The sequence below is a fragment of the Frankia sp. CcI49 genome (assembly GCF_001983215.1).
Taxonomy (GTDB): Bacteria; Actinomycetota; Actinomycetes; order Frankiales; family Frankiaceae; genus Parafrankia; species Parafrankia irregularis.
On the sequence record NZ_MOWP01000011.1, the window covers coordinates 115,344 to 171,375 of the forward strand.

The window sequence follows — 56,032 nt, forward strand, 5'->3', positions numbered from 1 at the left end:
AGGGGCGGCGGCGGTCGTCGCTGGGCAGTGCGGCGATCAGGCCGCGTTCCACCAGCTTGGTCAGCGAGCCGTACAGGGTGCCGGGCCCGAGCCGGACCCCGGTCTGTTCCAGCACATCGGTGGTGATCGCGTAGCCGTGCTTGGGGCCCTCGCTCAGTGACAGCAGGACGAGTACGCCCGGCTCGCCGAAGCGGGCCAGGCCCTCGTCCCGCCCGAATCTCGCCATGCGATGCATCGTATGGCGTAGTAGTTGGGTGTGGCAACACCCGGTGATCTCCGTTCAGGCGTGGGCGCGCAGCGCCTGGGAGTACCACTCCCAGGCGTCGATGATGTCGTCGGGCGCCTGGCTGGGCGCCCAGCCGTTGATGATGCCGACGAGCGTCCAGTAACGGCCGACGCGGCGGTCGGTGAAGGCCTCGATCCGGTCGGCCACCCGCGTGCGGTCCTCCGGCGGGGTCGGGCCAAGCGCTTCGAGACGCTCGACGATCGTCCGAGCCTCAGGCGCGGCAGGGTCGACACCGGCCCTCGCGGCGGGGCCGGCGAGCTCGCCGACGGCCTTGCCGACATCGAACTGCGCCACGTCCGGCTCCGGCCCCTCGGCCCGGGCCCGCTGCGCCATCCGCCGGCTGGTGGCGATGAAGTCGGGATCCCGCAGCAGCTCGGCGATCTCCACCCAGGCCACGACCTGCTCCGGGGTCGGATCCTCGGGCAGCTCGGGTGCACCCATCRCCATCCTGTCGGCGACGGCGCTCGGGCTGTCACCGAAGACGGCGTCGAGATACTCCTCGACGATCCGGCGACGCTCTTCGTCGGTCATGTTGGTGAGGTCGGTCATCCGTCGCAGCTCCTCTGGGTCGGTGGAACCGATGAAGGCGCGCAGCACCGCACGCTGCAGCCGCAGCACGCGGATCTGGGCGTCAAGGGCGCGGACGTGCCGGGCGGCCACCTCGTCCAGTGAGGTCTCGGCGCCGAGCACCTCCCTGATGTCGTCCAGACCGACGCCGAGCTCGCGCAGGGTACGGATCAGGCGCGCACGGGCGACGGCCTCAGGCCCGAACAGCCGGTACCCTGCCGTCGTACGTCCCTGCGCGGGCAGCACCTCGGCGTCGGCGTAGAACCGCAGTGTCCGTACCGACAGCCCGGTACGCGCCGCAAGCTCGCCGATCATCATGAACCCGATCATCGGGCCTCCACCAACTGGAGAGTCAACCGCCGGAGCCGTCCTGCCACCCGCGCGCGCGGAACATGCGGAACATATGGCCCGGGGGACTGCCCGAAAGGACATTGACGGCCGGATCGGCGCCCGTGATTCTGATTCTGAATCGGAATCGCAGACGAAGCGGCCACTGCGCACGCGGACCGGAATCCGGAGAAACTCGGGCGTCGCGGGTCGCAGGGCCGCACTAACCGGGGGAATTTCCTGCGGCGGTACGCACGCCACGGGCTGACAGCTTGCTGCGGGGCCAAGGTGAACACGAGAGTGGGGATGCGACGGTCGGCCGATCGTGGCATGCGGCTGGCGGTGACCTGCGCCATCCTCGCGATCGCCGCGGTGGCGGTGGTGGTCGTGTCGAGTCACGACGACCGGGCGCTGCGGGTGTCGCTGGACAGCGGGTCGGCGTGGCTGGTGTCCTCCGCGGTCGGCCAGGCCGCGCTGGTGGACGGCTCCTCCGGGCAGCTGATCACCCAGGTCAGGGTCGCCGACCCGGGCTCGGATCTGTCCGCCGCCTCGACCAGTGCCCAGACGCTGGTCGCTGACACGTCCACCGGCACGGTGGTGCGGGTGGACAGCGCCTCCTACGAGGTCTCCAAGCCGGTGCGTTTCGCCCGGCCGGGCCAGCGGCTGCGGGTCTTCGCCGGCCCGCGTCGCGCGTACGTCTTCGCCGAGCAGACCGGGCTGGTGACCAGCGCCGACTCCCGGACGCTGAGCGCGGGCCAGCCGCAGTCCGTCGTGTCACGGATCGGGCCCGGCGGCGGCGTGGTGGACGCGACCGGCCGGCTGTGGCTGGTCGACGCCGGCTCGGGCCGGATCGTCTCCCTGGACAGCGCCGGCACGGGCCCGGCGGTACCCCGCACGGGGGCCGTCGCGTCACCGGCGGCCCGGCTGCTCGAGGTCGGCGGGCGAGCCGTCGTTGTCGACGGGGATGCCGTGCGTCCGTTGCACGACGACGGCACCTTCGGGGGGCCGACCTGCCTGGCCGGCGGCGCGCGGGACGACACCGCCGTACTGACCGGATCCGCGGCCGCGTCCCGGGTGTACGCCGCCTCCGGGCAGCGAGGTGTTCTCCTCGTCAGCGACCTGGACAGCAACCGGTGCGACACCGCGATCGACCTCGACGCCGCGGGGCACACCCTCGGCGCACCCACGGAGGCCGCGGGCCGGGTCTTCATCCCCGACTTCACCACCGGCCAGGTCCATATCGCGGACCTGGCCCACCCCGACACCGTGACGCACGCCGACGTCCTCGACCCGGACACGCCGTTCGACCTTGTTCCCAGCGGGCCGTTCGTGTTCTACAACGACCCCGCCAGCGCCCGCGCCGGAGTCCTGTCCCTGACCGGCCAGACCATCCCCATCCAGAAGTACAACCCCGACCGGCCCGGGGACAACCTGTTCTCCGGAGGCAGCGGCGGCGCGGAAGACACGCAGGGCTCCGGCGGCTCCGGCGGCTCCGGGGACTCCTCGAAGCCCACCACCCCACCGACCGGCACAGCGTCGCCACGGCCACCGACGCCGACCGTCTCCGGCACGCCGGATCGTGATCGATCCGCCGTGCAGATCCAGACCTCGACGAATCCGGCGACAGCCGGCCGCCCGGTGGTGCTGCGTGCGATCGCCTCCAACGGGGCGAGGCTGGCCTCGGTGCGGTGGTCGTTCGGCGATGACGCGGGTACCGCGGCGGGAGCGGAGGTGTCGCACACCTGGGCACGGCCGGGCAGCTACCCGGTGACCATTCGGGCCGGGCTCGCCAGCGGCGAGCAGGTCCAGGTCAGCAGCACGATCAACGTGGTGGACCAGGCGCCTCCCACGAAGCCCGACCCGTCGCGCACCCCACCCCCCGGCACTTCCACGGGCACCCCGCCTCAACCGGACCCCGACCCGACTCGGACCCAGCCGCAGCCCGATCAGCCCGCCAACCCGGCGACACCCACCCTCGACGTCGCGCAGACGTCCACCACCTCCCTGGACGTCAGGGTTCGCCCTGGTACCGGAGCGGGCGCCGCCGTGACCCGTTACGCCCTGGACGCGTCACCAGCGACGGGCACGACGGTCAGCGCCCTCGGCGGCGGCGCGTTCCGGGTCGACGTCACAGGATGCGACGCCTTCACCCTGGTGGGCACGGTGTCCGCGGCGAACGGCGCGACCGCGCGATCCCAGGCGCACCAGGTCGCGGCGCGCACGGACGGTGACTGCGGCCCGCCGCAGGCGTCGCTGGCCGTGACACCGACCTCCGGAGAGGCGCCGCTCACCGTGACAGCCGAGGACACCATCCGTTACCTCGTTGACCCGCACCTGAGCTACCGCATCACTTTCGGCGATGGGAGCCCGGCGGCAGCTGGTTCCTCGGCCACCCACACCTACACGGCGCCGGGCACCTACACCGTCACCCTGACCGCGATCAGGGACGGTTCCGGGGTGACCGCGACGGATACGGCCACCGTCACCGTCGGGGCCCAGTTCAAGGCCACCGCCGGACGCGCCTCCGTCAGCCCGGGATCGGGTACCTACACCTGCCCGCTGACGCTCACCTTCACCGGCACGGTGACCGCGAACGGCGCGGGCACCGCCACGTGGGCCTGGCGCAACCACGGGCCCGGGGCGCAGTCGCTGACCTTCAGCGGCGCCGGGACGCAGACCGTCAGCTTCACGATGACCGTGGACGGCGCTCCCGGGGAGACCACCACGAACACGGATGAGATCGAGATCTACGAGAACGGGCAGATCACCTTCGTATCCCCGGCATACCGCGCCAGTGCCACGATCACCTGCGCATCCGCGGCGCCGTCGACGACCCCGACGCCCCCTGTGCCCTCGAGCACGATCGGCGGAGGCTGACCCGGCGGGTCCGGCTGAGGCTGGCCCGGGTGGGCAGGTGTGGTGATGCGCGGCGGGTAAATGGTTGGCGAAGCGTGCCGGCCCCGCGTGATGATTCCTCCGTGCAGGTAAGCGATCGAGCACACGGCGCCCGCACCGGAGGAACCATGGCGACCGCTGACACCGGGACGGCGTCAGCCGGGCCCCGGCCCGAGGTCCGCGTGGCGGGTGGGGCGCTGCGCGGCAGCCTGGAGTCGGGCGTCGCGGTCTTCCGCGGCATCCCCTACGCCGCGCCGCCGGTCGGCCGGCTTCGCTTCGCCGCACCGCGGCCGGCCGCGAGCTGGGACGGGGTGCGGCCCGCCCTTTCGTACGGCCCCCCGCCGCCGCAGACCGACATGCTCGGCCAGGGCACGGGTGCCCAGGACTCGGGTGCCCAGGACTCGGGGGCCCAGGGTGTGGCGGGCGACGACTGGCTGACGGTCAACGTCTGGTCGCCCGAGGCCGACCCGGCCGCGACGCTGCCGGTGATGGTGTGGATCCACGGCGGCGCGTACACGATCGGCGTGTCCAGCCAGCCCGAGTTCGACGGCGGCCGACTGGCGCGCGACGGTGGCGTGGTCGTGGTGACCTCCAACTACCGCGTCGGGATGGAGGGCTTCGCCCAGTTCGCGGGAGCACCCCCCAACCGGGGCCTGCTCGACCAGGTCGCAGCCCTGGAATGGGTGCGCGACAACATCGCCTCCTTCGGCGGCGACCCGGACGACGTCACGGTCTTCGGCGAGTCCGCCGGTGGCGGATCGGTCGCCGCCCTGCTGGCCATGCCCCGGGCAGCCGGGCTGTTCCGCCGAGCCATCGCCCAGAGCGTGCCGGGCACCTTCTTCTCGCCCCAGCTCGCCGCCGACATCGCCGCCGCCTGCGCCGCCGAGCTCGGACTGCGTCCCACTTCGGCGGACCTCGCCACGGCGGACCCGGCGCTGCTGGCCCTCGCCGGTGACGTCGTCGCCGCGACGCTGACCACCCGGGCGCAGCGCTGGGGCCAGCCCGCACAGCGATCGATCCTGTTCGCGCCGGTCGTCGACGGCGACGTCCTGCCGGCCACCCCGTGGCAGGCCGTGGCATCCGGCAGCAGCCGGGACGTCGACCTGCTGGCCGGCCACACCCGCGACGAGCAGCGGCTGTTCACCGCCTTCACCGGCCTGCTCGGCCAGGTGACCCCCGAACAGGCGGAGACCGCGCTTCAGGTCTTCGCCCCCGGCCCGGACGGCGCCCACCGCTACCGCGGCGCCTACCCGGACGCGAGCCCCGACCAGCTCTACGAACTGGTGCACTCCGACTGGCTGTTCCGGATGCCCACCCTGCACCTCGCCGAGGCGCAGGCCGCGGCCGGTGGCCGGGTGCATCTCTACGAGCTGACCTGGCCGGCCCCGGGGATGGGCGGCGCGTTCGGAGCCTGCCACGGCCTCGATGTGCCGCTCGTTTTCGGCAACCTCACCAGCGGCCAGCCAGCCCTGCTGATCGGTGACAGYCCCTCCGCCGAGGCGACGGCCCTGTCGGCCCGGATGCGGACCGCCTGGACCGCCTTCGCCACCGGGGGTGACCCCGGCTGGCCGGCCTACGACCGCGACCGGCGCCTCACCCAGCTCTTCGACGTCTCCTGCGCCGTCACCGCCTACCCGGAGGAGCGATCCCGGCTGATCTGGCAGGACCACTCCTTCCCGGCCCTGCTCCTCGGCGCGGAGTGACGACCGAAGCCTGTGTACGACCGAAGCCTGTGTACGGCTGCGGCCTGTGTACGGCTGCGGCGCGAGTGAGCACGCGCCGCGGTCGTCAGAGTGTCGAGCGGTCGAGTTGCGCGGCGAGCGGCTGGCTCGCGGCGCGAGCCCCGGGGGACCAGGCCGGGAAGCCTCCGTCCTGGTAGCGGGCGCGGGCGGCGGCTCGCATGATCTTCCCGCTGCTGGTCGTCGCGAGCTCGGACGCCCCGGTGAGCACCAGATCGCCGATCGACACCTCGTGCTCGCGAACCACCGCGGCCCGGATCGACGCCGCGACGTCGTCGGGGAGGACATCCGGCGTCTCCCGGACCTCCGCGACGACGACCAGACGCTCGCCGGCAGCCGGGTCGGGAACCGCGAAGGCGGCCACCCGGCCGGCACGCGCCGCGGGATGTGCCTGTTCCGTGGTCCGCTCGATGTCCTGCGGGTAGAGGTTGCGCCCCCTGATGATGATCAGGTCTTTGAGGCGGCCCGCCACGTAGAGCTCGTCGTCGACCAGCACCCCGAGATCCCCCGTGCGCAGGAAGCGGCGGCCCGGCTCGTCGTCCGGGCAGGTGGCCTCGAAGGTGGCGGTGCTGGCCTCGGGGTTGCGCCAGTAGCCGCGGGCGATGTGCGGCCCTGACACCCAGATCTCGCCGATCGCGCCGGGCGGGCACACCTGCCCGGTGGCCGGGTCGACGATGCGGACGGTCTCCTCCGGCAGGACCCGGCCCGACCCGACGAGCACCTGGCCGTGCCCGAGCCCGCCCGCGGCCGGGACGTAGCTCCGCCGAGCGAGGCCGTCGCGGGCCGCGGTGATCGTGCGTGGGCCGCGGCCCGGCCGGCTGCCGGTCACCAGCAGGGTCGCCTCGGCCAGGCCGTAGCACGGGTACGACGCCTCGGGACGGAACCCGTGCGGGGCGAAAGTCTCGGCGAACCGGGCGAGCGTCTCGGCACGGATCGGTTCCGCGCCGTTGAACGCGACCTTCCAGCTGCTCAGGTCAAGCCGCCCGGCGCCGCCGCCGGCGCCGATGTCGCGGCCCCGTGCCGCCTCCCGGGCGGCGCGCGACACACAGAGGTCGAAGGCGAAGTTCGGCCCGCCGCTGGTGTGGGCGCGGTAGCGGGAGATCGCGGACAGCCACAGCAGCGGCCGGCGGACGAACGCCGCGGGTGACATCAGGACGCTGGTCGCCCCGATGTGCAGCGGCTGCAGGACGTTCCCGATCAGGCCCTGATCGTGGAAGAAGGGCGCCCAGCCGACGAAGGTCGACCGTTCGTCGTGCCCGAACGCACGCCTGATCATCTCCTGGTTCGCCACGAGGTTGCCGTGGGTGACCATGACGCCCTTGGGGGCCGCGGTGGACCCGGATGTGTACTGCAGGAACGCGATGGCGTCCAGGTCCGGTGGCCGGAGGTCGCCGCCCTCCGTGAGCGCGTCCGCCGTGACGACGTCCGCGCAGCGGTCCCGGTCGAGCGCGAGCCGGCGCACCCCCGGGCGGATCTCGTCGAGGGCCGCGCCGACGGAGGCGAGCAGGCCCGGGACGGTGAGCACCGCAGCAGGATCACAGTCACGGACGATGGCTCGGGTCGAGTTCTGCACGTGGCCGGCCCGCGGCGGGTTGACCGGCACCGCGATGATCCCGCGGTGGAGGCAGGCGAAGTAGGCGACGATGAACTCGGGGCCTGATCCGAAGGCGAGCAGCACCCGATCACCCGGCCTGGCGACGTCCGCCAGCCGCCGGCTCAGGGTGAGCGCCTCGGCGTGCAGCTCGCCGTAGGTCAGCGCGCAGTTCTCCTCGCCGCGGTCGTCGAGGAACACGTAGGCGCGGTCGGTCGGCTGCGTGGCGGCGCGGACGTGCAGGGTCTCGGGCAGGGAACGAGCCGCGGCCGGCTCCGGGCCGCTCACGCTCACGCTCACGCCGGAGCCCCGGTCACCGCTCCGGTCGTCTCCACAGCTCCGGTCGTGTCCACAGCTCCGGTCGTGTCCGCGGGGCCCAGTGCCTGGGACATGAGGGTGACGATGGCCGTCCGGTGCCGCTGGTGGAAGAAATGGCCGCCGGTGAAGGTGTGGAACGCGAACGGCGCGTCCGTCTCGTGCCGCCAGGCCTCGACCTGGTCGATGTCGACCACCGGGTCCTCCGTCCCGTAGAAGGCGGTGATGGGGCAGCCCAGCCGCGGTGTCGGGCGGTAGCCGTACTCCTCGGACAGCTCCAGGTCGGCGCGGGTGACCCGGACCATGTAGCGCAGGAACGCCCTGGTACGGGGAACGACGCCGTCGGTCGCGCCCATCGCCTCCATCGCCGCCACGAACTCGTCGTCGGGGAACCGGTGGACCGGCGGCCGGCGGCTCGGCTGGTGCGGGGCCCGCCGGCCGGAGACGAACAGGTGCGACGGCGGCCTGCCCGCGGCGGTGAGCGCCCGCGCCAGTTCGAACGCCACCAGCGCGCCCATGCTGTGCCCGTAGAGCGCCAGCGGCCGCGCACCGCTCGCTGTGTCGCTCGCTGTGTCGCTCGCCGTGCTGCCCGCGGTGTCGCTCGTCGCGCCGCCTTCCGTGCGGCCCGCCGTGCCGTCGATGAGTGCGGCCACCTGCGGCAGCAGGGCTCCGACGGCGTCACCCACCTGCCGCAGCGGCGGCTGCGCCGTGACGTCCTCCCGCCCGGGCAGCTGCGCCCGCACCAGGATCACCGCCGGCGGGAACAGGCCGATCCAGCGGGCGAAGGAGGTGGCGCCGGCCCCAGCGTGCGGGAAACAGACGAGCCGCACGGACGGCTCCCGGCTCCCCGCCGGCTCCGTTGCTTCGGCCGGGCCGAGGCGCAGCCACGGCATGCCCTCGACCGCGGTCAACGGACGTCCCCGAGGGCGACGGGCAGATGGGTCAGCCCGCGGATGATGAAGCTGTGCGCCTGCCAGCTCGGCTCCGGGCCCTGATCCGCCGCCGGCTCGATCCGTCCCGCCCGCCGGTACAGGGATTCGAGCGCGATCTCCGCCTGGGCCTGGGCCAGCGGTCCGCCCAGACAACCGTGCATCCCGTGCCCGAACGCGAGATGCCCGCCGCCGGTGCGCCCACGGCCGGCGCGACCGATGTCGAAGCTGTCGGGCCGGTCGAACACCGCCGGGTCACGGTTGGCCGCGCCGAGGCAGAGCAGCAGCTCGTCACCGGCTTTCACCCGTTGCCCGCCGAGCTCGGCGTCGCCCGAGGCCAGCCGCTTCGTCAGCTGCAGCGGGCTGTCGTAGCGCAGTGCCTCGGCGACGGCGTCCGGGGCCAGCTCGGGGCGGCGGTGCAGCAGCGCGTCCTGCGCCGGGTCGGACAGCAGCGCGAGCAGCGCGTTCCCGATGAGCGAGGTGGTCGTCGCAAGCCCCGCGACGAAGCACATGATGCAGACGAAGGCGATCTCCTCGTCACCCAGCCGGTCGCCGCTCCCGGTCCGCGCGGCCAGCAGGCGGCTGATCAGATCCTCGCGCGGGCTCGCCCGACGCTCGCCGACGACGTCGCCGAGGGCGCTGACGAACGTGTCGACGACGTCCCGCACCCGGGTGAGGTCGTCGGCCTTGAGCAGGCCCGGCTCGAGCAGGAACCGGATGTCGTGGGTCCACCCGCCGACCTGGTCACGCAGGTCGTCCGGCAGGCCCATCCAGTCGCCGAGGACCGCGATCGGCAGCGGTGCCGCGAAGTCGCCGACGGCGTCCATGCCGCCGAGCTCCAGGGCGGGGCTCAGCAGCCGGTCGACCACGGCGTTGATCCGCGGGCGCAGGGTGTTCACCGCCGAGGCGGTGAACACCCGATTGACCAGAGCGCGCAGGCGCCCGTGCTCGGGATCATCGGTGAACACCAGGGACGACGCCGCCAGCCGCCCGATGCGTCCCAGGTCGTGGGGTCCGGCTTCGTGAGGCCCGGCGGCGTGGCGGTTGGCGTCGTTCGGGTTGGCGTGGTGGGGGTTGGCGTCGTGCGGGTCGGTGCCGTGGGGCCTGGCGGCGTGGCGGCCGAGCCGGGCCGCCGCCCGCTCGATCTGGCCGGGGATGACGCCGACGCCGAACCGGCGGTCACGCAGCACACCGTGCACGTCGGCGTGCCGGGTGAGCACCCACATGCCCAGCGTGCGGTGAACCGGGCGGTGTTCGCGCAGCCGCCGGTAGATCGGGTACGGGTCCTCGCGGAACTCGGCGCTGAACGGGTTGAAGCGGATCGTCGTGCTCTCGGCCGCCGCCGTCATCGTGCGGCCGCTCGCCTGGCGTAGCCGCGGGGGTAGGGCGCGAACACCAGTCGGTACAGACAGATCTTGCCCATCCGGAAGCCGAGGGCGGACATGCGCAGGTAGCGCTCGTAGCGGGCGACGACGTCCGGCCCGACGAGGCCAGCCGCCTCCGCGCGGTGCGCGCGCAGGCGGCTGGCCCACCGCTCGCAGGTCCAGGCGTAGTCCAGGCGGTCGTTACGCACCGACCGCGTCTCGAGCAGGCCCTCCGCGGCGATGGCGATCTCCGCCAGGGTCGGCAGCTCGGCGTCCGGGAAGATCTCCTGCTGGATGAACGTGCTGGCCGCCTCGCGGGGCATGTTCGCGTAGGCGATCGTCTGCAGCGACAGCGCGCCGTCATCGGTCAGCCAGGACCGGGTGCGCTCGAAAAACTCCCGGTACGTCCGGATCCTCTCGGCCGGTGAGTCGTCCGGGCGGGCGAAGTGCTCGAAGGCGCCGATCGAGATGATGCCGTCGAAGGGGCCGTCGGGCTCGTAGTCCCGCCAGTCCTCGGTACGCACCTCGACCCCGGGATCACCGATCCCGGCGATGTGGGCCGCCTGCTCGACGCTGAGAGTGAGCCCGACGGCCCGCGGCACCCGGTAGGTGCCGGCGAGACGTCCCAGGACGGCACCCCAGCCGCAGCCGATGTCGAGGACGGCTCCGGCGCCGCGGGCGTTGACGGCGTCGAGGTGGAAGCGCAGCTTCCGCTCCTGGGCGGCCTCGAGATCGTCGTCGGGGCCGTCGGGCATCGCGCACGAGTAGGTCAGCGACGGGTCCAGCCACAGCCGGTAGAACTCGTTGCCGACGTCGTAGTGGTGGCGGATGGCAGCTGCGGCCGCGGCCCGGGAGCCGGCTGCGGCCGTGGCCCGGGAGCCGGCCGCCTGGGTGGTCAAGCCGCCCCTTGCCCGGTCAGCGTGTGCAGGTAGGCGGCGACCGCGTCGATGTTCGGGTTCTCGAACAGCGCCTCGGGCGGCAGGTCGACGCCGTACCGCTCCTCCACCTCGATCAGCAGCGAGACGGCGACGGCCGAGTCGATTCCCAGGCGGTCGAACGACGCCGTGGGTGACACCGCGTCCGGCGCCACTCCCAGCAGGTCCGCGATGTACGCCTGGCACCAGCGCGCGATGGATTCCTGGCTTGTCGTCACGGTGGCTCGTTCCTCAGTCAGGAGGTGACGGTGGGAGTGACCGCGGCGTTCGCGGTCGTCCTGCGCGCGGAGATCCGCCGCGGGGAGGGTGTCTTCAGATCGCTGGCGAGGCGCAGGGCGGCGCAGGTCCGGATGAACCAGTAACCCGGGTCGAGACGATACCAGCGCAACCCGAACGACGGCGATTCGGGAAAGGCGTGATGATTGTTGTGCCAGGATTCACCGAAGGTGAGCATGGCGAATACCCCGCCGTTCCGGCTGTTTTCCCGGGAGGCGAAAGGGCGGGTACCGAACATATGCAGAAACGAATTGATCGCCCAGATGGTGTGTTCCAGGACGAACATGCGGACCAGCCCACCCCACAGCAGCCCGTAGAGCGCGCCGGTCAGGCTCTGGTCGACAAGCCCTCCGACGGCCGCGGGCAGTGCCAGCCCCAGCACGACCCAGAGGTAGTAGCGCCTGGCCACCCGCATCAGCCCGCGGTCCCTGATCAGGTCCGGGGCGTAGTGGACGACGTTCGGGTACTCATGGCGGCGCATCCAGAGGAAGTGCGAATGGGCCAGCCCGCGCAGCCGGCCCGCCAGCCCTGCGCCCGCGAGGTTCGGCGAGTGCGGATCACCTTCGGAATCGCTGCGCTCGTGGTGGCGGCGGTGGATGGCGACCCACGAGACGAGGCCGCCCTGCCCGGCCATCGACCCGCTGATCACGAGCGTCGCCGCCAGGGGAGGCGTCGCCCGGAACGAGCGATGGGTGAACAGCCGGTGGTACCCGACGGTGATGCCCAGCCCGGTGACCACCCACATCGCCAGCAGCAGCGAGATCTCGGTGGCGCCGACGGGACGCACTGCCAGCAGCACGAGTGCCACCGCCGTCCCGAGAATCGGCGCGACGTCGAACAGCAGGAAATGCCGCCGCTGCAGACGGTGCACATAGGGATTGCTGATGGTCTTCCGGCGTGGTTCGGTACCGACCCGGCCGGGCTCGGCTGCGGGCTGATGAGATGCCAGCAGGGTGTTGTCGGCGCGCGCGACGGGCCCGGTGCCCTCGTCGACCATTCAGCTCACCAGTCCTCCGCTCGATAAACAGGAGTCTGCTCGGCAGGCCACCTATTTATAACCAGCAAACACCGGGGGTGGTGTTCGCGCGCGGAGCTTTCTGCTTTTTTCTATCGGGGGAGTGGCGCCGCTTCTCGATGGCCGCCGGACCGGCTGGATCTGGTAGCGGTGTACGACGGCGCGAGTCGCATGACCCCGTCGCGTGAGCGCGCCGCCGACTCGGTGGCCCGTTCCGGCGGACCGCAGGAAGTGGCGGCTCCAGGACCGATACCGGGCTTTGAGTTCCGCGCCCAACCACCACCTGGTGATCCAACGGGGATCTCGCGTTGCGACACGGTGCCGGCAATTCATGCCAACAGGGGCGGATGGGGCATAAGATCGTTTGGTAATCCGCAAGAAGTAAGGATTTCGGTTGCTGTGGCAGCCAAAATCCTCAATTCTTGCGTGGAAGCAATGGCTCCACCCGGGCCCTGGTCGGCGTCAGGGTACTCATCAGGGTAGCTACCCTGATGAGTACCCTGACGGCATCCTGATGGGCCGACATTCATCCTGACGGGCAGCCGTCACACTCGGGCGGTGCCCAGGATCGGGTGCCTGCCGAGGCTGAGGCCGGCGAACGCAACGATCAGCCAGATCGGGCCGACGATGCCCGGGAACCCGGCGATCGACAGCGCACCCGACATGAACAGCACCGCGACCGGCGGGATCAGGCTGACCAGGCCCAGCCACCGCGACACCAGCCGGTCGCGCAGGCCCAGCCAGGCGACCGCCCCCGCGGCGACGACGACTCCGAGGTAGCCGATGAACGGTCCGAAGTCGTTCAGCATGAAGTAGACGAACTGGCCATCCGTGTTGAAGCCGTTCTCGTTGAGCCCGCCCGGCAGGTACAGCGCCAGAGCCAGCTTCCAGCCGTAGCCGAGGCTCAGCGCCGCGGCGGACGCGGTCAGCCCGTCGGCGACCACCCGGGCGGCCACGGCTCCGCGCGCCGCGGTCACCGCCTTCGCGCGCCAGGATGCGGCCAGCACCAGCAGGAGGGCGACCGTCACGTAGCCGAGCGCACCACCGAGCTGGAGCTGCCCGCGGGAGAGCTCGGCCAGCGCGTCCGGCCCGACCTTGTCCGTCCCGACGTTCGGGCTGGTGAACATCGTCGCGACGATGCCGAGCACGCCGGCGCCGACACCGAGCCACGTCCACCGGGCTCGGGTGGGCGCACCGGCGTCGACATCGTCGCGGTAGCCGCGGGTGACCTGCGCTGTCGTGGTTGTCATGGTGGTCCGTCCCCTCCTCGTGCCGGTGGCCCGATCGCTGCCGGCGTTGTGAGGACAAGCCTCGGGCGCCCGACGTCCCGCAAACGAGGGACAGCCGCCCCGTGCCCGGGACGTGCGTGCGACACCCGGGACGTGCGCGCGACACCGCGCTGATCGGGCTCGCGACAGTGCGCTGACCAGGCGCGACATCGCGCCGATCTGGCGTGATGCTGGGTGCATGGGGGCATCTGCGCCGGTATCCGGCACCTGGGACGGCGCGGCACCGCACCCGGTGGCGCCCCCGCTCGTGCCGTGGATCCCGCCCCGGCCGTCGTCCCCGCCGGCGCCCGCGCCTACGGTCCCACCCGCGCCTGCGCCTGCGCCCGCATCCGCGCCCGCGCCCGCATCCGCGCCCGCGGTCCCGGCCGCGCCGGCGGCCACGATGACGTCCGGAGCCGTCGTGGCCTTGGTGCTCGCGGTCGGGCTGGCGCTGCAGTCCGTCCTCTGCTCGGTCGGCGCCGTGCTGCTGCACCGGTACGTCACGGCCCGGACGGCCGAGCACGTCGCGCTGGACCGCGCGGATCTGGTCCTCGCCATCGCGTTCCCGCTGGTCGCGGCCCTGGTGCTGGTCTACCAGCCGCGCAACCGGGTCGGCTGGCTGCTGCTGACGACCGCGCTGACCGGCCCGTACCTGCTGGCCACCCAGTACGCGGCGCTCGCTCTGCTGCCCGGTGCGCAGGGCATCTCCGGTGCACAGGGGCTGCCCGCCCAGGAGGCGGCCACCTGGTTCGCGACCTGGGGCTACGTTCCGTACCTGGTGCTGTGGGGGCTGGTGCCGGTGCTGTTCCCCGACGGCCGGCTGCCCTCCCGGCGGTGGCGGGCTCCCGTCATCGCCACCGCCGCGGCCATCGGATGCCATCTGATCGCCCGGATGTTCTGCCCGACCCAGCTGGACGTGTCATCGCTGCTGCGTAACCCGTACGGTCTGGAGTCCGCGACCGGGCTGCGCTACGTCACGATGATCACCTCCCTGGCGGTCATCTTCGGCGGCGGGCTGCTCGGACTGCTGGCGGTCGTGACGCGGCTGCGCCGGTCCACCGGCGTCGAGCGGGCCCGGCTGCAGTGGCTGGTGCTCGGGGTCGCCTGCCTGGTCGGCGCGACCCTGCTCGGCGCGCTCCCGCACGGGCCGGACGGGCAGGCCACCGGCATGGACGTCGGGATGGTGCTGCTGGTCGCCGCGATCGGTGTCGGCGCCGTCCGCCATCGGCTGTTCGACATCGGGACGGCGCTCAGCCGGATGCTGGTGTACGGCCTGCTCACCGCGTTCCTGCTGCTGGCATACGCGGCGACGGTCGCCGGCGCGGGCGCGCTGGTGCCGGGGCGGCGGATCGCCTACGGCGTGCTCGCGGTCGCGGCGCTGGTCGCGGCGGCGGCCCGCGACCAGCTGCAGCGCCTCGTCGACCGGCTGCTGTTCGGCGCGGCCCGTGACCCGTACGCGGTGCTCGCCGTCCTGCGTGGCCGGCTCGACCTGGCCACCGGTCCGGTGGACGCGCTCTCCCAGCTCACGGACGGGGTGCGGGAGGCTCTGAAGGTGCCCTACGTAGCAGTCGAAGGCAGCGACGACCGGCTGCCGACGATCGAGTCCGGGACGTCCGTCGGCTGGCTTGAGCGGCTGCCGGTGCCCGCCAGGACCGGACGCGGGCGCGCCGGCACCCTGCTCGTGGGCCGCCGCCACCCGGCCGACCAGTTCACCGAGACGGAACGGGCGATGCTCGACGACATCGCCCGGCGGGCCGGCGACCTGCTCGACGCGGCGAGCACGCAGCATGACCTGCGGCGCAGCCGGGAGCGGCTGGTCACCGCGCGTGAGGAGGAACGCCGCAGGCTGCGCCGCGACCTGCACGACGGCGTCGGCCCCCAGCTCGCCGCGATGGCGATGCAGCTGGACGTCATCTCCTCGGGCCTGGCGGAACGGGACGACCCCGCGGCGGAGCGCGCCGCCCTGGTCCGGGACCGGCTGCGCGGCACCGTGCGCGAGATCCGGCACATCGTCGAGGATCTGCGCCCGCCCGCGCTCGACGAGGGCGGGCTGGCGGTCGCCCTGACGCAGGCCGTCGCGCCGTTCGCGCCGGTCGTGACCCTGGACGCACCGGCCGATCTGGCGGCACTCATCCTGCCGGCCGCGACCGAGGTCGCCGCGTACCGGATCGTCGCGGAGGCGGCGACGAACGCGGTCCGGCACTCGGGCTGCGAGCGGTGCGTCGTCCGGGTTCGGGCCGAGCCGCCGTGGCTGCTGGTCGAGGTGCGCGACGATGGCGGCGGCCTGGCCGCCGACGCGGTCCCGGGAATCGGGCTGCGCAGCATCCGGGAGCGGGCGAGCGAGGTGGGCGGCCGCCTGGAGGTCCTCGACGCCCGATCAGCCCGCCCCACCGGCGGAACTGAGCCGGGCGGAACTGAGCCGGGCGGGACTGAGCCGGGCGGAACTGGGCGCGGCGGAATCGAGCGCGGCGGAATCCAGCGCGGCGCGATCGCGCGCGGCGGGATCGGCGCGGGCAGCGGCACGGTGGTTCGGGCGCGGCTGCCGCTGCGGGAAGGTGGCCCGGCGTGACACCTCTGCGCGTCGTGATCGCCGATGATCACGAGCTGTTCCGGGACGGGCTGCGCGGCCTGCTGGCCGACCTGGGCGCGACCGTGGTCGCCGAGACGGCGGACGGCAACGCAGCGCTGGCGGCGGTGCTGCTGCACCGGCCAGACGTGGTGCTCATGGACCTGCGCATGCCGGGCCTGGGCGGCATCGAGGCCACCGCGCGCATCGGCGAGCAGGCGCCAGGGACGTCCGTCCTGGTCCTGACGATGAGCGAGGACACCGCCTCCCTGCAGGCGGCCCTGCAGGCGGGGGCACGCGGCTACCTGCTGAAGGAGTCGTCGAAGGCGGACGTCGCGCGAGCGTTGGAGGCGGTGGCGCGCGGTGAGCTGGTCATCGGACCGGGGGTCGCCGACAAGGTGCGCCACGCCGTCGGCGGGCTCTCACCACGGATCTTCCCCCAGCTGACGGACGCCGAGATCCGGGTGCTGGACCTCGTCGCGGACGGCCTGGCCAACGGGCAGATCGCCGCCCGGCTGTCCCTCTCCGAGAAGACGGTGCGCAACCGGATCTCGACGATCCTCACCAAGCTCGAGGCGGCGACCCGCACCGAGGTGATCCTGCGGGCCCGCGACGCCGGCTTCGGATCCGCTACCGCCGAGTAACGGCCCGATTCGTGGGCCCGGTTCACCGGCCTGGTCAGACGCCGCCGGGGAGCGCCTCAGGGCCGCGGCTGTTGCTGCTGCTCGCCGGCCGCCGGCCCGGATGCGGGCAGCATCGCGTCCCAGGTGTCGTACTCATGGCGGGCATCCGCGATCTCGTTCTGGTGGGTGATGACCCAGTCGGTGAGAACGGAGAGCGGCACCAGCAGCGTGACGCCGAGCTCGCTCAACGAGTATTCGACCGTGACCGGGACCGTCGGCGCGACCGTGCGGGTCACCAGGCCGTCCCGCTCCAGGCCGCGCAGCGTGCGGGTGAGCATCCGCTGGCTGATGCCTTCGACCAGACGGTGCAGCTCGTTGAATCGCCGGGGCCCGCGCCCGAGCAGGACGACAACCAGCACGCTCCACTTGTCACCGACCCGGCGCAGCACGTCCGTGATCGGGCATGCCTCGTGTTCCGCGGGGGTGACCGGCAATCCGAGGTCCACGGCCAGCACCGTGGGCACACCCATGTGCGTATCCAACATTAATGTTCCTTCTTTCCCGATGGATTCTGCGCCGATTACGGTGCCCTGAACCTGGGTGTCAGGTTCGAACGGTAACAGCGGGAGGAGTCGGGTATGGAGCAGCGACATCCTGACGGCAGGACGGTCGTCGTTTCCGGTGGCACCGACGGGATGGGTCGCGGCATCGCGCTCGCCCGGCTCGGCCGGGGCGACACGGTTGTCGTGATTGGCAGCGGTGAGGCCAAGGGGGCGGCGCTGATGGCCGACGCCGCGTTGCTGGGGGCGGCTGGCCGGTGCCGCTTCGTCCAGGCCGACCTGAGTTCCATCGCCGCCGTCGAGCGGGCAGTCGAAGCGATCACCCGTGAGCATCCGGTGGTCGACGCGCTCGTCCTGTGCGCCAACCGGTTGAACCGGACCCGACGGGAGTCCCCCGAGGGGCTGGAATCAACCTTCAGCCTGTACTACCTGAGCCGCTATCTGCTCGGGCACGGCCTGCGTTTTCAGCTCGATTCCGCCGACAACCCGGTAATCATGAATTTCGCCGCGCCCGGGCTGAAGGTCGGCTCGGTGAAATTCGACGACCTCCAGGCCGAGCGCCGTTATGGCATCCTGCGGGTTCAGGCACAATGCGGCCGGGCGAACGACCTGCTGGGCCGGAACTTCCTGCAGAGCCCGAGCAGCAGAGCTCGGTACGTGCTGTATCACCCCGGTTTCACCGCGACGCGTGGTGGCGTCGCCCATCTGAGGCAGCCGGCGCGCGGGATCATCACCGTTCTCGGCAGGGTCGCGGCGAGATCGGYCGACCAGGCGATCGCCCCGATGGTCGAGCTGATCGACCGGCCCCCCGCCGAACGGCTCACCGCGATCGACCGCGGCAAGCCGGTCGATCTGAGTCTGCGGACCTTCGACCCGGACAACGCGCGCCGACTGGCCGAGGTGTCCAGGAGCCTGGTGCTCACGCGCTACGGCCCCACCCAACTGTTGCCAGAGCCCGGAGAGCCCGGAGAGCCCGGATCGGCCGGTGGCGTGCACTGACTGTTCGGCCGTCAGCTGGATGGGCTGGTGACGATGCTGGCGCGGGTGCCGGCCGGACCACGCCCGGTCGAATGTGCGGCCGGCAGGTTTGCCTTCGAGGTGCCGGGTACGGACCCACTTGGCACTCAATGATCCTGGATGGTGACTTCAGGTAGCGGAGCGCCTGGACCTGTCGGTCGAGACGAGGGTGGGTGACCTGCCGGTGACGCTGACCGGACGCGACGGCGGCCTGGAGCCCGCCGGCCCGTTCGACCGGTTCGGGCTGGCCCGAACCGGCATGGTTCTCGTGGGTCGCGACGACGGGCGGGTCCGGAGTGTCAGCCCGGCCGCCCGCGAGATCGTCGGATGTGGCGAGGCTGACTACGTGGGCAGACGCTGGAGCGAGATCATCGACCCGATGCAAGCCGACGGAGTCGATGGAGCCGACGGAATCGCCGCGGCGGACTTCGCCCGATCCGGCGCCGCACCGCAGGTCGTGCGCATCGCCCGACCCGACGGCACCGCTGTTCAGGCCCTCCTGACCACGGCCGAGGTCACCGTGGACGGTGACCGTTGCCTTCTCGCCCGGTTCGAGGACGTCTCCGAGCTCGCCTCCACTCATCGGCAGCTGCGGGTCGTCCTCGGCCACACCCCGTTCTCGATCTTCCGCGTCGACCACGACGGGCAGGTGCCGCTCAGCGGTGGTTCCGACTCCGCGGAGCTTGCCGTCGCACTGCGCCAGGAGGCCGGGTCCGCGGTCCGCACGGCGTTCCATGAGCAGCCCGCCGTCCTGGCGCTGGTGCGCCGCGCGATGGACGGGGAACAGGCCCACCAGGTCGTGAAGGCCGGCGGGCGTTGGTATGACCTGCATCTCGTACCGGTGCCCGAAGCCGATGGCGGGCCTGTGTCCGTCGCGGGCATCGTCAGTGATGTCACCGCGCACGAACGAGCGACCGCCGAGCTGGTGATGCGCACCGCCTGCGACACCGCGCTCGCGGATCTCGCGCAACAGGCCCTGCGGATCGCGGACGAGGACACGCTGTGGGACGTGGGCGTGCGGACCCTCACCCAGCAGCTCGGCGCCGACCTGGTCACCGTCCGCCACGACCCCGGCCCCGACCCCGACCCCGACGCCGACGGTGCCGTGGACGTCCGGCCCGTGGACGCGGAAGCCGCGGACATGACCGTGCCTGTCACCCATGCCGGCAGGCGGATCGGCACGGTCCTGGTGCGCCGCCGCACCAACCCGCTGACGCCCGACAACGAGGCGTTCGTCCGTTCGGTGGCGGCGATTCTCGGTGCCGCGGCGATGCGGATCCGGATGGAGGACGGCGCCCGCTACCTGTCACTGCACGACCCGCTCACCGGTCTGCCGAACCGGGCCGCGCTGCTCGACCACCTGGGCCGAAGCCTGCGCCGCGCCGCTCACGACGGACGGCACACCGGCGTGTTGTTCATCGACCTGGACGGCTTCAAGGCGATCAACGACACCCTCGGGCACAAGTGCGGTGATGAGCTGCTGCGAGTTGTCGCCTCCCGGCTGCGCGACGCCGTCCGGCCCGGCGACGTCGTCGGCAGGCTCGCGGGAGACGAGTTCGCGGTGCTCTGTGACGACATCGGTGACCTCGACGAGCTGCGAGCCATCGGCGAACGCGTGATCGCCACCGCTCTCACCCCACCCATCGAGCTGATCCGGCCGGTCGGCGTCAGCGGCAGCGTCGGGCTTGCCCGGTCTGGCCCCGACCTCACCGACGCCGAGGACCTGCTCAACGCCGCCGACATGGCGATGTACGAGGCGAAGCGTCGCGGGCCGGGGCACGTCGTCGCCTACGACGACCGGATCCGGGCGGCGCTGGCCACCCGGCTGCGCGACAGCACCGACCTGCGGCGTGCCCTCGGCGCCGACGAGCTGACCCTGCGTTTCGAGCCGGTCGTGTCCCAGTCCGGCGTGATCGTCGCCGCGGAGGCGGTCCCCTACTGGGCCCATCCGACCCGCGGCCTGCTCGGCCCGGAGGACCTTTACCCGATCGCGTTCAACGCCGGTCTCACCGTCGCTGTCGACCGCTGGCTGGTCGACAGCGTCGCCGCCCTGCTGCCGACGGCCGCATCCGGGCAGCAGCCCGGTCGCCAGGAGGACCGCACCCGGCGGGAACTGTGGCTGCGAATCTCCGAACGAGGGCTGTCCGACACCTCGCTGCGCAAGACCATCATTTCCCGAGTCGCCTGTCCCTCAGGCGCCGGTGGCCTCCAGGCCCCGTCCCTCGGCATCCTGATCCCCGACACGCTCTCCGCCCGGGGCGACCGCACGCTTGACACGATCACCGCCGAGCTGTCGGGCGCCGGAATGGCCGTCTGGATCGATCTCAGCGAGGTCCGGCCGTTGCGAAGCACGACCCGGGACACAGTTCCCGCCGGCATCGCCGGTGTCCGGCTCGGCAGCCAGAACATCCACGGCGCCGAACATGACGCCATGGCCGAGGCGGTCATCGCCGGGCTCGTGCGCTTCTCCCACCTGCTGCACCTGGGCGTCGCCGCCCGTGGCGTGGACACCTTGCTGCAGCTGGCCGCCGTGCGCGGCGCCGGGTGCGATCTCATGCAGGGCGCCGCCGTCGGTGAGGCGCTCTCGCTGCCGCCCTGGTCCGGGTCTGCCCGGACAACGGGGTGCGGACCACGCACCGAGGCGTCAACCGGGAACAGTCCGTGACGGTGGCGATGGACGGCTCTACGCGCTCAGCCCGGCGATCACCACCTCGATGGCCCGGCTGATGGTCCGTGGTGCCGTCGGCGTGGTGGCGGATGCCTGGGCGAGACCTCGGATCAGGAGATAGACCTCGTCGGCCCCGACGTCTCGGCGGATCGCCCCTGACCGGGCCGCACGGTCCAGGAGGACCTCCACGGTCGCGCGTAGCCTGTCTGCCTCCTGCCGGACGCTCGGCGGGAACTGTCCGTCCGGCAGCTGGGCCGCGAGGGTCAGCTTCGTCGCCCCGCCCTCGATCATGCTTCGCAGCAGGTCCCGGAACGCCTGCCCCGGGTCGGAATGGGCAGCCAGAGCGGATGCCTGCTCGTTGAGCAGGTCGAAGTGGCGGACCAGAGCCGCCTCCACCAGAGCGGCCTTGGTGGGGAAGTGGCGGAACACGGTCGCGATGCCGACTTCGGCGCGGCGCGCGACGTCCTCGGTGGAGCCGGCCGCGCCGTGCTCACCGAACACCGCCTCGGCGGCGGCGAGGATGCGCTCGCGGTTGGCCACGGCGTTCCTCCGCACCGCCCACCTCGACTTCCGTCAGCTTCCGCCATCGCAACGTTGTAAACGAAGTCCAGACTCCGTTAACGTGCCGGAGTCCAGACTTCGTTTTGGAGGTTCGATGCTACCGACACCTGCCCCGGCCGACGTCGTTCGCATGGTCGCCGACGGTGTGAGCCGACTGGTCCGTGGTGATCTCGCGCCGGACGAGCGGGAGCGACAGCTCGACATGCTCGCCGGCCTCTACGGGGAGCGGACGGACGTCCGGCATCCGTTCGCGCCGCTGGGCGACCAGCCGATGCGTACCCGCGCCGAGCTGCGCCAGCACTTCGCAGGGTCAGCCGGGCGAGCATCCGGCGTCCGGCGGTTCGCGCCGACGAACATGGTCGTGCATCGGACGGCGGATCCCGAGGTGGTCGTCGCGGAGTTCGCCTATACCGGGACGGCCGACCCCGGCGAGTTCGCGGTGCCGTGCGTGTTCGTGGTCCGCGTACGTGACGGGCAGATCGTCGAGTCCCGCGACTACGCCGACCACATCGGGATGGCCCGGGCGGTCGGCCGGCTCGAGCCGCTGGCGCGGGCGCTCGCCGACGGAGCTGGCCGTGCGCCCGACGGAGCCGGCCGTGCGCCCGACGAGCTGACCGGGGCCCAGCTGAGCCGGGGCCTCGCGCTTCGCATGCATGCCGCCTTCAACGCACTCGACCTGCCGGCGGTCGACGAGATCTTCGCCGTGGACTTCTTCAGCCACCCGCTCCAGTTCCGCGGGCCCGCCGCGGTCAAGGAACGCTGGCTCGCCATGCGCACGGCCGCACCGGAGCTGCGCACGCGGATCGTCGACCTGATCGCCGAGGACGACCGCGCGGTGATCCGTTCCCGGCTGACCGACGGCACCGGGGAACTCCTCGAGATCATCCGGATCGCGCAGGGACGGATCGCCGAACTGTGGGGCGCCCGCACTGGTCCCGTCGGGACGTGATCCGCGCCCGTCCACGGGCCGGGTGATGATCAGGTGGAGACGTCGCTCCAGTGGTCCCAGGTGACATCCACCTGGGTGTAGGTCGGATCGAAGGTCAGAAGAAGGCTTTCCTGGAGGTAGACCACGGTGTTGTAGGCCTCGCCGGACAGCATGGGGAAGGACAGGCGAACGGCACGGCCGGGGCGGACCTCGATTTCCGCGGTTTCCAGCCAGGCGCCGCCGCCGAGCCGGGTTCCACCGGGGAGCAGGGCGCCTGCGGAGAGCCAGTCAACGGGGCCGGGCGGGCGGATCTCGCGGGTGTGCGTCCGGGTATTGCCGACGGTGGTATCTGTTTCGGTGAGCGTCATCGCCACCGGATTACCGTCGAGGAGGATGCGGAAACCATCCTCCTGATTGTTCAGCTCGGTCGACATCCGATGGTTTTCGACGGCGATTTCCGGCATTGCGCCAGAATACGACCGGGCGTCCCGTTGCGATCACCGGCCAGGCCTCTCCCACCAACGCTCGCTGGATGGATGTGGACGGGTCAGGTCGGTTCGCCGGCGACGACGATGCCGTTCTCGTAGGCGAGCACCACGGCCTGGACCCGGTCTCGCAGTCCCAGCTTGGTGAGGATGGCCCCCACGTGGCTCTTCACCGTCGCCTCGGTCACGACGAGACGGCCGGCTATCTCGGTGTTCGACAGGCCGCGGGCGACCAGCACCAGCACCTCACGCTCGCGTGGCGTCAGGGCGTCGAGCAGGCCGGGTGGCGTCGGCGGGCGGGTGCGGGCGGCGAAGGCCTCGACCAGCCGCCTGGTGACGGCGGGGGACAGCAGCGCGTCGCCGGCGTGCAGGACGCGGATCGCCTCGACCAGGCGCTCCCGGGAGGCGTCCTTGAGCAGGAATCCGGCGGCGCCGGCGCGCAGCGCGCCGAACACGTATTCGTCCAGGTCGAAGGTGGTGAGGATGAGGACCCGCGGGGCCGGGACGAGACCGCCGCCGGTCAGCCGGGCGGTGGTCTCGACGCCGTCCATGCGGGGCATGCGGATGTCGAGCAGGACGACGTCCGGTCGCAGCTCCTCGGCGCGGGCGAGGGCCTCCTCGCCGTCCCCGGCCTCGCCGACCACATCGAAGTCGTCCAGGGCCTCGAGGATCAGCCGCAGGCCGGTCCGGACCAGTTCCTGGTCGTCCACGATCAGCAGGCGGATGCTCAATCCGGTTCTCGCTCTCGTGAGGTTCGCCGAATGGCACGGCCCAGGCTCATGTTCCTCCGCCCGCCGGGAGGTGGGCGGCGACGCGGAACCAGCCGCCGCGTTGATGACCGAACTCCAGCTCGCCGCCGAGCACCGAGGTTCGCTCCCGCATCCCGATGAGGCCGTGCCGTGCCGGGGCGGCGGTCACCGGTGCGTTCCGGGTGTCACCGAGGATCGGCGCCCGTGCCGGCTCGGCGGCCACCCCGTCGTTGACCACCTCGATGTCAAGGCCGTGGTCGCGATGGGCGAGGGTGATGACGACCTGGCTGGGGCGTGCGTGCTTCACCGCATTGGTCAGGGCTTCCTCGACGATGCGATACGCGGACAGTTCCAGGCCGTCGGGCAGGGATCGCGGTTCCCCCGTCACCCGTAGCTCGACGGGCAGGCCGGCGGCACGGTACTCGGCGACGAGCCTGGCCAGATCTCCCAGCGAGGGCGCTGGGCGGGCGTCGGCGGGGGTGCCCGGGGCACGCAGCACCGCCAGCATCCGGCGGAGTTCCACGAGGCTCTGCTCCCCGCTCCGCTCCACCCGCGCCAGCGTCTCGTCGGCCCGGTCCGGCGACGTGTGCAGCACGTCGCGTGCGCCGCGTACACCGATCAACATCACGGTCACCGAGTGGGCGACGATGTCGTGCAGCTCGCGGGCGATCGACGCGCGTTCCTCGTGCACCGCGATGCGGGCCAGCTGCTCCTGCTCCCGCTGGAGGTCCGCGGCGCGCTCCTCCAGGGCGCGGACATACCGCTGGTGGGTCCGCGCATAGGCGCCCAGCGCCCACACCCCTGCCGTCACCGGGACGGACACGATCGACAGCGCGGCCAGGAGCACGGCGGTGGGCACCAGCGCGGCGAGCGCTCGGCGCCGGTCGGCACGCTCGGCGACGGTGAAGAGCGCCACCAGGGCGGGCACCCCGCCGGGGGAGTCACCGGTGGCGACCAGGGCCCCGGCCAGAGCGAGCGTTGCCAGCAGCACCCGCCACGGGGCCCGGCGGCGGGCGGTGAGCGCACCGCCGGACGAAACCGCCAGCACCACGGTCGACGTCCGCGCCAGGTGGTCGTCGTTGAGGAGAAGGCTGAGCTCGGCGATCGTGGCGGCCACCGCGACGAGGAGGTCGAAACCCGGCGCACGCCGGGCGGCCCACCGTTCCCCCGGCCCCGCACCGCGGACGCGGGTGGCCGTCGCCGCTACGGCCACCGCCACCGCCGCCGCTACGGCCTCCGCCCGCGCCCGCAGTCGCCGCAACCCTGCCGCCTCGACGGTCATGCCAGGTCGCGTCGACGTTCGCCGGCGAGAGCCACGGCCATGAGCCCCACTGCCCAGGCGCCCAGGACGATCGCCGCCGCGCCCAGGGAGATGCGGGCCGGCCCGTGCACCATGCGGGTCAGCACGGCGACCGCGCCGAGTGGCGTGTAGTCAGACAAGCCCTCCCGCACCCGGTCGAGCAGTGGGTTCACGACGAAGGTCAGGATCAGCGCTCCGACCGCCGCCAGGACCTGGTTTCGAAGCAGCGCGCCGACGGCGACCCCGATCACCGTCGCGAGCACCGACGACCCCAGCAGGCCGACCGCGACCGCGGTCGCCTCGCCGACGCTCAGGTCGGGGCCGGGCTGCCGGGCCAGCAGCGGCAGCCCGGCCCCCAGCGAGACGGCCACCATGAGCATGCCCACGGCCAGGGCGGTGATCGTGTACGCCGTCGCCCGCGCGAGCAGCAGGCGTTCGTGGGACGCGCCCGAGGCGAGCGCCGCGGGCGCGGCGGTCCGGTGCCGGAACTCACCGGCGACACCGACCGCCCCGAGCAGCAGCAACAGTATCGGCATACCGGACAGGGCCTCCTCCTTCTCGCCCACATCGTCGAGCGTCCCCGCGGCCAGCGCGACGATCAGCACATTGGAGGCCGTCAGGGCGACGGAGGCCGACGCGAACGCCAGCACCGTGCGCGTGCTCGCGACTTTGATCAGCTCACCTCGCACCAGCCGGCTCACGCGCCCTCCCCGCCGGTCAGGCTGAGGAAGACGTCCTCAAGTGTTGCTCCACCCCGGGTGATCGCAGCCATCGGAGCCTGCCGCACGACGCGCCCGCGGTGGATGACGACGACATCGTCGACTATCGGCGCCGCCTCGGTCAGCGAGTGGCTGGACAGCACGACGGTGCGTCCCGCGTCGGCCCTTTGACGCAACAGATTCCGCAGCCATCGGATCCCCTGCGGGTCCAGCCCGTTGGTCGGCTCGTCCAGCACCAGGATGTCCGGATCGGCGAGCAGTGCCGCCGCGAGACCGAGACGCTGGCGCATACCCAGCGAATACCTCCCGACCCTGCGCCGGCCGTCCCTCTCCAGCCCGACCAGCGCGAGCACCTCGGGCACCCGTGTTCCCGGCAGCCCGGCCATGGTCGCCAACGAACGCAGGTGGGCATGTGCCGAGCGCCCCGGATGCGCGCCGCAGGGCTCGATGAATGCGCCCAGGGTGCCGGTGTCACGAGCATGCGTGTCGAAACCGTTCAGAAGGATCCGCCCGGCACTCGCCCGGGTGATACCGCTGATCATCTTGAGTACCGTGGTCTTACCGGCTCCATTGGGCCCGAAGAATCCGGTGACGGCTCCGCGGCGAATACTGAACGACACGTCCTCGACGGCGGTGAACCGTCCGTAGTGTTTCGCCAGTCCTTCGACGGTGACAGCCGCGGAGGCCTGGTCGGCCGCGGCCACGGCTGTGCCCGGGGCGTTGCCCATGCTCGTGCCCGCCGTTCGTGAGATTTCCATGGCGGAAGAATCCAGCCCGCCGGCCTCGCGGTCATCATCATCTGGACGGATTTCTCGACTCGACTCCGGGGGCAGACCGGCGCGGCCGATCCTCCTCCCGGAGTTGGATGATCGAGAATGGGTGCGGTCACCAGGAAGGCCACCGTCAGGTCGCCGGGCCGGGCCAGCCCTCAGGCCAGTGCTAGTCGCTGTCGCGTGGGAGGACACCGTCGTCGGCGGCGAGCCTGCAGGAGGTCAGGAAGCCGAACATGCCGGTACCTTCCCGGTGCCGAAAGAACTCGACCATCTCGGCGTTGAACTCCTGGTGGCGTGCGGCCGGGACGCTGATGGCGTCCAGGCCGTGGGACATGAGGTGGCCATTCATCATGTAGCGCGCGGTGCGCTTGTCGCCGCCGTAGTAGAACTGCTGCAGCGAGCCGAGGAGAAAATAGGCGATCGCCCGCTCGAACTCGTCGTCGATCTCGACGGAAGGAACTCGGTTCCCTGTGCGAAGATGCGGCGCAGGTTCTCGCCTCCGCGTTCGGTCGCAGGTGGCAGGTAGCGTCCATGCTGTCCGAGGCTGACACCGGGGGTGAGCGTCTCCCTGCCTTCGCCGCGGAAATGACCCGGTTCCAGCGCCTCGTCGCGGGCGAGGAGAAGTTGGAGCCGGTCGGAGATCTCCCTGGACAGCTGGAACTCGTGCGCCCTGACGAGCCGGGCGAGTTCGTTCGCCGCCTCGGCGAGGTTGAGGATCTGACGTTCGTCGCTGATCTTCCGTCCACCCACGGTGATCCCGTCGAGGAGCGTCTGGACCTCCGGGTAGGTGAACGGGTTGCCCTCGAGCACTGCGGCATCCCACACGTACTCCGGTAGCGACTGGTGAAACCGCCAGAGGGCTCGCTCGACCGAGAACCGTGGAATATCCTTCCGCACCGCGCACCGATCCCAGACGAACCCGAGGGCGCTTCGTGTCGCCTCGCTCGTCGCCATGACTCGCACCTCCTTGGGGCTGCGCGCGACCGGCACACGCCGCGAGCCAGGCCTGTGATCCAACGATAAGGCGGCCACGGGATCTCGGCGCGTCCGACTGGTGGCGCGCGGCATCCGTTCTCGGCGGTCGTGGGCTGAGCGTGTGGTGGCTCAGCTCGTCGTCTCGGTCGGCTCGTCCTCGGTGAGAACCAGCGCGAGCAGGCCTGGGAAACGAGCGTCGAACTCGGCGCGGCGCAGCCGGTTGAGGCGGCGTGGCCCCTGATCGATCTGTTCGAGCAGCCCGGAGGCACGCAGGACGGAGAAATGGTGGCTGGCGGTCGCCTTCGACACCGGCAGGTCGAAGCCGCCGCAGGCACGGGTGAAATCCGGCTCGCCCGCCAGCACCCGAAGGATCGATCGGCGGACCGGGTCGGCCAGCGCCTCCAGCGCTTCCTGCAGGCTTACATCGCTCGGATCGGTGTGCCGCAGGTCAACGGTGCGGCGCGCCCGCGCGGTCATCGTTCTCGGCGCTCGCCTTCCTCGACATCCAGACTGTTCGATCGCTATCGTACACACGTCGGTGTTCGATGGCGGTCGAACACCGACGAGTCGCGTGAACATTGCCTGCGTACGAGGGAGGACTCCCGTGACAGTGTCAGTGGGACGAGTGGGTATCTGGACTCCGTACTTCGCCTGGAACACGCCGGATGCCCGTGAGGCGGCCGAAGAGCTCGACGAACTGGGATTCGGGGCCCTGTGGCTCGGTTCTTCCGCCCCTGAGCTGCGCCTGCCCGCCGAGTTGCTCGCGGCGACCGGTCGAATGGTCGTGGCCACCGGCATCGTCAACGTGTGGTCCACCGAGGCGGCCGAGCTGGCGGCGAGATTCCATCAGGTCGCCGCGGCGCATCCAGGCCGCTTTCTGCTCGGGCTCGGCGCCGGCCACGCCTCCACCGCGGGGGCGTTCGGGAAGACCTACACGCAACCGCTGCGGTACCTGGCGGCCTTCCTCGACGGTCTTGACGCCGCGCCGGAACCGGTTCCCGTGGCATCCCGTGTCCTCGCCGCGCTGCGGCCGAAGGCGCTGGCCCTGGCGGAGCGCTGCTCCGCGGGAGCCCATCCCTACCTGGTCACTCCCGAGTACACCCGGTTCGCCCGCGAAACTCTGGGCGAGGAGCCGCTGCTTGCCCCCGAGCAGAAGGTGATTCTGGAGACCGACCCCGCCGAGGCCCGAGCGCTCGCTCGCCGTAACCTCGGCTACTACCTCATGCTGCCCAACTATGTGCGCAACCTGCAGATGATGGGATTCACCGACGACGACCTCGGCGGGAACGGCAGCGACCGGCTCGTCGACGCCCTGTTCGCCTGGGGGACGGTCGAGCAGATCGCCAGGCGGGTCGCCGAGCACCACGCCGCCGGCGCGGACCATGTGGCCGTCCAGGTCATCTCGGCCGACACCGACGTGCGCAGCCGTACCGGCCGGCCCGCCCGGAAGCAATGGCGAGCCCTGGCCGCGGCACTGCTGTGACGACGTGATGCCGGGCTCAGCCGTGATGCCGGGCTCAGACGTGATGCCGGGTTCAGGCGTGGGCCTGAGTCTGCTCGACCGCGGCATGTTCACAGGCGAGCAGGGTGCTGGCGGCCAGGTGGCTTTCCCGGCGTGGCAGCCAAGCCCGATATGGTTGCGGATATGGCGAGCCTGTTTATTCTGGATCTCACATATACCGCCGACCTGACCGAGGTCGAGCGGTACATGGACGGCCATCGGGAGTTTCTTCGGCGCAATTACGATGCCGGGCTCTTTCTGGCGTCTGGGCGGAAGGAGCCGCGCACGGGAGGAATAATTCTCACGGCAGGTGACCGGTCCACGATCGAGCAGATCATCGAGACCGACCCGTTCCAGCGCCACGGCGTGGTCTCGTACGCCATTACCGAGTTTTTTCCGACGACGACCGGCCCTCAGCTTGCGGCGTTCCGACACGAGATCTGAGCCTCGCCAACCGGGATGTGGCCGATGTGGCCGATGTGGCCGGCGAAGGTGAGTCGGCCGTCCGGAGTGCTCACGGGGGTCCGTCCGGTCGTTGCTGACCGGTGCCGGCGGCGGTGGCGGGCAGGTCTCGCAATGTGGTCGACAGCCCGAGCGCGGCCAGTAGGGCGGTCAGCATCCCGGCGCCGCCGGCCAGCAGAAAGGTCGTCCGTGGGCTGGTCGCGTCGAGCAGGAGCCCGCCGGCCAGGTATGACGTCGCGGCGGCGACCCCGACGGCACCGTAGAAGCTGCCGAAGGCCCGTCCGAGCAGGCTGGCCGGAACGAGGCGCTGGAGCAGGGTGTTGGCGGCGACGTCCATCGCCGCGATGCCCAGGCCGCGCACCGCCTGGACGGTGAAGGCCGCGCCGACCGCCCAGGCGAGGCCGGTGAGGAGGTTGCCGGCGCTGCTGACGAAGAATCCGCCGACGAGCAGCAGCGGCATCGAACCCTGTTCGCCTGCCCGCGCGAGCAGGGCGTAGCCCACGACCAACCCGATCCCGACCGCGGCGAGCAGCAGGCCCACCGCCCAGTCGCCGGTGCCCAGCGTCTCCTTGGCGAACAGGACCAGCGCGACGTCGTCGATGCCGTTGAAGGCGACCGTCGCAGCGAAGCCAACGAAGATCATGAGTAGGGCCCGGTTGGCCAGCAGGTAGCCGATTCCCGGAAGGGCCTGGCCGAGCGGCCCGTCTGGTCCGTCGCCCCTCACCGGTCGCGCTGGGAGCGGCTGGAGACGCAGCAGAAACAGCGCGGACAGCAGGAAGGTGACGGCATCGACGAGGAGAAGGCCGCGTGTGCTGACCAGCGGCAGCAGCGCCGCGGCGATCAGCGGGCCGGCGACCTCCGCGGCGTTGGTGCCGAACCCGATCGTGGAGTTCGCGACCGGGAGGTCCCGGTCGGCCACCAACGCGGGAACCGCTGCTCGGGAGGCGGGCAGGAACACCTGCCCGATGATCGCGCGCGCCGCGACCAGCGCCAGCAGGATCGGTAGCGCGGGCAGCCACAGCGCGATCACGAGCATCGTGGCCGCCTGGCCGACCTCACAGAGGATCATGACGCGTCTGCGGTCGAAACGGTCGCTGATGGCGCCCGTGAACGTGCCGAGCAGGGATGGTGCGAAGTCCCCGGCGAGCAGGAGCAGTGCGATCGCCAGCCCCTGCCCGGCCGTGTCCGCGACGTGGAGCATCAGCGCGACCAGGCTCAGGGAATCACCGGTTCCGGAGACGCACCGCGCCGAGAACAATCCACGCAGCGGGCGGTTCCTGCGCAGTAGCCGTGATACTCCGTTACGTTCGCGGCCGGTGTCGAAGGTGGCCTGGCCCGGCTGCCGTGGTTGTTGTGCGGCGGCGCCCATCTCTGTCACGTCGCGTCACCCGGGCCTGGCATCGGCGCAATGTAGCTGGTGCGTGCCATTGCACGCGACCGATTTTTCGAGGAACGCGATGCGATCGGAATCCGGAAGGATCGCCGAGCGCTCAGCCTGCTGATCACCACCTCGATGGCCCCGGCGCGTGCTCGGTATGGCTGGTCACCACGCCGTGGCGAGCCAGACCGTGATGGCGGCCAGGACGATCAGCGTGCCGTTGAGGGCGGTGTCACCGGCCTCGCCGCGCGAGAGATGAAGGCCTGCGGCCAGGCCCTGCAGAACGACGAGGCCGATCGCGGCGGCCAGGGCGAGCGCGGTCGCGATGCCGGTTGCCGGTGGCAGCACAAGACCGGCGGCGCCGAGGACCTCGACGGCGCCGATGCCGCGCACCAGCCACATCGGGGTCGCGTCGACCCAGCCCATCATCGGCGCGAGCTGCTGCTTGCTCTGCAGCAGCTTCTTTCCTCCCGCGTACAGGTAGAAGACGCACAGCAGCGCGGCGATGATCCAGTACGCGATCTTCATGGTGGCTCCCGATGGTTATGGTTTGTAACCGACCTCATGATGGGCGACTATGGAGACCGCTACAAAAGGAACATCGGTGTTAGCAACTGACAGGGATGGCAGTCGTGTCGCGCTACGAGAAGGTCTGCCTCATCCGCGCGGACGGTGGCCGCGCCATTCGTCGGATCCTCGATCGGATCGGCGACAAGTGGGCGCTCCTGGTCATTGCCACGCTCCACGAGCAGCGCATGCGCTTCACCCACCTGCAGCAGCGGGTGCCCGGAATCTCGCAGCGGATGCTGTCTTTGACGCTGCGTAATCTGGAACGTGATGGCCTCGTTTCCCGCACCAGTTATCCGGAGGTCCCACCGCGGGTGGAGTACGAGCTCACGCCGATGGGCCGCACACTGATCGAGCCGGCCGTCGCACTGGCGGAGTGGGCCGTCGAACACGACCCGGACATCGGGCGCAGCCAGCGGCAGTACGACAGCCGCCAGACCTGACCTCGCTCGGGCGTGATCAGAGTCCTGAGGTTGTTTCGGCCTTCGAGGTGAGGACCGCGCGGGCCTGCTCGGCGGCGCGGACGATGCTCTCGCCGACGAAGTCGAGGAAGCGGGCGATGTTCTCGAGACGGGCGGCGGCCGGGGTGTCGGGGCCGAGAACGCCGACACCCCGGCGTGCTGTCTCGGCGAGCTGGGCGTTCGACCGGGCGCTGGCGATCGCCGACTGGTACCAGAGCTCGTCGTCGACGGCGTAGCGCTCGCGGCGGCGTTCGTCGCGTTCCCGGCGGACGAGGCTCTGGCCTTCGAGGAACGCGATCGCCTTGGAGACGGACGCCGGGCTGACCTGGAGGCGCCGGACGAGCTCGGCCGCGGTGAGGCTGGCTGCGTCGGTGGTCAGCAGGCAGGTCAGCACCCGGGACGTCATCCTGGGCAGGCCGGACTGCATGAGGAGGGCCGTGAACATCTCCTCGTACTCGCGTACGGCCTCGGCGTCGCGCCCGTACGCCGGCGGGAGCGCTCGCGGCGCTGGGGGAGCGGCCTGCCGGCCGCGGTGGGCGCGGCGTTCGGTGGCGCGATGGGCGAGGTCGGCGCGGTAGGTGGTGGGGCCGCCGTTGCGCATCACCTCCCGTGTGATCGTCGAGGTCGGACGGTCGAGGCGCCGGCCGATCTCCGCGTAGGCGAGGCTTTCGGCCAGCCCCAGCGCGATCTGCTGGCGTTCCTGCAGGGTGAGCCTGCCTCCCGGCATCGCGACCTCCGGCCCGCTCGTCGAGGCCTTCAGGGTAGCGTTCATTCGCATCTCATTGCAACGGTCGTGAGATCGCTGTTGCGTTAACTCGATTCTTGTTGCAACGGTTTCGGGGCTCTGAACTGCATAGATGCATGTTCTAGTGCAACGCGATGGTTGCAAGTTTGTCGAACGCAACGTAGCTTTCCGTTTGTCAGAAACGACCTCCAGTAGGAGAGCGCGATGCAGAGCTTCGACACCCCCGCCCCGATCTCAGCCGTCCTCGACATCCCCGCAGGGCGCCTGCAGCTCATCGCCGCCGACCGGGCCGACACCACGGTCGAGGTCCGGCCCGCCGACGCCTCGAAGGGCCGCGACGTCAAGGCGGCGGAACAGACCGAGGTCGAATACGCCGACGGCGTCCTGCGGATCGTGTCCTCGGCGAGGAAGCATGCCCTTGCAAGCCCCGGCTCGGTCGAGGTGACGATCCAGCTGCCCGCCGGTTCCCGCGTCGAGGCGAAGGCGGCCAGCGCGGAGTTCCGGGGCGTCGGACGGCTCGGCGACGTCGCGTTCGACGGCTCGCACGGCGCGATCAGGATTGACGAGGTCGCGAGCATCCGGGTCGCCACCGCCGCCGGCGACGTCTCGGTCGGTCGCCTGGGCGGCGCCGCCGAGATCAGCACCGGAAAGGGTGACATCCGGGTCACGGAGGCCAGGCGCGGCACGGTCGTTCTGCGCACCCAGGCCGGCGACGTGTCGGTCGGCGCCGCCCGTGGTGTTTCGGCCTGCCTGGACGCCGGCACCACCCTCGGCCGGATCCGCAACGCGCTCCAGAACACCGCTGGCGTGCCCGACCTGAGCATCCACGCGACCACCGCCCAGGGCGACATCGCCGCCCACAGCCTCTAGGGACTGCTCAACGCGGGCCTGAGCCCTGCTCGCCCGCGGCGCGTTCGTAGGCACGCAGGGTGCTGACGACCAGGTGGCGTTCGGTCGGGCTCAACGGCCCGAGTGCCTCCCGCCAGGCGCGGGTCCCCGGGCCGAGCCATCCCTCGATCGCCGGGCGGCCCGCGGCGGTGATGCTGACGATCCTGCGCCGGCGGTCGTCGGGGTCCTCGCGGCGCTCGACGATCCCGGCGCGGTCCAGGTCGGCGACCATGAGGCTGACCGTTGTCGGCGCGACCTCGAGCCGTGTGGCCAGCGCGTTGACCGTGGTCGGGCCGTCGAGAAGCAGGTAGGAGAGCAGGGACAGGTGCCGCGGGCCGAGGGCCAGGCCGGCCAGCTCGGCGGGCGGCGACGTCCGCTTCGCCCGCCCGACCAGCTGCGGCATCAGCAGCAGCAGGGCGCGAACAGCCTGGTCCACATCGAGCCCGTCGGGCCCGTCGGGCCCGTCGCGTTCGCCGAGCCCGTCGGGCCCGTCGGGCCCGTCGCGTTCGCCGAGCCCGTCGCGTCCGTCCTGTTCGTCCTCGCTCCGGCTTGACATCGCCCTCCCCGCACCACTTATCTTTGTAGTCAAAGATGTTTTGCTTGCAAAGGTAACTTTGGGTGTTGTCACCTGCGTGATCGGAGAGTCATGACCATCCTTGTCACCGGCGCCAGCGGGAACATCGGGTCGCGCCTGGTCGCCACACTGGCCGGATCTGGCTGTGCGGTCCGCGGCTCGTCCCGCGATGCGACGACCCTACGGCTGCCCGCCGGCGTCGAGCCGGCCGAGCTCGATCTCGCCGATCCCGGTCCGTCCGCGGCGGAGGTGCTGCGTGGGGTCGAGGCCGTCTTCCTCTACCCGGTGATCGGTACCGTCGACGCCTTCGTCGCGGCGGCCGTGGACGCCGGCGTGCGCTACGTGGTGCTGCTGTCCTCGCCGGCGGCCTACGAGGTCGGGGAGTTCGACCGGCCCATCGGCCAGATCCACCGCGCGGTCGAGCGGGCTGTGGCCGACTCGGGCCTCGCGCACACGGTGCTGTACCCGAGCTGGCTTGCGACCAACACCCGCCGTGACTGGGCGGGCCAGATCCGGGCCGGCGGACGGGTCGCCATCGCGTTCGCGGACGCTCCCGTCACGCCGATCCATCCCGACGACATCGCCGAGGTCGCCGCCCATCTGCTCACCCACGAGACCTTCCGCTCCCGGATGCAGATCCTCAGCGGGCCGCAGTCGATGCGCATGCGTGACGCCGTTGCGCTCATCGGCGACGTGCTCGGCGCCGACGTGACCGTCGACGACGTGACCCGGGAGCAGGCGCTGGATCTCGACCAGGGCCGGATTCCCCGCCCAATCCTGGAAAGCCTGCTCGATGTGGCCGCGGCGACCATCGGCCAGACCGCCCCCGTCAACAACACGGTCGAGCGGATCACCGGTCACCCCGCACGGACGCTGCGCTCCTGGCTCGAAGCCCACCGGCACGACTTCCAGAACGGCTGACCGACTACGCCGGGGCGGGTACCTGGCAGGCGTCTACGCCGGGGCCGGTACCTGGCAGGCGTCGGCGAAGGTCGGATAGCCCTCGCTCCCCGTGCGCTCGGCCGCATCGATGTAGTTGACGAGTGCGGCCCGGGACCGGGCGAGCCTGTCCATCTGATCGTTCAGGCGCCGCAGCCGCGACCGCATCGCGTCGAGCAGCTCGGGACATCCCGGCAGCTCCGGGGCCTCTCCGACGGCACAGGGCAGCAGGTAGGCGATGTCGTCGGACGAAAGACCGGCGTCGAGCAGGTGCCGGATCTGGCTGACCCGCAGCACGGCGTCCTCGTCGTATTCGCGGTAGCCGTTCGCGCGGCGGCCTGCCTCCAGCAGGCCCTGGGCCTCGTAGTAGCGCAGCTGATGGGTGTTGACGCCCGTCCGACGACTCAGTTCCCCGATCCGCATCGAACCTCGCTCGCTCGACTCGTGCTTGACCTTCAGACTGGTCTCAACGTTGACGATGCTGCCATGAGTGACAACACCGATACACCCGTGACAGTGATCGGTCTCGGACTGATGGGCCAGGCGCTCGCCGGAGCCTTCCTCAAGGCCGGTCATCCCACGACCGTCTGGAACCGCACGGCCTCGAAGGCCGACAGCCTGGTGGCCGGCGGAGCGCGGCTGGCGCCCACCGTCGGTGACGCGCTCGCGGCGGGCCCCCTGACGATCATCTGTGTCACCGACTACCACGCTGTGCGTGAACTGCTCGACGTGGGCGGCACCGAGCTGGGCGGCGGGACGTTGATCAATCTCACCTCGGGCCACTCGGCCCAGGCCAGGGCGGCCGCCGAGTGGGCCGAGCAGCGCGGCGCGCGTTACCTGGACGGCGCCATCATGGCCCTGCCCGCGGCGATCGGCACCGCCGAGGCGGTGATCCTGCACAGCGGGTCGCGGTCGGATTTCGAGGCGCACGCGCCGACACTCGGTGCCCTCGGCACGGTCACCTACCTCGGCCCTGACCACGGGCTGGCGTCCCTGTACGACGTGGCTGGTCTGGCCATGATGTGGAGCGTCCTGAACGCCTGGCTCCAGGGCACCGCCCTGGTCAGGACCGCCGGTGTCGAGGCGGCGACCTTCGCGCCGTTCGCGCGGCAGATCGCCGCCGGTGTGGCCGAATGGCTGCCCGGATACGCCGAGCAGATTGACGCGGGCGCCTTCCCGGCCGTGGCGTCGGCCCTGGAGACCGACGCGCGGGCGATGGCACATCTGGTCGAGGAGAGCGAGGCGGTGGGGGTCAACGCCGAACTACCCCGGCTGATCAAGGCGATGGCCGACCGCTCGATCGCCGCCGGGCACGGGAAGGAGCAGTATCCCGTGCTGATCGAGGAGTTCAGCAGGCCGCGCGGCGACTGACCGCGAGGCAACGCAACCGCGTCGGCCGTCGGGAAGGTGGTGGCCCCGCGGCCACCACCTTCAGCCCGCCTTCATGGCCGTCCGGGTGCGCCGGTCGAGCGGAGTGCGGTCGAGCGGAGTGCAATAGTCGCGATGTGACAGAGGGGAAGCACATTGACACGTTGCGGACCGCGCGGCTGCTCCTGCGGCAGTGGCAGCCGGCCGACGAGGCGGCCATGGCGGAGATCAACCAGGATCCCGAGGTCGCACGGCACCTCAACCGCCCCGTTGACGGCGCTGCCGGGGCCGCGTTCTACGGCCAGATGTGCCGGCACTGGGAGGATCACGGATACGGGCCGTGGGCGCTGGAGTCACGCGAGCCTGACCGTCTCGGGGAGTTCCTGGGTTTCGCCGGCCTGGCGCACGTCCCGCCCTTTCTGGCGGAGGCGGGCCCGGACCCCGAACTGGGCTGGCGGCTGAAGCGGTCGGCGTGGGGGCAGGGGCTCGCCACCGAGGCCGCTGTGGCAGCCCGTGACGATGCGTTCCGGCGTCTCGGACTGCCGGAGATGATCTCGATCATCCATCCGGAGAACGTTCGTTCGCAGCGGGTTGCCACCAAGCTTGGAATGCGGGTAGCACGGCGGATCGACAATCCCGCGATCGGCAGGCGGGTCGACGTCTGGTCTGTTGCGTCGGGGCCCGTGGATGTCGGGCGTCACCGCGTCACCTGAGTGCGACCGAAGGATGACGACCTATGTGATCAGTTCGATGGCGCAGCGGGAGCCAGCCGTGGCGGCGTACTTGGCATCGCAGGTGAGAAGGACGGCGCCGATCTGTTCTCGCCTGGCACCGGGTCAGGGCTGGGCCTCCCTGCTCCAGGCGGCGAGGCCGGCGCGGAAGCCCGCCCGTTCCTCGTCGGACAGCGTGGCCAGGGCGCGCAGCAGCGGGGCCGAGCGGGTCGCGAGGAAGGCCTCGACCGCAGGCCGGTATTCCTCCCGTAGCGAGACCAGCGTGCGGCGCCGGTTGGCGGGGTCCTCCGCGCGCTCGACCAGGCCGGCCTCGCCCAGACTGCCGACGAGCTCACTCGCGGTGGACAGTGACACGCCCAGCCGGGCAGCCAGCTCGGTGACGCTGAACTGCTGGCCGCCGACGAGCTGGGGCAGGACCGCGCCGTGCCGAGCGGTCAGCCGGTGCTCGTCGAAGGTGCGCCGCAGCTGTGGCGGCATCTCCCCGCGGGCGCGCTGGAAGTAGGCCGCCAGCAGCGGCACATGCAGGAGCACGTCTCGCTCCTGCGCCGTCCACGGCCGCGGCTGATCTGCCGCCGGCACCTGCGTGCCGTCAGGGGCTCCTCGGTCGGGTCGCACGTTACGATGGTAGAAGCTTTGGATATCCGAACCATTTGGCGATGCGACATAACGGCAGGGCGACGCCTTCAGGTGGAGTCGTCCGCGTGAGGACGTGAAGACATGGTTTCGGTGAGTTATGGCGACGTGATGGCAGACGCCCTCGACCGCCTCGACGATCTCGGCTACGAGCGTGCCGGCAAGGCCGATCTGGCCAACCACGGGCCGATGGGGGCCGAGGTGCTGGCCGTCCTCGGCCACGGGGCCGCGATCCCAGCCTGGGTGCAGGCATACCGCGACCTCCTGCCCCACCATGAGCGGTCCGCGCGCCGCGATGACCTGGATCCAGCCGACGAGTCCTCCTGGCGGCCCGCGCTCGGCGCCATCGACCGAGCCGGGGACTGGGAGTACCTGTTCGAACGGGAGCTGGCCCAGGAGCCCTGGCGGGACGTGCTGGTCCGTTGGTGGCCACGGCTGCTGCCCGGCCTGCTGTCCCGGCTGACCCACGGGCTCATCCGCACCGCGCACGCCGTCCGGGGCGTTGCCGCCGCCGAGGGCGTGCCGGGCCCGCAGCAGCTGACCGAGCTGGCCCGCGGGCTCGCCTACTGGGCCGCCCGCTTCACCCCGCTGCCCGGCAGCCCCCGGTTCGACGGACGCCTCGCCGTGGCCGCCGCCGTGGCCGCGGTGCCCCGGGCGCCGCTCGAGCCGGGCCTGTCGGCGGGCGAGCTCCTACAGGGGCGCCTGCGCCGGCTCGACGGGCAGCCCGGCTACCACGATGCGCTCACCGCGCTGCGCGCCGAGCAGGCCCAGGCACTGCTCAGCGACCTGACCGCCCAGTTCGCGGGCCTGTGCCTGGTCCACACCGACCTGTCGCCGGTGCCCCTGATCCACGCCGTCACCGCCCCGGCGGCCATGCGGCTCGTCCTGCCGTACCTGCCGGCTGAGCTGCACGAGCCTTCCGTCGCCACCATGTGGCAGACCGAGGCCGCGCTGCTGATGGTGTTCACCGGTGACGACCGCGGGGAAGGCGAGGCTCACGCGCGGGCGTGGGCCGTCGACGTTCCCGGGCACGAGGAGCTGATCCACCAGGCCGTCGAGCACGGCGACGAGCACGTGCTGAAGTTCACCGAGGCCTGCCTGCGTGAACATGCGCTGCGGCCCGATCCGCGCTACCTGGCGGCCGCGACGGTCGTCCGCGACCGGATAGCCCGATACCCGGCGCGTGCCACGATCTGACGGGGTACGCGTGTACGTCTGCGTGTCCTGACCGACGGCGCGATGGCCGCCACCCTCAGGGCGCGACGCCTTGCTGGGCGACGGATGCGTCCCGCTGGCCGTTCTGGGGCGTTGGCCGCGGTGTGGGTGACAGCCGTGCGGCGAGGTTACGGGCGGTGGTCCCGGCCCGTGTCCTCGGGACGAGCAGGGCGGCGGAAAGCCTCAGGCGGCGTTGTCTCGGCTCGACCAGGGCGCTGTGCGCACTCTGGTAGCTGCGTAGCGCGGCGGTGTGGTCCGCCGGGCTGGCAGCGAGTTCGCTGGCCAGCGTGTGCGCGCCGGCTATGGCCAGGCTGGAGCCGTCGCCGAGGAGGGACAGGCAGGAGGCGGCGTCGCCGAGCAGCGCGATGCGGCCGTGGGACCAGGTCGGCAGCCGGACCTGGCTCACCGAGTCGAAGTACAGGTCTTCGGTCTCCTGAAGCCGGCCGAGCAGTTGCGGAACGCGCCAGCCGACGTCCGCGTAGGCCTCGGTGACCAGCCGCCGGTGCTGGTGGACGTCGCGGTGGTCGAAGTCGGCGCGGCCCGGGCCGCGGAAGATGAAGGCGACCAGGGTGCGTCCCCGGTTCGGGTGGATGGAGACCAGCCGCCCCGGGGTGTTGTAAATCAGCACCTCCCGCGAGTCGTCAGCCGGTGCGCCGAGCGGCATGGTCGCGACGTAGAGGCCGGCGTGCCGGACGAACTCGTCTTCCGGGCCGAACACGAGGTGCCGCACGGTGGAGTGCAGGCCGTCCGCGCCGATGACCAGATCGAAGCGGCGCGGGGCGGCCCGCGCGAAGGTGACGTCGACGCCGTGCTCGTCCTGCGCTAGGGCGGTGATCGTGTCGTCGAAGAGGAACTCCGCCTCCTCCCGGGCGGCCGCGACGAGGACGGCGGCGAGCTCGTTGCGCGGAATCTCGATCTCGCCGCGGCCGGCTGCGCTGTAGCCGGGCATGGCGACCCGGGTGATCGGGCGGCCCGAGGCCGCCAGCAGCCGCAGCGCCGTGGTCTCGGTCGCGGCTGCGCGCAGGGACGGCCGCAGGCCCATCGCGTCGACCACGGGCAGCGCGGGCCCGCGTAGGTCGACCGGGTTGCCGCTGGAGCGCAGCCCCTCGGATCGCTCGACGACGGTCGGCCGGAACCCGTGCCGGGCCAGCCAGTAGGCGAGGGTCGGCCCGGCGACGCCGGCGCCGCAGATCAGGACGTCTCCGGAGTGCTCGCGGTGAGAGGTCACGCAGGGCACGCTATCGCATCGAGTGCAACTTTGCACTCGATGCGAAAATGCAGTGAGGGCGTACTCTTGCCCCGTGTCTCTGCGTGATCGCAAGCGTGCCCGTACGCGGCAGCTTCTCGTCGAGGTCGCGACGGAGCTGTTCGAGCGCAACGGGTATGAGGAGACGACCGTCGCGGAGATCGCCGCGGCCGCCGAGATCGGCACCCGGACCTTCTTCGGCTACTTCTCCAGCAAGGAGGAACTGCTCTTCCCCGAATCGGATGCCCGGGTACAGGCGACGATCACGGCGATCGCCTCCCGTCGCCCCGGCGAAGGGCCCGCCGAGGTGCTGCTGCGCGCCCTGCGCACGGTCGGCGACGACAGCGACGAGATGGTGAGCCGGCTCGCGGTGCTGCGCCTGCGACTGTTCCAGACGGTGCCCGCGGTGCGCGGGCGCGCCCTGCAGGTACAGCTCGACGCCCAGCGCGAGATCGGGCGCCAGCTCGCCGCGGCCTTCCCCGAGCAACTCGACGAGGTGAGCGCCGGGGCGCTGACCGGGGCGTTCGTCGGCGCCATCGCCGGCGCGCTGGCGGTGGTGCTCGACGGCTCCGAGCACCGCGACGACCCGGCCGCCCTGCACGCGGCCATCCGCGCCGCCACCGAAGTCGCCCTCGCCCCCTGGCTACGCGACCTGCCGTCCTGACCCCGGCCCGTCGTCGGCTGTCGGTCAGCGGTGAGCGGCTGTCGGTCGTCGGTGAGCGGCTGTCGGTTGTCGGTCAGCGGTCGTCGGCCGTTGCAGTCGGCGGGCTGCGCTGTCAGGTCGTGGTCTGGCCATCGATCGTTTCGCGGAGGATGTCGGCGTGGCCGGCGTGCTGGGTGGTCTCGGCGATGATGTGGATCAGTACCCGGCGGACGCTGTGCCGGCCGCCCGGCTCGTGCCAGGGCGCCTCCGGCAGCGGCTGCGTCGCCGACAGATCGGGGATGGTCGCGACGATCTCGTCGGTCCGGGCCGCGACCTGCCGGTAGCGGCCGACGATCCCGGCGATCGTGTCACCCGGCTGCAGCTGGAACTCGTTCTGGCGCTGGACGGCCCAGGCCGGATATTCACGCGCCGTGCCGGTCATGAAGTCCTCCCAGGTGACGCCGTCAGGGAGCGCGTAGTCCATCGCCGAGGGCCCCTCGAGGACGAACCGCATCCAGCCTTCCTCGCAGGCGGTCACGTGCTTGATCAGCCCGCCCAGGCACAGGGCGCTGGCCGTCGGGCGTTCGCCGGCCTGCTCGTCACTGAGGCCGCGGGTGGTGTTGATCAGGCTGGCTCGGGCCACGGCGAGCTCGGCGAGCAGGTCGGCCCGCTCCGCGTCGAGGGCTACGGGCTGCGCGGTCGTGGTCGTGGTCGTGGTCGTCATCGTGATCGGCCCCTTCTCGGTCGCCTGGGTCGTTCCCGTTGTCGGCGGTGACCACCACGGTCGTCCGGGAAGAGGTCAGGTTCTGGCCTCTTCTTCGGGCAATCTCGATGGCATGCCGACGACGTCAGCGCGCCTGCTCGCCCTGCTCTCGCTGCTGCAGGCACGCCGGGACTGGCCGGGGGCACTGCTCGCCGCGCGGCTCGAGGTCAGCCCGCGCACGGTTCGCCGCGACGTCGACCGCCTCCGTGAGCTGGGCTATCCGATCCGGGCCACCAAGGGCCCCGACGGCGGATACCGGCTCGATGCCGGGGCGGAACTGCCGCCACTGCTGTTCGACGACGAGCAGGCCGTCGCCCTGGCCGTCGCGCTCCAGCTCGCTGTCACGTCCGGCGCCGGTATCGGGGAGGCGGCGGCCCGCGCGCTGAGCACCGTCCGGCAGGTCCTGCCGGCGCGGCTGCGCCATCAGGTCGACGCGCTGCGGGTCACCGCGGTCGAACGCCGCGGTGGACCGTCCAACCCGCGGGTCGAGCCGGCCGTCCTGGTGACGCTCGGTGCCGCCGTCCACGCTCGGGAGGAGCTGCGCTTCGACTACGCCGTCCCGTCGCGGTCCGCGCCCGCCGACGTCCCCCCGCCGCGTCGGGTGCAGCCCCATCACCTCGTCACCTGGGGCGGACGCTGGTACCTCGTCGCCTGGGACCTGGACCGCGACGACTGGCGCACCTTCCGGGCCGACCGGATCACCCCGCGTCCCCCGGCCGGCCCGCGGTTCACACCCCGCGAGCTGCCCGGCGGGGACGTGGCCGCCTTCGTCGCCCAGCGTTTCCAGGGCTCCGCCGGCCCGGACCGCTGGCCATGCCGCGGGGAGATGATCATCGAGCTGCCCGCCGCCTTCGTGTCCCGGTTCTCCCAGGACGGGATCGTCGAGGAGCTCGGCCCGGACCGCTGCCGGCTCGTCGCCGGCTCCTGGTCGTGGCCCAGCCTGGCCGCCACTGTCGGCCGGTTCGACGCTGACATCGAGGTCCTCGGGCCGCCCGAGCTCGCGGACGCCTTCGCCATGTTGGCCCGCCGCTACGCCCGCGCCGCCGCCGGGCAGCGCGGCGGGGCGTCGACGCCCGGGCGGATCGACCCGACGGGAGGCTCTGCTGCCAGAGCCTCTGCTGCCAGCAGACAACCTCTGCTGCCGGCAGAGGCTGCTCCCGATGGCCTCGCCGACAACCTAGGTTCGCCTCCATGACTGGGGAGGACAGCACGAAGGACGGCACGATTGTCACCGGCTGGGCGGCTGGCGTGCCGTTCACGGCACTGCCTCCGGCCGGAGGCGCCGACGAACCGGCTCCGTTGCTGGTGACCTGGCACATGATGGACGCGCCACGCTCGGACGCCGCGTTCGCCGCCGCGCTTCCGCTGGCGAATGTGCCCGCCTGGCGGGTGCATCTCGGAATGCCGCTGGTCGGCCGGCGCCCGGTGGACGGGGCCTATGAGGCGGCGGTGGCCGACCCGATGCTGGGATATGTCGATCCGGTGGTCCGGCAGGCCACCGACGAGTTCCCGGCGGCGCTCGACGCGTTGCGTGCGCAGCTTCCGCTGTGCGGCGGGCCGATCGGTGTCGTGGGCGGCTCACTCGGCGGCACCGTCGCGTTGAACATTCTCGCCCGTCTGCCGGTCCGGGTCTCAGCGGCGGTGCTGATAAATCCCGCGGTCCGGGCTCGGACGGCAGTGGACGTCTTCACCTCGTCGACCGGCACATCCTGCTTCTGGAACGAGCAGGAGCAGGCGGCTGCCGCGCACCTTGACTTCGTGACGCACGCAGCGCTCATCAGCGGCCGGAATCCACAGCCAGCCGTGCTCGTGGTCAGCGGTGAACTCGACTACCCGGCAAGCCGTGCCGACGCCCTCGATATGGTGGTGGCGCTCCAGGCCGCTTATCCGGATGCCGACCGGGTCAGGCTGAGCACAGTCGCCGGTCTGGAGCATCCGCTCGCCGAACGCCCGGGCCTGGAACCGGCGCCGCAGACTCCGCTCGCCAGGGTCGTCGATCGCATGGCCAGCTCGTGGTTCGAGGAACACCTGCGCCCGGCACGATGAGCTGCCCGCAGCACCTTCGATGCCCGCGTGACGCCCTTGACGAGGGACTGCCGCACCCATCCCGGACCACCCGGCCGCGAGCACGAATTAGTGCCTCGATGTCCACGTGTGTGGATGCCGCCGCTGCCAGATGGGTCGGGCGCGCTGATCGGGGTGCGTGCCGCGACTGGCCACGGGTGTGGTGCTCCCGAACCTGCGGGTAAAATCACGAAGTGAAACGGTGCACGCCTCTCGCGTACCGCGCACCACGATGATCGAGACTCATGGAGAAAATTCTTCGGCCAGAATCCTGCGTCGCGCCGCCAGTTTTCGCCATTTCTCCATTCCCAGGAGATCGGCCTCGACTTCTGCCGCAGCCAGATTCTCCCTGGCCTGGGCAAAATTGCCGAGAAGTCGCTGCGCCTCGCCGAACTCGACCAGTACCTGTGTCTCCCAGACGGTCTCACCCAGTTCATGCAACTGGTCTCGAGCCAGGATCAGGAGTGAGGCGGCCTCCTCGTATGCGCCTTGCTCCCGCGCGCACACGCCGCGTTTGCCCAGAGTATAGGCAGACCATCTTCGATCTCCACACGCCTTGAAGATCAGTTCTGCCTGGCGATAAAGATCGTCTGATCTCGATAGATCTCCCAGTTGCAGGTACGTTTCGGCCTGGCCGCAGATCGTGAAACCCTCCCAGCGGCGCTCGCCGTATCTTCGCAGGAGAAGTGCTGCCTTCTCGTACGACGCGACGGATTCTTCAAGCCGCCCCAGCTCGCGCAGTGTGTTGCCCAGGTTGCTCAGAACGTACGACACGCCTCGGGGATCGTCCGATAGTCCAAAACTGTCGAGGGCCTGACGGTAGAGGCCCAACGCCTCGTTGTAACGTCCCTCACCATGCAGGATAGATGCAAGCCACCGTAGGTTGTGACCAGCAAGACGCCGGTCGTTTGTGCTGAGTGCTACGGCCACGCTGCGTTCGACCAGCGCTCTGCTCGTCGGAAGATCCCCCAGGGCGCTCATGCCCTGGCCGAGATCAGCCAGGACACGCGCCTCGAGATGGTCGTACCCCATAACACGGCAGCCCGCCAGGGCATCGCAATAGAGGTCGACCGCCTCCTCGGGATTTCCAAGCGCTCTTGCCACATTTCCCAGGTCTCGTAGGCAGCGTACCTCCGTAGCTCTGTCATCTTGATCCACCGAGACATCGAGGGCGGTGCGCAGTATCTCCGCTGCCGCGGCGTAGTCCTCCTTGAGATGCAGCGCCTGGCCGATTTGGTAAAGGCAGCGATTTGCGAGCCAGGTGTCCCCAAGGCGTATCGCCAGAGTCCTGGAGGCCTGGTTGAAGCGGACCCAGTCATCCAGGTTTCCGAGAAGTACCGCCGGCTGTTCCATGGCATCCAGAAAATCGGACACTGATTCCAGATCCTCCTGTTCTGTACTATGTACTGCAAGGCTGAGAAGTATCGGCCAGTTGTCCGCGAACCACATCAGGGCCTGATTGTCGTCCAGTGCTTCGACCGTCAGGGAGGAGGTGTTCCCCACGTTATCCTCACCGCTTCCTTGTCGCGTCTTTTCGAAGGCTGCTGGACGCCGTTCTGGCCTGCTCAAGGTAGAAGCTGCTCAGACGTTCGTGAAGTGATTCGAGCGCATCTTCCGGTTCCTCGTCTCGAGCTCTTTCGCGCGCGAATATCCGAATGAGATCGTGGAACCTGTAGGACGGGGATTCAAACGCGTCATACCCTGCAAAGTCCATCAACTGGGCGTCGACAAGTCTCTCTATCTGATGCTCGACATGCCCTTCGGGGGAGCCCAGGGCTGCGCTCGCAGTGCTTAGCGAGAAGGTTTCCGCCTGAATCTGGGCGAGGAGGCGAAACGCCCGCCTATCCGAGCTGTGGAGCATTTTGTAGCTGACGTAGAACGCGGCCCGGACTTCGAGGTCTCCAACGGAGAGCTCGTCGAGTCTCTGCATCTCGTGCTGGAGCCTGGAAGTGAGCGTCCTCAGCCGCCAATGGCGCTTGAGGACGAGACGCGCGCCCGCTATTCGCACAGCAAGCGGGAGGCGTCCACAAAGGTCCACGAGGAGGTTGGCCGCATTGGTGTCCTGCAGGACCCTGTCTCGGCCAAGGATCTTGGTTAGCAGCTGCAGGGCTTCGTTGTGATCAAATAGGTCCACCTCGGCGTGCACAGAACCTTCGATTCCAACAAGTGGTGTACGGCTGGTCACCAGCGCTCGGGTGGCGCCGCCGGGCGGTAGAAGTCGGCGAATCTGCTCCTCGTTCACGGCGTTGTCGAGGATCACGAGCACTCTTTGTCCGCGAATTGCCGTGTTGTACGACCGTGCGCGATCCTCGAAGCTCTCCGGGATGAGCGCGCTCGGAAACTTCAATGCCAGCAACATATTGGCAAGCGCTGCGGCCGGGTCCAGGGGGCGGCCTGAGAAACCCTGAAGGTCCATGTAGAGCTGGCCGTCGTCGAAGAAATCCTCCAGGTCGTGAGCTGCTCGAACCGCGATGGATGTTTTTCCGACACCACCCTTCCCTGACAGGCAGCATGCGGTCAGGGAATGGCCGTCCGTGCGTTGTCGCAAGGTTGTATTTACCTCGTTCAGCATCTCGGCACGACCGGTGAAATCGGCGACTGCTGGCGGAACCTGACATATAGAGTAGTGCAGTCTCAAGCTCTCCTGGGGCGGACGGAAAAGTGAGAGCTCGGAGTATGGCTCGGCAGACGCAGCGAAGTTGTTCCGCGCCTGACCGGCCGGAACCTCGACCTGTGCTGGACGGGTAGGACCCGCAACCGGACCGCGATCGACGTCGTGGGTCTCTGCGAGGGTCCGGAAACAGGCGTTCGCGGGATAGTCGTGCAGGAGTTCGGTCAGGAGCGAGCGAAAAGGGTCGAACACTTTTCCGTTCGCCAGATCATTCATGACGGACGACCACCACTCGATGCGGGTCATCTCGCCCGGAAATGGAAGGTCGCGCCTCGCCATACCGATTCGACCCAGGAGTATGCGGGCGGACTGGTCGCTCCGATAGGTATCTGCGAGTTCGTTAACCAGATTGCGGCGCTCGGAATCGTTCAGCGCTAAGGGTGACCGCTTGCCGGGATCCGGAACATGCATGGCAGTCACGAAACGCTTCCCCCTGCACGGGTGCTTCGATCAGGTACCCCGTCGCGCGACGATGATCTGCAGTTGATCGGGATCACGCCAACCACCGTGATCACATCCGATGTTGATTTTGAACCCTGGTCCGCGTGTCGGTCAAGGATCCATCGCGCGGAATCGCGTGGGTGCGGTGCGGCGTCCGGAGCCGGCTGGCTGGGATGGGTGGCGCTGCGGATCGGAGTGGTGCGGGCCAGCGGGTTTGCAGTGGCGCCTTGCCCAAGAACACGGACCCTGCTTCGCTCACCTGGAGCTCGGCGCCGAACGCGACTGGGATCGCTTGACCTGCTGCGCGATCTCGACCCGACGGCGGACATCCACAGCGACGACCGTTTTGTCCACGACGGCGACGTCGTCCACCTCGGCTGGTACGAGCACGGGCATCGACTGGCTTCGCACCTCGTAGCGCGCCTACACGGCATCGAACGGGCGATACAGATGCGACGCGGCGTTCAGCGCGATCCGCGGCCTCCGGTCTGATCAACGTTGCTGATCGGGATGATGCTGGAACGGAAGGTGCCGGAAGAACAAGTGGGACTTCGGCGTTCGGCCGACCTGTGAACGCCATCCGGGGAACTCGGCGACGGTTCAACTGTCAGGACGACGCCGATCGGGCGTCATAGTCACGGCGGGAAAGCTCGACCCCGTCGAGGTTGGCGTTCGCCCATTCGGCGAGATGTGCGAACAGCGGGGCGAGGCTGAGCCCGAGGTCGCTGATCTCGTACTCGACCCGAGGGGGGACCTCGGGGTGATATGTGCGGATGACCATCCCGTCGCGCTCAAGCTGGCGGAGCCGCTGGGTCAGCACCTTCGGCGTGATCGAGGTTATGCGCCGTTCCAGCTCGACGAATCGTTGCCGGCCATGCTGGTGGAGCGTCCAGAGGATCGGCGTGGTCCACCGGCTGAACACGATCTCCACCACCGGGCTGATGGCACAGGCGCTCTCGGGGTCGGTCGTGGAGTCCGCCGACAGGGTCCTGAGCATCTGGTTCCCCTCTGGGTAGTCACTTTCTTCTAGGTACCTACTGTACCGGTGCTGTTAGCGTTCGACGTGCGGCTGATCGGCCGCGATGTTCGCGTCGCCTGGGGCGTGAACAATGCAACCGACCCCACCTTGGAGAATTACGTGATCGTGATTATGGGGGCGACCGGTAACGTGGGCCGCACGCTCGTACATGAACTCGTCGCCGCCGGTGAGAAGGTGACGGCCGTTTCCCGCGGCGTCTCCGCCGGGCACACAGTTGACGGGGTGCGATACGAGCGCGCGGATCTCGCGGTTCCGGAGAGCCTGCGGCCCGCGCTCGACGGCGCCACCGCGCTGTTCCTTCTGGTGTCCGGGGCCGGCGCGCACCTCAGCCCGCGGGGCATCCTCGACGTCGCGACGGCCAGTGGAGTCACCCGAACCGTGCTGCTTTCCTCGCAGGCTGCCGCAACCCGACCGGAATCACCGTCCCATGCGCCTCTGCGCGTGCTCGAGAACGCCGTCCGCGAGTCGGGCACGGACTGGACGATCCTTCGACCGGGCGGGTTCGCCTCCAACGCCTATGCGTGGGCTGAATCGGTTCGCCTGCACCGGACCGTCGCGGCGCCATTCGGTGACGTCGCTCTTCCGATCGTCGACCCGGACGACATCGCGGCGGTCGCCGCGGCCTGCCTGCGGGACGCCGACCACGCCGGTCGGACCTATGTGCTGACCGGGCCCGAACTCAGCACGCCCCGGCAGCGGGCCGAGGCGATCGGCGCTGTGCTTGACGAGCCGGTGCGTTTCATCGAGCAGAGCCGTGACGAGGCCCGTGGGCTGATGCTGGGATTCATGCCCGAGCCTGTGGTCGACGGCACCCTCGCCATCCTCGGTGAACCGACCCCGCAGGAGCGACGGGTGAGCCCTGACATCGAGCTGGTCCTCGGTCGTGCGCCCCGCACCTTCGCCGACTGGATCGAGCGCCACGTCGCCGCCTTCAGATAAACGGCGCGCGTCCAGCCATGCCCCCGGCCCACCCTGCCTGGTGCTGAGTCATTCTCGACTCAGTCAGATTCGGGTGCGGTTAGATTCGGGTGCGATCCGACTCCGGATCTTTCCGTTACACCATGGGGGGAAAGCTGTGGGGATACGTGCTGCGCTCGGTCGGTTGGGGCGGCCCGGCCGAGCCAGACTGGGAGTCGCGCTGACGGCCGCGGCGTTGGTTGGACCGCTGCTGACCACCGGCACCGCCCAGGCGGCGACGGTCAACCCGGGAAGCCTCAAGCAGATCAACAAGAAAGCCGTCGCCGGAGCTCAGGGCGTCGCGCTCGGCTGGACCTACCGAGCCCAGAAGCCGACGGCTCCCGGCACGATCACCATCGCGGTCCCAGCCGGTTTCTCCGCGCCGCAGTCGACCGCGCCGTCAGCGCCGGGCTACCTCAGCGCCATCTCGGGGTGCGCCCAGTTCCAGGTGGTCGGGACCACCGCCCAACCTGATGGATCGAACGTGATCGCCGTCGCGACGAACTGCGCCGACGGGCAGACCGCGACCCTCTCCTACGGGAACGTCACCGTGCCGACCACACCAGGCACCTTCGCCTTCCCCGCCACCTTCATTCCGACCGGCGCGACGGCGATTCCCTTCGCCGACCCCGGCACCGTCACCGTTTCCGCCGGGGCGCCGGCCAGCCTGACGATCAGCCCAGCCACGTCGACGATCATCCCCGGTGCGACTCAGGCCTACACGGTGCGGGGATTCGACGCATTCGGTAACGAGGTGTCCCTCGACCCGGACGGATCAAGGTTCAGCATCAGCCCGAACGGAAGCTGCACGGGCGCTGCCTGCACCGCGACCACCGCGGGGACGCACACCGTAACCGTGAAGAACAAGGGCCTCGCCACGACGGCGATCCTCACCGTGGGCGCGGCCCCGGCCGAGGCCGACCTCGCCGTCACCGAGTCGGTCAATGTCACCTCGCCGGTCTACTACGACGACGTGATCTTCACGACGACGGTGACGAACGGCAGTGCCACGACGACGGCACACGGCGTGACCGCCGCGGTCGCGATCCCGGCCTGGCTTGTCGCCCCGTCGGCCAGCCCGTCCGGGACGACCACGTTCGCCTCGTCGACCGGCGTCTGGACCATCGGCGACCTGGCGCCGGGCGCGCAGGCCACCCTCACCGTGTCCGGGTCCGCCGGTGACGTCGCACTCGGCGCCCAGACCCTGACCGCCACCGTCTCGGCCACCACACCGGATCCGAAGACGGCCAACAACACCGCCTCGGCGACCGCGACCTCCCAGCAGCTGCCGGCCACCGTCGTCGTCGCACCGGACCCGAACAACCCCCCGTTCCTGGACATCAGCGCTCCCGGCACGGCCAGCTGGACGTTCGGGGTGGTCAACAACTTCAACCCGGCCGCGCCGGCGCCGACCGAAGGGTCGCTCAGCTGGACGTGCTCCACGGCCAGCTTCAATCCGTGCCCGTCCGCAACGGCCGTGGAAACGGCGAATACCCTCGTGCTGACGTTCACCGTCAATGACTTCGCCGTCGACGAGTACAACATTCAGGTGATGTACGACCCCGGCCCCACCGCCAACTACGCGGCGGCTGTCGGCAGTCTCTATTTCGGCACCACCAACAGCGGCGGCTGACGGACGTGCCTATGCCCGGCGGGCCGCGATACCGGCCTGCCGGGCACCGGCATCAGGGCAGCCGCGAACCTGGAACCGTGATCGGACGCATCCGGCCAACGTCGACTTGATGAGCCTGGTGGCGATGCCGCCCGGAGCCAGGCAGCGGCATCGGGCCGGAGGCGCTAGGGCGTTCCGGGCGGGGTCGGTGGTGCGGGCGGGGTCGGTGGTGCGGGCGGGGCTGGTGGTGCGGGTGGCGCGGGTGGTTGCGGAGGGGCCGGCGATCTCGTGGCCAGCTCGGCTTCGATGCCGGGCAGCCAGAACGCCACTTCGAGAGTTTTGAGGGCAGCCCAGCGGGACAGTTCATGCCCGGCCCGCGTCGCGCCGACGAATCCCGCGAGGAAAGCCGCCACGGCGAACGCCGCCAAACCCCGTTCGTGACTGGCAACCAGCTCGACCACGGCGACGCCCGCTGACAGGAGCATCGCGATCCCGGCGTTGCGCAGCGCTATTCCGCTGGCTCGCAGCCGGCTTATTTCCACCGCCGAGTCGGGCGCTTTGACCTCGATGGCCGCGAAGACGAGCGCCTGGTCGACCCGGACGAACGCCATCGACCGGGCGGCGGGAAAGCGGTCGAGAAACTCCGCGCGAGCATCGCGCCCCTGGCCCAGCCACTGCGGCATCCGCCGCCCCAGGAACCGGCGCGGGGCGTATGTCAGATGGCCGAGCAGGTAGCTGGCGATGATCCCGCCCGCGATCAGCACGGTGGAGTTGAGGTCGCCGACCTGCCCGAGATCGATCCACGACGCCCGGTCCAGGACGTACAGCAGCAGCACCAGGTACAGCGAGCCGGGAACGGAGTAGGCGAAGATATCGAAGACGCCGAGGCTTAGATTCACGCTCTCCTCTGTCCGGTCGGTCGGGTCCCACCCGGCTCGGGCAGAGCCGCGGTGCGCGCGTGGTCGTTGACAGCGCGCGCCGCGCGGTGCCGTCGGCTTTCCATGAGTGATTCCGGCCCACAGCATTCGGCCTGGACCGCGCAGAGGGAGGTCGTCTGAGTCCCCTTTCGTTCCGGCGGCGCCTGTCCATCCTTATCCGGTGGACCGCCGGGATGCACGCGGTCGACCCGGCGACCTCGGCGAGCTGTGGGACGGGCGGGTGCCGAGCTGCAGAAGTGCCTGCTCAGAGCCGGCGAGGCCGGTGGTGCCACCAGCAGCGGGTGCTGGCGCGCCCAGCCGATGGAGTCGGATCGCCAAAGCTGACGGTGGCGCGGTCGAGGCGTCGGCCAGACGCGAGCGGGGACCGGCCCCAGGAAGTCCATTCAGCGACCGTGCCAGGTGATCCTTTTTTCATGGAAATCCCGGGCGGATGGCTACCCGACGGGTTTGTGTGGATGCGGAAACGCGCTTTTCGACTCGACTCTCTCGTAAGGGTACCGGCACTGTTGTCCGACTCGCCGAAAGCCGTCTGATATACACGGAATTCTCACGTGTAATGGGGGTGTTGACGGTGACGGTGCCTGTGACCGGCGGTAGCCTGAAGGTCTTGTTTCTGTGTGAACAGTACCCGCCGATCGTATGGGACGGCGCCGGCATCTACACCGCTGTAATTGCGGGGGCGCTTGCCGCGCTCGGCCACGAGGTGCATGTTCTGTGCGCGCAGGGACACCGGATCGTGGACGAGATTCACGACGGGGTGCGGGTTCATCGCCGTCCGCTACTGCGCGTTCCCGTCACGCGCATGCTGGGCCGCTACGGCCGGGTGATCGCGGGCCGTCACCACCCTCGGGACTCGCTCAGCCTGCGCGCGAGCCTCGCCGCGTCCTACGCGTTCTGGCTGCGCCGGCTGGGTCTGCGGCCCGACGTCATCGAGACTCAGGACGGCGACAGCCGCGGGCTGATCCGCATCCTGGGCCACCGCCATCCGCTGGTGATCCACCTGCACTGCCCGACGATGCTGCCGCCCCGGCTGTCGGGCGAGAAGCTGTCCTGGAAGGGACGGGTCGCCGATCGCGTCGACCGGGCCGTCGTGGCCCGGGCCGACGCCGTCACGGCCCCGTCGGAGCTGATGGCCACCACGCTGCGGGAGCTCGGCTGGCTCACGGACCGGCCGGTGGAGATCATCCCGAATCCCTTCGACGCGACCTGCTGGCGCTCGGTCGCTCCGCCGCGGGACACCGAACCGGTCATCGCCGTCGTCGGGCGCATCGAACGGGAGAAGGGCGTCAACATCCTGCTCGACGCCGTCGCCAAGCTGCGCGCGGACGGTCTGGAAGCTCAGATCGTGCTCGCCGGAACGTCCGCGGGGTTGATCGGTGGCGTCCCGACCCGTGCATGGCTGGCCCGCCGGGCCGAGCAGCTCGACGTACCGTGCACGTTCGCCGGACACGTCCCGCTCTCCGACCTGGCCGAGATCTATGGCAGGGCACGGGTCGTCGCGGTTCCGAGCCGCTTCGAGAGCATGTCCATGGCTGCGATCGAGGCGATGGCCAGCGGTCGCCCGGTCGTCGCCACCGCCCGGACCGGGATCGCCCCCTATCTGGAACGTCACGGCGCGGGCGCGGTCGTGCCGCCGGACGACCCCGAGGCACTGGCCGCGGCGCTGCGTCCGCTGCTCGTCGATCCGGAACTCGCCGTGACGGTGGGTGCCCGCGGCCGCGCGGCGGTGGCCGACTTCGAGCCGCGAGCCGTCGCGATGCGCCGCGAGCGGGTCTATCGCCAGGCCATCTCCCGTTTCGAGACCCGCCGCGGAACGAGCTCGCGATAAACCCGTGACAATCCCGCGATGAGTCCGCTCACCGGCGGAGATGTGAACGGCCCGCCGCCCGCGCCGAGTCTCCGGCGGGTCAGGCCAGATGGTCGAGAGCGCCGACTTCCAGGTAGATCTCGACGGGGGAGCGGGTGCTGGCCGCAAGCAGGGAGGCAGGCAACGTGGGGGCGTTACCTGCCTCGTCCGGCGTCGTCTGGCTGACGTGCTCGGCGAGCGCGGCGAGCTGGCGCTCCCGGTAGCCGCGAGCGTCGACCAGCAGTGGCCTGACCTCGCGAACCCGGTCAACGGGGTCGCCGAACACCCGCCGCGGTGACCAGCCCTCGGTGCCATAGCCCCGGGTCCAGGGCCAGTGGGTCCACAGCCACACCCCGTACTCCAGAACCTGACCGGTGTAGCCGGTCGTGGCAGCGGCCCGGCGAGCGGCCGCGCCGCTGGCGTTGTGGTCGGGGTGCCCCTCGCAGGAAACCGGGATGAGCATCTGCTCCGGCTGGCATGCCTCCAGAAGCTCGGCGAGCCGCGCGCTCACCTCGTCGACCCGGTCGGAGACTCCGCCGTCGGGAAAATCCAGGAAGTGCAGCTGCTCCGCGTCGACGCCGAGCCGCCCGCCGGCCCGGCGGGCCTCCTCCCGCCTGATCGCCGCGAGCTCCGCCGAGCTGACACCCGAGCGAGGCGCCGCCGCGCCGTCACTCACCATGGCTATGTGCACCGGCCTGCCGGCGTCCCGCTTGCGCAGGATCGACACCCCGCAGCCGAGCGTCTCGTCATCGGGATGCGGGGCGACGACCAGGGCCGATGTCCGGGCCATCCGGGCCGTGAGATCCACACCGCGGCGTGCCCAGGCCCACCGGAAGCCGCGACGGAACGGCAGCAGCAACTCGTCCCGGCCCAGAAAGGTCGCCGCATCCGCCACGGCGTCACCCTACCCGCGGCTTTCGCCCGTCAGCGGGAGCCGACGCACCGGGCCGGAGGTGCTATGGCGTTCCGGGTGGGTCCGGTGGTGCGGGTGGTTGCGGAGGGGCAGGCGGACCCGGACGAACGCCCACCGCAGGAGGGAGCGGCCCGACTCGGAGAGCCTGTACTCCACGTGCGGAGGCGTGGGTTCGGCGATCCCGACGCGTTCCAACTCCCGCATCCGTTGAGTTGGCATCTTCCCGGTCGTGTCGGGTATCAGGCGACGGATCCGAGCGAAGCATGCTGGCGGTGTCGGAAATTGATCGTGTCGAATTCCGGACACTCAGGTGATTATGGCCAGTGTGTCAAATTCGCGGGGAGTCGGGTGTCCGGTTCGGACGGTGAATCAACCGAAATCGTCCGCACCCCGACCGGGTTGGCGTGGCGCTCGACGCCGGCTAGGTTTCCAGTCAATCGGTCAGTCAGTGACGCGTGGGATCCTGGGATCCTACGTCGTTGGTTTGGTGGCCGAAGTGCAGGAAGTCTCGGCAGGCGCCGCGACATGGTCGGGTCGTCGAAGTGGGTTGGATTATCTATGGTTACCCCCGACGGTACCGCGTGCCGAGTCTTCATCTGGAGATCAGGGTAGAGCTCCCGGTACACGACAACAGATCTGATACCTTCGTTCGATAGGAATGATCAATGACCACGATGGGTACGCGAAACAGATTCGACGCACCGCGCCCCACTCCCGGCGGGGAGCGCGAAATGCTACAGGCGAACCCCGATCAGAAAACCTGGAACGCGGCACTGTCGTGTTTCGACGACGGTTACGGCAGCGCTGCCGCGATCCGGGAGGTCTGGATCGAAGCACCCCCGCCCGGCGACATCGTGCCGGTGGCCACGGCCATCGGAGCGATCTACGCCGACACGTACTGGGCGGGCACGCGGTTTGACATTTCAAAACTGGCCACTGATCTGAGGGCCGCTACTGGTGTGAGCCAGCCGGACTGCGACGCGGCGGCGCGGCGCGCCTTTCAGAAATGGCGTGGCTTGTTCGTCCGGGCCAACCTGAGCGACGACACCAGTATTCCGAAGGCTGGCTCACTCACCGCCAGCCCGGACGTGGTCATAAACGGCCAGGTCGATTTGTCGGTGAAAGAGATCATCAAGCGGTGGGACACTTTCGTGTGGACACCCGAGGTCGGGTACAAGAACTACACCTATGGTCGGGCTCAGAGTCAGAATTTCTTGGTACCCATCGCGAAGCCGATCCTGAGAATGTACTACAGCGATGCCGGTTTCACGCCGCCGCCCTCGACCTGGGTTCAGATGTTCACCTACGACGGCACGAGTGGCACCTCCGAGATGAAGACCGCGGACGGAGGGACGAAGGCTGAGCCGGGTACTCGTGTCGCCGCCAGCTCCGCTTTCGCTTTCGAGCCGCCGGGTTCCGGTCACTACTGCCTGATCACTGTGGTCGGCAGTGAGTTCTTCGCGAACAGCCCGCTCGAGCAGACGGGCAACTGGTCGTCCGCTGAATGGATTCAGTATAACGGTGCCGCGGGCTGGCACAATGTGGACAAGACGGTCTCGAGTCACGAGACACTCAAGTTCTACAATCAGGACTCGCGGCCTGAGCGGTTCGTGTTCGAAGCCCACTGCACTCGGTTGCCGGTCGGTACTCGCCTGTCGCTGGAGTCGTCCGACAGCGGTCTGATCAGCCCGGCCTCCAGTGGATTCGTTGAGATCACGGCGGAGTATCAGGTCGTGAAGGTTGAAACGGAGCTGCCGCCGAACTTCGCCGGTACGCTGAACATCCGCTATAAGACCCCTGATAACGGGCTCCTTCCCGAAGGTTCCGCGATCGACGTGCGGCAGGGCTGGATCATCTCGAAGAGCCATGATCGGCATCTTGACGCCGCGAACCTGGTGGGTCGCGTCGAAGACCACATCCTGGGTCGGCCGCTGACCGTCCCGATGGGCAACTTCACCTTCCTGGGTACTCGGTGACATCGAGCCACCGCGCCAGATGATCTCCTC

At 70.4% G+C, this 56,032-nt stretch carries 56 protein-coding genes (1 of these 56 running past the window's edge); 22 read left to right on the forward strand and 34 right to left on the reverse strand.

Annotated elements, in window-relative coordinates:
- On the reverse strand, positions 1–226 hold the 5' portion of the coding sequence (locus CcI49_RS11020; protein ID WP_054568475.1) for a PadR family transcriptional regulator. Its footprint begins 98 nt before the window's first position; the window shows 226 of its 324 coding nt (coding positions 1–226); it begins with the start codon at positions 224–226; its stop codon lies off the left edge, out of view.
- A gap of 54 nt (positions 227–280) precedes the next feature.
- On the reverse strand, positions 281–1,183 hold the full coding sequence (locus CcI49_RS11025; RefSeq protein WP_076826143.1) for a MerR family transcriptional regulator: 903 nt from the start codon (positions 1,181–1,183) through the stop codon (positions 281–283).
- 303 nt (positions 1,184–1,486) lie between these two features.
- On the opposite strand from CcI49_RS11025, the gene CcI49_RS11030 reads away from it, so the two are divergent.
- Both CcI49_RS11030 and CcI49_RS11035 read left to right on the forward strand, forming a co-directional pair.
- Positions 1,487–4,057 (forward strand): PKD domain-containing protein, encoded by a 2,571-nt coding sequence (locus CcI49_RS11030; protein ID WP_158230745.1) that lies wholly within the window; start codon positions 1,487–1,489, stop codon positions 4,055–4,057.
- 146 nt (positions 4,058–4,203) lie between these two features.
- Positions 4,204–5,778 carry a carboxylesterase family protein gene (locus CcI49_RS11035; RefSeq protein ID WP_076826148.1) on the forward strand — a complete coding sequence of 525 codons (1,575 nt, stop codon included), beginning with the start codon at positions 4,204–4,206 and terminating at the stop codon, positions 5,776–5,778.
- 85 nt (positions 5,779–5,863) lie between these two features.
- Here CcI49_RS11035 and CcI49_RS11040 read toward each other — a convergent pair whose 3' ends face one another.
- The 7 genes from CcI49_RS11040 to CcI49_RS11070 all read right to left on the reverse strand — a co-directional run bounded on the left by CcI49_RS11040 (position 5,864) and on the right by CcI49_RS11070 (position 13,489).
- Positions 5,864–7,705 (reverse strand): fatty acyl-AMP ligase, encoded by a 1,842-nt coding sequence (locus CcI49_RS11040; protein WP_241839997.1) that lies wholly within the window; start codon positions 7,703–7,705, stop codon positions 5,864–5,866.
- Positions 7,702–8,631 carry an alpha/beta fold hydrolase gene (locus CcI49_RS11045; RefSeq protein WP_241839998.1) on the reverse strand — a complete coding sequence of 310 codons (930 nt, stop codon included), beginning with the start codon at positions 8,629–8,631 and terminating at the stop codon, positions 7,702–7,704. Before CcI49_RS11045 ends, CcI49_RS11040 begins: the two co-directional genes overlap by 4 nt.
- The gene (locus CcI49_RS11050; RefSeq protein WP_076826151.1) at positions 8,628–9,998 is read right to left on the reverse strand and encodes a cytochrome P450; all 1,371 of its coding nucleotides are present in this window, start codon (positions 9,996–9,998) and stop codon (positions 8,628–8,630) included. Before CcI49_RS11050 ends, CcI49_RS11045 begins: the two co-directional genes overlap by 4 nt.
- Entirely contained in the window at positions 9,995–10,912 is a 918-nt protein-coding gene (locus CcI49_RS11055) for a cyclopropane-fatty-acyl-phospholipid synthase family protein (RefSeq protein WP_076826153.1), read from the reverse strand. Before CcI49_RS11055 ends, CcI49_RS11050 begins: the two co-directional genes overlap by 4 nt.
- Positions 10,909–11,166 carry an acyl carrier protein gene (locus tag CcI49_RS11060; protein ID WP_054568469.1) on the reverse strand — a complete coding sequence of 86 codons (258 nt, stop codon included), beginning with the start codon at positions 11,164–11,166 and terminating at the stop codon, positions 10,909–10,911. The genes CcI49_RS11055 and CcI49_RS11060 overlap by 4 nt, the downstream gene beginning before the upstream one ends.
- Before the next feature lie 17 nt (positions 11,167–11,183).
- Positions 11,184–12,221, reverse strand: a complete 1,038-nt coding sequence (locus tag CcI49_RS11065; protein WP_083749428.1) for an acyl-CoA desaturase — start codon at positions 12,219–12,221, stop codon at positions 11,184–11,186.
- A 563-nt stretch (positions 12,222–12,784) separates the two neighbouring features.
- Positions 12,785–13,489, reverse strand: coding sequence for a hypothetical protein (locus tag CcI49_RS11070; protein ID WP_076826156.1), 705 nt, complete (start codon positions 13,487–13,489; stop codon positions 12,785–12,787).
- Positions 13,490–13,928: 439 nt separating this feature from the next.
- Between CcI49_RS11070 and CcI49_RS11075 the strand changes: the two genes are divergently transcribed.
- Complete coding sequence (locus CcI49_RS11075; RefSeq protein WP_241839999.1) at positions 13,929–16,076, forward strand: histidine kinase; 2,148 nt, start codon at positions 13,929–13,931, stop codon at positions 16,074–16,076.
- Complete coding sequence (locus CcI49_RS11080; RefSeq protein ID WP_054568466.1) at positions 16,073–16,717, forward strand: response regulator transcription factor; 645 nt, start codon at positions 16,073–16,075, stop codon at positions 16,715–16,717. The genes CcI49_RS11075 and CcI49_RS11080 overlap by 4 nt, the downstream gene beginning before the upstream one ends.
- Positions 16,718–16,773: 56 nt before the next feature.
- On the opposite strand, the gene CcI49_RS11085 is transcribed toward CcI49_RS11080, so the two are convergent.
- The gene (locus CcI49_RS11085; RefSeq protein ID WP_198955503.1) at positions 16,774–17,226 is read right to left on the reverse strand and encodes a helix-turn-helix domain-containing protein; all 453 of its coding nucleotides are present in this window, start codon (positions 17,224–17,226) and stop codon (positions 16,774–16,776) included.
- A gap of 108 nt (positions 17,227–17,334) precedes the next feature.
- Between CcI49_RS11085 and CcI49_RS11090 the strand changes: the two genes are divergently transcribed.
- The gene (locus CcI49_RS11090; RefSeq protein ID WP_076826164.1) at positions 17,335–18,255 is read left to right on the forward strand and encodes an SDR family NAD(P)-dependent oxidoreductase; all 921 of its coding nucleotides are present in this window, start codon (positions 17,335–17,337) and stop codon (positions 18,253–18,255) included.
- Between the two features lie 187 nt (positions 18,256–18,442).
- The gene (locus CcI49_RS11095) at positions 18,443–20,938 is read left to right on the forward strand and encodes a diguanylate cyclase (RefSeq protein WP_076826166.1); all 2,496 of its coding nucleotides are present in this window, start codon (positions 18,443–18,445) and stop codon (positions 20,936–20,938) included.
- Positions 20,939–20,956: 18 nt separating this feature from the next.
- On the opposite strand, the gene CcI49_RS11100 is transcribed toward CcI49_RS11095, so the two are convergent.
- A complete protein-coding gene (locus CcI49_RS11100) occupies positions 20,957–21,481 on the reverse strand; it encodes a TetR/AcrR family transcriptional regulator (protein WP_241840000.1) in 525 nt (174 codons plus the stop codon).
- A gap of 115 nt (positions 21,482–21,596) precedes the next feature.
- On the opposite strand from CcI49_RS11100, the gene CcI49_RS11105 reads away from it, so the two are divergent.
- Complete coding sequence (locus CcI49_RS11105) at positions 21,597–22,451, forward strand: nuclear transport factor 2 family protein (protein WP_054568461.1); 855 nt, start codon at positions 21,597–21,599, stop codon at positions 22,449–22,451.
- 29 nt (positions 22,452–22,480) lie between these two features.
- Here the strand turns inward: CcI49_RS11105 and CcI49_RS11110 are convergent, their stop codons facing one another.
- The 8 genes from CcI49_RS11110 to CcI49_RS11140 all read right to left on the reverse strand — a co-directional run bounded on the left by CcI49_RS11110 (position 22,481) and on the right by CcI49_RS11140 (position 27,908).
- Positions 22,481–22,894 (reverse strand): hypothetical protein, encoded by a 414-nt coding sequence (locus CcI49_RS11110; RefSeq protein WP_076826171.1) that lies wholly within the window; start codon positions 22,892–22,894, stop codon positions 22,481–22,483.
- 83 nt (positions 22,895–22,977) lie between these two features.
- Positions 22,978–23,646, reverse strand: a complete 669-nt coding sequence (locus CcI49_RS11115) for a response regulator transcription factor (protein ID WP_076826173.1) — start codon at positions 23,644–23,646, stop codon at positions 22,978–22,980.
- Positions 23,647–23,692: 46 nt separating this feature from the next.
- Complete coding sequence (locus CcI49_RS11120; protein ID WP_076826175.1) at positions 23,693–24,946, reverse strand: histidine kinase; 1,254 nt, start codon at positions 24,944–24,946, stop codon at positions 23,693–23,695.
- Positions 24,943–25,665: an ABC transporter permease gene (locus tag CcI49_RS11125; protein ID WP_076826177.1), complete on the reverse strand. Its 723-nt coding sequence runs from the start codon at positions 25,663–25,665 to the stop codon at positions 24,943–24,945. Before CcI49_RS11125 ends, CcI49_RS11120 begins: the two co-directional genes overlap by 4 nt.
- Entirely contained in the window at positions 25,662–26,441 is a 780-nt protein-coding gene (locus CcI49_RS11130) for an ATP-binding cassette domain-containing protein (protein WP_076826179.1), read from the reverse strand. The genes CcI49_RS11125 and CcI49_RS11130 overlap by 4 nt, the downstream gene beginning before the upstream one ends.
- Positions 26,442–26,622: 181 nt before the next feature.
- A complete protein-coding gene (locus CcI49_RS43200; RefSeq protein ID WP_241840001.1) occupies positions 26,623–26,790 on the reverse strand; it encodes a hypothetical protein in 168 nt (55 codons plus the stop codon).
- A gap of 14 nt (positions 26,791–26,804) precedes the next feature.
- Complete coding sequence (locus tag CcI49_RS11135; protein ID WP_241840002.1) at positions 26,805–27,410, reverse strand: hypothetical protein; 606 nt, start codon at positions 27,408–27,410, stop codon at positions 26,805–26,807.
- A gap of 150 nt (positions 27,411–27,560) precedes the next feature.
- Positions 27,561–27,908: a helix-turn-helix domain-containing protein gene (locus tag CcI49_RS11140; protein ID WP_076826181.1), complete on the reverse strand. Its 348-nt coding sequence runs from the start codon at positions 27,906–27,908 to the stop codon at positions 27,561–27,563.
- Between the two features lie 127 nt (positions 27,909–28,035).
- On the opposite strand from CcI49_RS11140, the gene CcI49_RS11145 reads away from it, so the two are divergent.
- The gene (locus CcI49_RS11145; RefSeq protein WP_076826183.1) at positions 28,036–28,914 is read left to right on the forward strand and encodes an LLM class F420-dependent oxidoreductase; all 879 of its coding nucleotides are present in this window, start codon (positions 28,036–28,038) and stop codon (positions 28,912–28,914) included.
- 132 nt (positions 28,915–29,046) lie between these two features.
- Complete coding sequence (locus tag CcI49_RS11150; protein ID WP_198955500.1) at positions 29,047–29,376, forward strand: YciI family protein; 330 nt, start codon at positions 29,047–29,049, stop codon at positions 29,374–29,376.
- 70 nt (positions 29,377–29,446) lie between these two features.
- Here CcI49_RS11150 and CcI49_RS11155 read toward each other — a convergent pair whose 3' ends face one another.
- Together CcI49_RS11155 and CcI49_RS11160 are read right to left on the reverse strand one after the other, a co-directional pair.
- Entirely contained in the window at positions 29,447–30,763 is a 1,317-nt protein-coding gene (locus tag CcI49_RS11155) for an MFS transporter (protein ID WP_241840007.1), read from the reverse strand.
- A 174-nt stretch (positions 30,764–30,937) separates the two neighbouring features.
- A complete protein-coding gene (locus CcI49_RS11160; protein ID WP_076826185.1) occupies positions 30,938–31,300 on the reverse strand; it encodes a DoxX family protein in 363 nt (120 codons plus the stop codon).
- 104 nt (positions 31,301–31,404) lie between these two features.
- On the opposite strand from CcI49_RS11160, the gene CcI49_RS11165 reads away from it, so the two are divergent.
- Positions 31,405–31,782: a helix-turn-helix domain-containing protein gene (locus CcI49_RS11165; RefSeq protein WP_054568625.1), complete on the forward strand. Its 378-nt coding sequence runs from the start codon at positions 31,405–31,407 to the stop codon at positions 31,780–31,782.
- Positions 31,783–31,798: 16 nt separating this feature from the next.
- Here CcI49_RS11165 and CcI49_RS44120 read toward each other — a convergent pair whose 3' ends face one another.
- On the reverse strand, positions 31,799–32,527 hold the full coding sequence (locus CcI49_RS44120; protein ID WP_054568624.1) for a helix-turn-helix domain-containing protein: 729 nt from the start codon (positions 32,525–32,527) through the stop codon (positions 31,799–31,801).
- Between the two features lie 222 nt (positions 32,528–32,749).
- Between CcI49_RS44120 and CcI49_RS11175 the strand changes: the two genes are divergently transcribed.
- Positions 32,750–33,415, forward strand: coding sequence for a DUF4097 family beta strand repeat-containing protein (locus tag CcI49_RS11175; protein WP_076826187.1), 666 nt, complete (start codon positions 32,750–32,752; stop codon positions 33,413–33,415).
- 7 nt (positions 33,416–33,422) lie between these two features.
- Here the strand turns inward: CcI49_RS11175 and CcI49_RS11180 are convergent, their stop codons facing one another.
- On the reverse strand, positions 33,423–33,836 hold the full coding sequence (locus CcI49_RS11180) for a MarR family winged helix-turn-helix transcriptional regulator (RefSeq protein WP_076826189.1): 414 nt from the start codon (positions 33,834–33,836) through the stop codon (positions 33,423–33,425).
- Positions 33,837–34,079: 243 nt separating this feature from the next.
- On the opposite strand from CcI49_RS11180, the gene CcI49_RS11185 reads away from it, so the two are divergent.
- Positions 34,080–34,928, forward strand: coding sequence for an NAD(P)H-binding protein (locus tag CcI49_RS11185; protein WP_054568452.1), 849 nt, complete (start codon positions 34,080–34,082; stop codon positions 34,926–34,928).
- A 33-nt stretch (positions 34,929–34,961) separates the two neighbouring features.
- Here CcI49_RS11185 and CcI49_RS11190 read toward each other — a convergent pair whose 3' ends face one another.
- Positions 34,962–35,369 carry a MerR family transcriptional regulator gene (locus tag CcI49_RS11190; protein WP_076826191.1) on the reverse strand — a complete coding sequence of 136 codons (408 nt, stop codon included), beginning with the start codon at positions 35,367–35,369 and terminating at the stop codon, positions 34,962–34,964.
- A 63-nt stretch (positions 35,370–35,432) separates the two neighbouring features.
- On the opposite strand from CcI49_RS11190, the gene CcI49_RS11195 reads away from it, so the two are divergent.
- The gene (locus CcI49_RS11195; RefSeq protein ID WP_054568450.1) at positions 35,433–36,317 is read left to right on the forward strand and encodes an NAD(P)-binding domain-containing protein; all 885 of its coding nucleotides are present in this window, start codon (positions 35,433–35,435) and stop codon (positions 36,315–36,317) included.
- A 134-nt stretch (positions 36,318–36,451) separates the two neighbouring features.
- Positions 36,452–37,027 (forward strand): GNAT family N-acetyltransferase, encoded by a 576-nt coding sequence (locus tag CcI49_RS11200; protein WP_054568449.1) that lies wholly within the window; start codon positions 36,452–36,454, stop codon positions 37,025–37,027.
- A 123-nt stretch (positions 37,028–37,150) separates the two neighbouring features.
- On the opposite strand, the gene CcI49_RS11205 is transcribed toward CcI49_RS11200, so the two are convergent.
- Positions 37,151–37,576 carry a MarR family transcriptional regulator gene (locus tag CcI49_RS11205; RefSeq protein ID WP_063793179.1) on the reverse strand — a complete coding sequence of 142 codons (426 nt, stop codon included), beginning with the start codon at positions 37,574–37,576 and terminating at the stop codon, positions 37,151–37,153.
- Positions 37,577–37,762: 186 nt separating this feature from the next.
- Between CcI49_RS11205 and CcI49_RS11210 the strand changes: the two genes are divergently transcribed.
- On the forward strand, positions 37,763–38,875 hold the full coding sequence (locus CcI49_RS11210; RefSeq protein WP_054568447.1) for a questin oxidase family protein: 1,113 nt from the start codon (positions 37,763–37,765) through the stop codon (positions 38,873–38,875).
- Positions 38,876–38,930: 55 nt separating this feature from the next.
- On the opposite strand, the gene CcI49_RS11215 is transcribed toward CcI49_RS11210, so the two are convergent.
- The gene (locus CcI49_RS11215; protein WP_076826193.1) at positions 38,931–40,121 is read right to left on the reverse strand and encodes an FAD-dependent monooxygenase; all 1,191 of its coding nucleotides are present in this window, start codon (positions 40,119–40,121) and stop codon (positions 38,931–38,933) included.
- A gap of 73 nt (positions 40,122–40,194) precedes the next feature.
- On the opposite strand from CcI49_RS11215, the gene CcI49_RS11220 reads away from it, so the two are divergent.
- The gene (locus CcI49_RS11220; protein WP_083473495.1) at positions 40,195–40,803 is read left to right on the forward strand and encodes a TetR/AcrR family transcriptional regulator; all 609 of its coding nucleotides are present in this window, start codon (positions 40,195–40,197) and stop codon (positions 40,801–40,803) included.
- A 112-nt stretch (positions 40,804–40,915) separates the two neighbouring features.
- On the opposite strand, the gene CcI49_RS11225 is transcribed toward CcI49_RS11220, so the two are convergent.
- Positions 40,916–41,506 carry a DinB family protein gene (locus tag CcI49_RS11225; protein WP_054568444.1) on the reverse strand — a complete coding sequence of 197 codons (591 nt, stop codon included), beginning with the start codon at positions 41,504–41,506 and terminating at the stop codon, positions 40,916–40,918.
- A gap of 112 nt (positions 41,507–41,618) precedes the next feature.
- On the opposite strand from CcI49_RS11225, the gene CcI49_RS11230 reads away from it, so the two are divergent.
- Together CcI49_RS11230 and CcI49_RS11235 are read left to right on the forward strand one after the other, a co-directional pair.
- The gene (locus CcI49_RS11230; RefSeq protein ID WP_083749430.1) at positions 41,619–42,740 is read left to right on the forward strand and encodes a YafY family protein; all 1,122 of its coding nucleotides are present in this window, start codon (positions 41,619–41,621) and stop codon (positions 42,738–42,740) included.
- On the forward strand, positions 42,737–43,591 hold the full coding sequence (locus CcI49_RS11235) for an alpha/beta fold hydrolase (RefSeq protein WP_076826196.1): 855 nt from the start codon (positions 42,737–42,739) through the stop codon (positions 43,589–43,591). The genes CcI49_RS11230 and CcI49_RS11235 overlap by 4 nt, the downstream gene beginning before the upstream one ends.
- Positions 43,592–43,852: 261 nt before the next feature.
- Here the strand turns inward: CcI49_RS11235 and CcI49_RS11240 are convergent, their stop codons facing one another.
- From CcI49_RS11240 to CcI49_RS11250, 4 genes are all read right to left on the reverse strand, one after another.
- Positions 43,853–45,112 carry a tetratricopeptide repeat protein gene (locus CcI49_RS11240; protein ID WP_076826198.1) on the reverse strand — a complete coding sequence of 420 codons (1,260 nt, stop codon included), beginning with the start codon at positions 45,110–45,112 and terminating at the stop codon, positions 43,853–43,855.
- 7 nt (positions 45,113–45,119) lie between these two features.
- Positions 45,120–46,691 carry an effector-associated domain EAD1-containing protein gene (locus CcI49_RS11245; RefSeq protein WP_083473493.1) on the reverse strand — a complete coding sequence of 524 codons (1,572 nt, stop codon included), beginning with the start codon at positions 46,689–46,691 and terminating at the stop codon, positions 45,120–45,122.
- Between the two features lie 285 nt (positions 46,692–46,976).
- Positions 46,977–47,117: a hypothetical protein gene (locus CcI49_RS42025; protein ID WP_158230746.1), complete on the reverse strand. Its 141-nt coding sequence runs from the start codon at positions 47,115–47,117 to the stop codon at positions 46,977–46,979.
- A 211-nt stretch (positions 47,118–47,328) separates the two neighbouring features.
- Positions 47,329–47,718, reverse strand: a complete 390-nt coding sequence (locus CcI49_RS11250; protein ID WP_054568439.1) for a helix-turn-helix domain-containing protein — start codon at positions 47,716–47,718, stop codon at positions 47,329–47,331.
- 141 nt (positions 47,719–47,859) lie between these two features.
- On the opposite strand from CcI49_RS11250, the gene CcI49_RS11255 reads away from it, so the two are divergent.
- Together CcI49_RS11255 and CcI49_RS11260 are read left to right on the forward strand one after the other, a co-directional pair.
- Positions 47,860–48,699 carry an NAD(P)H-binding protein gene (locus CcI49_RS11255; RefSeq protein ID WP_054568622.1) on the forward strand — a complete coding sequence of 280 codons (840 nt, stop codon included), beginning with the start codon at positions 47,860–47,862 and terminating at the stop codon, positions 48,697–48,699.
- A 136-nt stretch (positions 48,700–48,835) separates the two neighbouring features.
- Positions 48,836–50,350 carry a DUF11 domain-containing protein gene (locus CcI49_RS11260; RefSeq protein WP_083749432.1) on the forward strand — a complete coding sequence of 505 codons (1,515 nt, stop codon included), beginning with the start codon at positions 48,836–48,838 and terminating at the stop codon, positions 50,348–50,350.
- Positions 50,351–50,514: 164 nt separating this feature from the next.
- On the opposite strand, the gene CcI49_RS42525 is transcribed toward CcI49_RS11260, so the two are convergent.
- Entirely contained in the window at positions 50,515–51,228 is a 714-nt protein-coding gene (locus CcI49_RS42525; protein ID WP_076826202.1) for a hypothetical protein, read from the reverse strand.
- A gap of 610 nt (positions 51,229–51,838) precedes the next feature.
- On the opposite strand from CcI49_RS42525, the gene CcI49_RS11270 reads away from it, so the two are divergent.
- Positions 51,839–53,095: a glycosyltransferase family 4 protein gene (locus tag CcI49_RS11270; protein WP_241840004.1), complete on the forward strand. Its 1,257-nt coding sequence runs from the start codon at positions 51,839–51,841 to the stop codon at positions 53,093–53,095.
- 79 nt (positions 53,096–53,174) lie between these two features.
- On the opposite strand, the gene CcI49_RS11275 is transcribed toward CcI49_RS11270, so the two are convergent.
- Complete coding sequence (locus tag CcI49_RS11275; RefSeq protein ID WP_076826205.1) at positions 53,175–54,008, reverse strand: PIG-L family deacetylase; 834 nt, start codon at positions 54,006–54,008, stop codon at positions 53,175–53,177.
- Between the two features lie 9 nt (positions 54,009–54,017).
- The gene (locus CcI49_RS43215) at positions 54,018–54,332 is read right to left on the reverse strand and encodes a winged helix-turn-helix transcriptional regulator (RefSeq protein WP_076826207.1); all 315 of its coding nucleotides are present in this window, start codon (positions 54,330–54,332) and stop codon (positions 54,018–54,020) included.
- Between the two features lie 359 nt (positions 54,333–54,691).
- Between CcI49_RS43215 and CcI49_RS11285 the strand changes: the two genes are divergently transcribed.
- A complete protein-coding gene (locus tag CcI49_RS11285) occupies positions 54,692–56,002 on the forward strand; it encodes a hypothetical protein (RefSeq protein WP_131831059.1) in 1,311 nt (436 codons plus the stop codon).
- Positions 56,003–56,032: the final 30 nt, after the last annotated feature.

Bases quoted from the DNA above. Each gene is read 5' to 3' on its own strand.
- CcI49_RS11105 (WP_054568461.1), top strand. From the start codon at position 21,597: ATGCTACCGACACCTGCCCCGGCCGACGTCGTTCGCATGGTCGCCGAC.
- CcI49_RS11175 (WP_076826187.1), top strand. From the start codon at position 32,750: ATGCAGAGCTTCGACACCCCCGCCCCGATCTCAGCCGTCCTCGACATC.
- CcI49_RS43200 (WP_241840001.1), bottom strand. From the start codon at position 26,790: ATGTCCCACGGCCTGGACGCCATCAGCGTCCCGGCCGCACGCCACCAG.
- CcI49_RS11225 (WP_054568444.1), bottom strand. From the start codon at position 41,506: ATGACGACCACGACCACGACCACGACCGCGCAGCCCGTAGCCCTCGAC.
- CcI49_RS11155 (WP_241840007.1), bottom strand. From the start codon at position 30,763: ATGGGCGCCGCCGCACAACAACCACGGCAGCCGGGCCAGGCCACCTTC.
- CcI49_RS11250 (WP_054568439.1), bottom strand. From the start codon at position 47,718: ATGCTCAGGACCCTGTCGGCGGACTCCACGACCGACCCCGAGAGCGCC.
- CcI49_RS11085 (WP_198955503.1), bottom strand. From the start codon at position 17,226: ATGGGTGTGCCCACGGTGCTGGCCGTGGACCTCGGATTGCCGGTCACC.
- CcI49_RS11195 (WP_054568450.1), top strand. From the start codon at position 35,433: ATGAGTGACAACACCGATACACCCGTGACAGTGATCGGTCTCGGACTG.
- CcI49_RS11120 (WP_076826175.1), bottom strand. From the start codon at position 24,946: ATGACCGTCGAGGCGGCAGGGTTGCGGCGACTGCGGGCGCGGGCGGAG.
- CcI49_RS11070 (WP_076826156.1), bottom strand. From the start codon at position 13,489: ATGACAACCACGACAGCGCAGGTCACCCGCGGCTACCGCGACGATGTC.
- CcI49_RS11190 (WP_076826191.1), bottom strand. From the start codon at position 35,369: ATGCGGATCGGGGAACTGAGTCGTCGGACGGGCGTCAACACCCATCAG.
- CcI49_RS11065 (WP_083749428.1), bottom strand. From the start codon at position 12,221: ATGGTCGACGAGGGCACCGGGCCCGTCGCGCGCGCCGACAACACCCTG.
- CcI49_RS11135 (WP_241840002.1), bottom strand. From the start codon at position 27,410: ATGGCGACGAGCGAGGCGACACGAAGCGCCCTCGGGTTCGTCTGGGAT.
- CcI49_RS11245 (WP_083473493.1), bottom strand. From the start codon at position 46,691: ATGCATGTTCCGGATCCCGGCAAGCGGTCACCCTTAGCGCTGAACGAT.
- CcI49_RS11210 (WP_054568447.1), top strand. From the start codon at position 37,763: ATGGTTTCGGTGAGTTATGGCGACGTGATGGCAGACGCCCTCGACCGC.
- CcI49_RS11050 (WP_076826151.1), bottom strand. From the start codon at position 9,998: ATGACGGCGGCGGCCGAGAGCACGACGATCCGCTTCAACCCGTTCAGC.
- CcI49_RS11110 (WP_076826171.1), bottom strand. From the start codon at position 22,894: ATGCCGGAAATCGCCGTCGAAAACCATCGGATGTCGACCGAGCTGAAC.
- CcI49_RS44120 (WP_054568624.1), bottom strand. From the start codon at position 32,527: ATGCCGGGAGGCAGGCTCACCCTGCAGGAACGCCAGCAGATCGCGCTG.
- CcI49_RS11130 (WP_076826179.1), bottom strand. From the start codon at position 26,441: ATGGAAATCTCACGAACGGCGGGCACGAGCATGGGCAACGCCCCGGGC.
- CcI49_RS11140 (WP_076826181.1), bottom strand. From the start codon at position 27,908: ATGACCGCGCGGGCGCGCCGCACCGTTGACCTGCGGCACACCGATCCG.
- CcI49_RS11185 (WP_054568452.1), top strand. From the start codon at position 34,080: ATGACCATCCTTGTCACCGGCGCCAGCGGGAACATCGGGTCGCGCCTG.
- CcI49_RS11285 (WP_131831059.1), top strand. From the start codon at position 54,692: ATGACCACGATGGGTACGCGAAACAGATTCGACGCACCGCGCCCCACT.
- CcI49_RS11160 (WP_076826185.1), bottom strand. From the start codon at position 31,300: ATGAAGATCGCGTACTGGATCATCGCCGCGCTGCTGTGCGTCTTCTAC.
- CcI49_RS42025 (WP_158230746.1), bottom strand. From the start codon at position 47,117: ATGCCCGTGCTCGTACCAGCCGAGGTGGACGACGTCGCCGTCGTGGAC.
- CcI49_RS11235 (WP_076826196.1), top strand. From the start codon at position 42,737: ATGACTGGGGAGGACAGCACGAAGGACGGCACGATTGTCACCGGCTGG.
- CcI49_RS11180 (WP_076826189.1), bottom strand. From the start codon at position 33,836: ATGCCGCAGCTGGTCGGGCGGGCGAAGCGGACGTCGCCGCCCGCCGAG.
- CcI49_RS11230 (WP_083749430.1), top strand. From the start codon at position 41,619: ATGCCGACGACGTCAGCGCGCCTGCTCGCCCTGCTCTCGCTGCTGCAG.
- CcI49_RS11030 (WP_158230745.1), top strand. From the start codon at position 1,487: ATGCGACGGTCGGCCGATCGTGGCATGCGGCTGGCGGTGACCTGCGCC.